Annotated in this window: 58 protein-coding genes (1 of these 58 cut by a window edge); 13 read left to right on the forward strand and 45 right to left on the reverse strand. The window is 67.6% G+C overall.

All coding sequences use genetic code 11. From position 1 onward, the window contains the following. Positions 1–78: 78 nt before the first annotated feature. Positions 79–360 carry a DUF2631 domain-containing protein gene (locus GAA2_RS14040; protein WP_006436372.1) on the forward strand — a complete coding sequence of 94 codons (282 nt, stop codon included), beginning with the start codon at positions 79–81 and terminating at the stop codon, positions 358–360. 82 nt (positions 361–442) lie between these two features. On the opposite strand, the gene rlmN is transcribed toward GAA2_RS14040, so the two are convergent. Beyond that, a complete protein-coding gene (rlmN, locus tag GAA2_RS14045; protein ID WP_024498413.1) occupies positions 443–1,549 on the reverse strand; it encodes a 23S rRNA (adenine(2503)-C(2))-methyltransferase RlmN in 1,107 nt (368 codons plus the stop codon). A 30-nt stretch (positions 1,550–1,579) separates the two neighbouring features. On the opposite strand from rlmN, the gene GAA2_RS14050 reads away from it, so the two are divergent. Then, positions 1,580–2,008 (forward strand): lipopolysaccharide assembly LapA domain-containing protein, encoded by a 429-nt coding sequence (locus GAA2_RS14050; RefSeq protein ID WP_024498412.1) that lies wholly within the window; start codon positions 1,580–1,582, stop codon positions 2,006–2,008. Between the two features lie 10 nt (positions 2,009–2,018). On the opposite strand, the gene GAA2_RS14055 is transcribed toward GAA2_RS14050, so the two are convergent. The 4 genes from GAA2_RS14055 to GAA2_RS14070 all read right to left on the reverse strand — a co-directional run bounded on the left by GAA2_RS14055 (position 2,019) and on the right by GAA2_RS14070 (position 5,393). After that, complete coding sequence (locus GAA2_RS14055) at positions 2,019–2,903, reverse strand: phosphatidate cytidylyltransferase (protein WP_024498411.1); 885 nt, start codon at positions 2,901–2,903, stop codon at positions 2,019–2,021. Then, positions 2,900–3,457 carry a ribosome recycling factor gene (frr, locus tag GAA2_RS14060; RefSeq protein WP_006438141.1) on the reverse strand — a complete coding sequence of 186 codons (558 nt, stop codon included), beginning with the start codon at positions 3,455–3,457 and terminating at the stop codon, positions 2,900–2,902. Before frr ends, GAA2_RS14055 begins: the two co-directional genes overlap by 4 nt. Positions 3,458–3,523: 66 nt before the next feature. Continuing rightward, positions 3,524–4,294, reverse strand: a complete 771-nt coding sequence (gene pyrH / locus GAA2_RS14065) for a UMP kinase (protein ID WP_024498410.1) — start codon at positions 4,292–4,294, stop codon at positions 3,524–3,526. A gap of 73 nt (positions 4,295–4,367) precedes the next feature. Beyond that, positions 4,368–5,393, reverse strand: coding sequence for an alpha/beta hydrolase (locus GAA2_RS14070; protein WP_024498409.1), 1,026 nt, complete (start codon positions 5,391–5,393; stop codon positions 4,368–4,370). 305 nt (positions 5,394–5,698) lie between these two features. On the opposite strand from GAA2_RS14070, the gene GAA2_RS14075 reads away from it, so the two are divergent. Beyond that, positions 5,699–7,120 (forward strand): condensation domain-containing protein, encoded by a 1,422-nt coding sequence (locus GAA2_RS14075; protein WP_024498408.1) that lies wholly within the window; start codon positions 5,699–5,701, stop codon positions 7,118–7,120. After that, positions 7,117–8,844, forward strand: a complete 1,728-nt coding sequence (locus GAA2_RS14080) for an MFS transporter (protein WP_024498407.1) — start codon at positions 7,117–7,119, stop codon at positions 8,842–8,844. Before GAA2_RS14075 ends, GAA2_RS14080 begins: the two co-directional genes overlap by 4 nt. Here the strand turns inward: GAA2_RS14080 and tsf are convergent. Then, positions 8,816–9,640 carry a translation elongation factor Ts gene (tsf, locus tag GAA2_RS14085; RefSeq protein ID WP_006438157.1) on the reverse strand — a complete coding sequence of 275 codons (825 nt, stop codon included), beginning with the start codon at positions 9,638–9,640 and terminating at the stop codon, positions 8,816–8,818. The two genes, GAA2_RS14080 and tsf, sit on opposite strands and share 29 nt — an antisense overlap. A 54-nt stretch (positions 9,641–9,694) precedes the next feature. Beyond that, positions 9,695–10,513, reverse strand: a complete 819-nt coding sequence (rpsB, locus tag GAA2_RS14090) for a 30S ribosomal protein S2 (protein ID WP_006438158.1) — start codon at positions 10,511–10,513, stop codon at positions 9,695–9,697. 264 nt (positions 10,514–10,777) lie between these two features. On the opposite strand from rpsB, the gene GAA2_RS14095 reads away from it, so the two are divergent. Continuing rightward, positions 10,778–11,305, forward strand: coding sequence for a M23 family metallopeptidase (locus tag GAA2_RS14095; RefSeq protein WP_024498406.1), 528 nt, complete (start codon positions 10,778–10,780; stop codon positions 11,303–11,305). On the opposite strand, the gene GAA2_RS14100 is transcribed toward GAA2_RS14095, so the two are convergent. Beyond that, positions 11,306–12,190, reverse strand: a complete 885-nt coding sequence (locus GAA2_RS14100) for a tyrosine recombinase XerC (protein ID WP_051349599.1) — start codon at positions 12,188–12,190, stop codon at positions 11,306–11,308. It lies immediately after the preceding gene. An 81-nt stretch (positions 12,191–12,271) separates the two neighbouring features. After that, a complete protein-coding gene (locus GAA2_RS14105) occupies positions 12,272–13,138 on the reverse strand; it encodes a siderophore-interacting protein (protein WP_024498404.1) in 867 nt (288 codons plus the stop codon). A 181-nt stretch (positions 13,139–13,319) separates the two neighbouring features. Between GAA2_RS14105 and GAA2_RS14110 the strand changes: the two genes are divergently transcribed. Further along, positions 13,320–13,913 (forward strand): TetR/AcrR family transcriptional regulator, encoded by a 594-nt coding sequence (locus GAA2_RS14110; RefSeq protein WP_024498403.1) that lies wholly within the window; start codon positions 13,320–13,322, stop codon positions 13,911–13,913. 1 nt (position 13,914) lies between these two features. Here the strand turns inward: GAA2_RS14110 and dprA are convergent, their stop codons facing one another. Beyond that, the gene (gene dprA / locus GAA2_RS14115; protein WP_024498402.1) at positions 13,915–15,051 is read right to left on the reverse strand and encodes a DNA-processing protein DprA; all 1,137 of its coding nucleotides are present in this window, start codon (positions 15,049–15,051) and stop codon (positions 13,915–13,917) included. After that, the gene (locus tag GAA2_RS14120) at positions 15,048–16,598 is read right to left on the reverse strand and encodes a YifB family Mg chelatase-like AAA ATPase (protein ID WP_258324108.1); all 1,551 of its coding nucleotides are present in this window, start codon (positions 16,596–16,598) and stop codon (positions 15,048–15,050) included. The genes dprA and GAA2_RS14120 overlap by 4 nt, the downstream gene beginning before the upstream one ends. Positions 16,599–16,912: 314 nt before the next feature. Between GAA2_RS14120 and GAA2_RS14125 the strand changes: the two genes are divergently transcribed. After that, positions 16,913–18,505, forward strand: a complete 1,593-nt coding sequence (locus GAA2_RS14125) for an HNH endonuclease signature motif containing protein (RefSeq protein WP_232513102.1) — start codon at positions 16,913–16,915, stop codon at positions 18,503–18,505. A 29-nt stretch (positions 18,506–18,534) separates the two neighbouring features. After that, positions 18,535–19,173, forward strand: coding sequence for a 5,6-dimethylbenzimidazole synthase (gene bluB / locus GAA2_RS14130; RefSeq protein WP_024498399.1), 639 nt, complete (start codon positions 18,535–18,537; stop codon positions 19,171–19,173). Here the strand turns inward: bluB and GAA2_RS14135 are convergent. Next, positions 19,163–19,831, reverse strand: a complete 669-nt coding sequence (locus tag GAA2_RS14135) for a GIY-YIG nuclease family protein (RefSeq protein ID WP_232513101.1) — start codon at positions 19,829–19,831, stop codon at positions 19,163–19,165. The genes bluB and GAA2_RS14135 overlap by 11 nt on opposite strands. Positions 19,832–19,982: 151 nt before the next feature. Between GAA2_RS14135 and GAA2_RS14140 the strand changes: the two genes are divergently transcribed. Beyond that, positions 19,983–21,326, forward strand: a complete 1,344-nt coding sequence (locus tag GAA2_RS14140; RefSeq protein ID WP_024498397.1) for a DUF4185 domain-containing protein — start codon at positions 19,983–19,985, stop codon at positions 21,324–21,326. Here GAA2_RS14140 and GAA2_RS14145 read toward each other — a convergent pair. The 28 genes from GAA2_RS14145 to rsmD all read right to left on the reverse strand — a co-directional run bounded on the left by GAA2_RS14145 (position 21,317) and on the right by rsmD (position 47,720). After that, positions 21,317–21,739 (reverse strand): YraN family protein, encoded by a 423-nt coding sequence (locus GAA2_RS14145; protein WP_024498396.1) that lies wholly within the window; start codon positions 21,737–21,739, stop codon positions 21,317–21,319. The two genes, GAA2_RS14140 and GAA2_RS14145, sit on opposite strands and share 10 nt — an antisense overlap. 111 nt (positions 21,740–21,850) lie before the next feature. Next, positions 21,851–22,162: a DUF2469 domain-containing protein gene (locus GAA2_RS14150; RefSeq protein WP_005198978.1), complete on the reverse strand. Its 312-nt coding sequence runs from the start codon at positions 22,160–22,162 to the stop codon at positions 21,851–21,853. Further along, positions 22,159–22,845, reverse strand: a complete 687-nt coding sequence (locus GAA2_RS14155) for a ribonuclease HII (RefSeq protein ID WP_006438169.1) — start codon at positions 22,843–22,845, stop codon at positions 22,159–22,161. Before GAA2_RS14155 ends, GAA2_RS14150 begins: the two co-directional genes overlap by 4 nt. Before the next feature lie 22 nt (positions 22,846–22,867). Next, positions 22,868–23,722 (reverse strand): signal peptidase I, encoded by an 855-nt coding sequence (lepB, locus tag GAA2_RS14160; protein ID WP_024498395.1) that lies wholly within the window; start codon positions 23,720–23,722, stop codon positions 22,868–22,870. A gap of 18 nt (positions 23,723–23,740) precedes the next feature. Then, positions 23,741–24,082, reverse strand: a complete 342-nt coding sequence (gene rplS / locus GAA2_RS14165) for a 50S ribosomal protein L19 (protein WP_024498394.1) — start codon at positions 24,080–24,082, stop codon at positions 23,741–23,743. 155 nt (positions 24,083–24,237) lie between these two features. Further along, positions 24,238–25,254, reverse strand: coding sequence for a hypothetical protein (locus tag GAA2_RS14170; RefSeq protein ID WP_024498393.1), 1,017 nt, complete (start codon positions 25,252–25,254; stop codon positions 24,238–24,240). Then, complete coding sequence (locus GAA2_RS14175) at positions 25,251–25,589, reverse strand: hypothetical protein (RefSeq protein ID WP_024498392.1); 339 nt, start codon at positions 25,587–25,589, stop codon at positions 25,251–25,253. Before GAA2_RS14175 ends, GAA2_RS14170 begins: the two co-directional genes overlap by 4 nt. Further along, complete coding sequence (locus GAA2_RS14180) at positions 25,586–25,924, reverse strand: YbaB/EbfC family nucleoid-associated protein (protein WP_024498391.1); 339 nt, start codon at positions 25,922–25,924, stop codon at positions 25,586–25,588. Before GAA2_RS14180 ends, GAA2_RS14175 begins: the two co-directional genes overlap by 4 nt. Before the next feature lie 36 nt (positions 25,925–25,960). Next, positions 25,961–26,680, reverse strand: a complete 720-nt coding sequence (trmD, locus tag GAA2_RS14185) for a tRNA (guanosine(37)-N1)-methyltransferase TrmD (RefSeq protein ID WP_024498390.1) — start codon at positions 26,678–26,680, stop codon at positions 25,961–25,963. Next, a complete protein-coding gene (gene rimM / locus GAA2_RS14190) occupies positions 26,680–27,213 on the reverse strand; it encodes a ribosome maturation factor RimM (protein WP_024498389.1) in 534 nt (177 codons plus the stop codon). Before rimM ends, trmD begins: the two co-directional genes overlap by 1 nt. Before the next feature lie 27 nt (positions 27,214–27,240). Then, positions 27,241–27,483 (reverse strand): RNA-binding protein, encoded by a 243-nt coding sequence (locus tag GAA2_RS14195; RefSeq protein ID WP_006438176.1) that lies wholly within the window; start codon positions 27,481–27,483, stop codon positions 27,241–27,243. Continuing rightward, positions 27,480–27,929 carry a 30S ribosomal protein S16 gene (rpsP, locus tag GAA2_RS14200; RefSeq protein WP_006438177.1) on the reverse strand — a complete coding sequence of 150 codons (450 nt, stop codon included), beginning with the start codon at positions 27,927–27,929 and terminating at the stop codon, positions 27,480–27,482. The genes GAA2_RS14195 and rpsP overlap by 4 nt, the downstream gene beginning before the upstream one ends. Positions 27,930–28,355: 426 nt before the next feature. Beyond that, a complete protein-coding gene (locus GAA2_RS14205) occupies positions 28,356–29,450 on the reverse strand; it encodes an amidohydrolase family protein (RefSeq protein WP_024498388.1) in 1,095 nt (364 codons plus the stop codon). Between the two features lie 17 nt (positions 29,451–29,467). Beyond that, a complete protein-coding gene (gene ffh, locus GAA2_RS14210; protein ID WP_024498387.1) occupies positions 29,468–31,030 on the reverse strand; it encodes a signal recognition particle protein in 1,563 nt (520 codons plus the stop codon). A gap of 53 nt (positions 31,031–31,083) precedes the next feature. Beyond that, entirely contained in the window at positions 31,084–33,720 is a 2,637-nt protein-coding gene (locus tag GAA2_RS14215; RefSeq protein ID WP_024498386.1) for a [protein-PII] uridylyltransferase, read from the reverse strand. A gap of 8 nt (positions 33,721–33,728) precedes the next feature. Continuing rightward, positions 33,729–34,067, reverse strand: a complete 339-nt coding sequence (locus GAA2_RS14220) for a P-II family nitrogen regulator (protein ID WP_004572306.1) — start codon at positions 34,065–34,067, stop codon at positions 33,729–33,731. 50 nt (positions 34,068–34,117) lie between these two features. Beyond that, complete coding sequence (locus tag GAA2_RS14225) at positions 34,118–35,470, reverse strand: ammonium transporter (protein WP_006438181.1); 1,353 nt, start codon at positions 35,468–35,470, stop codon at positions 34,118–34,120. A 155-nt stretch (positions 35,471–35,625) separates the two neighbouring features. Further along, on the reverse strand, positions 35,626–37,209 hold the full coding sequence (ftsY, locus tag GAA2_RS14230) for a signal recognition particle-docking protein FtsY (RefSeq protein ID WP_024498385.1): 1,584 nt from the start codon (positions 37,207–37,209) through the stop codon (positions 35,626–35,628). Next, entirely contained in the window at positions 37,206–40,814 is a 3,609-nt protein-coding gene (smc, locus tag GAA2_RS14235) for a chromosome segregation protein SMC (RefSeq protein ID WP_024498384.1), read from the reverse strand. Before smc ends, ftsY begins: the two co-directional genes overlap by 4 nt. A gap of 44 nt (positions 40,815–40,858) precedes the next feature. Further along, positions 40,859–41,140 (reverse strand): acylphosphatase, encoded by a 282-nt coding sequence (locus GAA2_RS14240; protein ID WP_024498383.1) that lies wholly within the window; start codon positions 41,138–41,140, stop codon positions 40,859–40,861. 3 nt (positions 41,141–41,143) lie between these two features. Further along, positions 41,144–41,602: an OsmC family protein gene (locus GAA2_RS14245; protein WP_024498382.1), complete on the reverse strand. Its 459-nt coding sequence runs from the start codon at positions 41,600–41,602 to the stop codon at positions 41,144–41,146. Between the two features lie 103 nt (positions 41,603–41,705). After that, positions 41,706–43,100: an HNH endonuclease signature motif containing protein gene (locus tag GAA2_RS14250; protein WP_024498381.1), complete on the reverse strand. Its 1,395-nt coding sequence runs from the start codon at positions 43,098–43,100 to the stop codon at positions 41,706–41,708. A gap of 187 nt (positions 43,101–43,287) precedes the next feature. Next, the gene (mutM, locus tag GAA2_RS14255) at positions 43,288–44,148 is read right to left on the reverse strand and encodes a bifunctional DNA-formamidopyrimidine glycosylase/DNA-(apurinic or apyrimidinic site) lyase (protein WP_024498380.1); all 861 of its coding nucleotides are present in this window, start codon (positions 44,146–44,148) and stop codon (positions 43,288–43,290) included. 12 nt (positions 44,149–44,160) lie between these two features. Continuing rightward, positions 44,161–44,901 carry a ribonuclease III gene (rnc, locus tag GAA2_RS14260; RefSeq protein ID WP_024498379.1) on the reverse strand — a complete coding sequence of 247 codons (741 nt, stop codon included), beginning with the start codon at positions 44,899–44,901 and terminating at the stop codon, positions 44,161–44,163. Beyond that, positions 44,894–45,595 (reverse strand): YceD family protein, encoded by a 702-nt coding sequence (locus GAA2_RS14265; protein ID WP_191834432.1) that lies wholly within the window; start codon positions 45,593–45,595, stop codon positions 44,894–44,896. The genes rnc and GAA2_RS14265 overlap by 8 nt, the downstream gene beginning before the upstream one ends. A gap of 42 nt (positions 45,596–45,637) precedes the next feature. Then, a complete protein-coding gene (locus GAA2_RS14270) occupies positions 45,638–46,486 on the reverse strand; it encodes a DivIVA domain-containing protein (protein WP_006437216.1) in 849 nt (282 codons plus the stop codon). Positions 46,487–46,610: 124 nt separating this feature from the next. Further along, positions 46,611–47,099: a pantetheine-phosphate adenylyltransferase gene (gene coaD, locus GAA2_RS14275; RefSeq protein ID WP_006437215.1), complete on the reverse strand. Its 489-nt coding sequence runs from the start codon at positions 47,097–47,099 to the stop codon at positions 46,611–46,613. Positions 47,100–47,159: 60 nt separating this feature from the next. Then, positions 47,160–47,720, reverse strand: a complete 561-nt coding sequence (gene rsmD / locus GAA2_RS14280) for a 16S rRNA (guanine(966)-N(2))-methyltransferase RsmD (RefSeq protein ID WP_024498377.1) — start codon at positions 47,718–47,720, stop codon at positions 47,160–47,162. Between the two features lie 164 nt (positions 47,721–47,884). Here rsmD and ectA point away from each other — a divergent pair, with 164 nt between their 5' ends. From ectA to GAA2_RS14300, 4 genes are all read left to right on the forward strand, one after another. Then, complete coding sequence (ectA, locus tag GAA2_RS14285) at positions 47,885–48,412, forward strand: diaminobutyrate acetyltransferase (RefSeq protein ID WP_024498376.1); 528 nt, start codon at positions 47,885–47,887, stop codon at positions 48,410–48,412. 187 nt (positions 48,413–48,599) lie between these two features. Beyond that, positions 48,600–49,889, forward strand: a complete 1,290-nt coding sequence (ectB, locus tag GAA2_RS14290) for a diaminobutyrate--2-oxoglutarate transaminase (protein WP_024498375.1) — start codon at positions 48,600–48,602, stop codon at positions 49,887–49,889. After that, positions 49,886–50,320, forward strand: a complete 435-nt coding sequence (locus GAA2_RS14295; RefSeq protein ID WP_006437211.1) for an ectoine synthase — start codon at positions 49,886–49,888, stop codon at positions 50,318–50,320. The genes ectB and GAA2_RS14295 overlap by 4 nt, the downstream gene beginning before the upstream one ends. Before the next feature lie 55 nt (positions 50,321–50,375). Beyond that, positions 50,376–51,254 (forward strand): Sir2 family NAD-dependent protein deacetylase, encoded by an 879-nt coding sequence (locus GAA2_RS14300; protein WP_024498374.1) that lies wholly within the window; start codon positions 50,376–50,378, stop codon positions 51,252–51,254. Positions 51,255–51,258: 4 nt separating this feature from the next. On the opposite strand, the gene proB is transcribed toward GAA2_RS14300, so the two are convergent. The 5 genes from proB to GAA2_RS14325 all read right to left on the reverse strand — a co-directional run. Then, complete coding sequence (gene proB, locus GAA2_RS14305; protein WP_024498373.1) at positions 51,259–52,404, reverse strand: glutamate 5-kinase; 1,146 nt, start codon at positions 52,402–52,404, stop codon at positions 51,259–51,261. Further along, positions 52,401–53,867 (reverse strand): GTPase ObgE, encoded by a 1,467-nt coding sequence (gene obgE, locus GAA2_RS14310; protein ID WP_024498372.1) that lies wholly within the window; start codon positions 53,865–53,867, stop codon positions 52,401–52,403. Before obgE ends, proB begins: the two co-directional genes overlap by 4 nt. A gap of 96 nt (positions 53,868–53,963) precedes the next feature. Next, a complete protein-coding gene (rpmA, locus tag GAA2_RS14315) occupies positions 53,964–54,227 on the reverse strand; it encodes a 50S ribosomal protein L27 (protein ID WP_005198946.1) in 264 nt (87 codons plus the stop codon). Positions 54,228–54,265: 38 nt separating this feature from the next. Beyond that, positions 54,266–54,577, reverse strand: coding sequence for a 50S ribosomal protein L21 (gene rplU, locus GAA2_RS14320; protein WP_006437207.1), 312 nt, complete (start codon positions 54,575–54,577; stop codon positions 54,266–54,268). A gap of 279 nt (positions 54,578–54,856) precedes the next feature. Beyond that, positions 54,857–56,469: the final stretch of a translation initiation factor IF-2 N-terminal domain-containing protein gene (locus tag GAA2_RS14325; protein WP_024498371.1), read on the reverse strand. Its footprint extends 1,756 nt past the window's final position; the window shows 1,613 of its 3,369 coding nt (coding positions 1,757–3,369); the start codon falls outside the window, past its right edge — the gene reads right to left on this strand; its stop codon occupies positions 54,857–54,859.

Genomic DNA, 56,469 nt, shown 5'->3' on the forward strand with positions numbered 1-56,469 from the left:
GATCACTGTGCCGCTATGCTGATCGGGAACTACTACCGTTCGTCAGACATCTGACGACCCGCGCTGTGAGGAGTGGCTGTGGCAAGCACCGATGTGGAGCACACTGGCGGACACGCCGAGGTCATCGACACCGGCTGGCGCCGTGAGCCCGCCGATGCACCGTCGGCCCGCTTCGGCTGGTTCGGATCGGCGACGAAGACCTTCTACGGTGCCGCCCTCTTCTTCGCGGCCTTCCTGCTGTTCATGCTCATCGGTAACCACACCGGTCATGTCGAGGACATCTGGCTCATCGCGTTTGCGGCCGGCGTCCTGTTCTTCGTCGTACGCGGCTGGTGGATGAACCGCGGCAAGTGGTCCTGAACCACCACTGACCAAGACCCCGAGAAACGCCGAGCGGCCTGGCCGCTCGGCGTTTTTCGTGTCTTGGTTGCGTCTCGCCCGCTCAGCGCTCTTCGGCGGCGAGCTGCCCGCACGCCGCGGCGATTTCCTGACCGCGGGTGTCGCGCACGGTGCAGGACACGCCCTGCTCGCGGACGCGGCGCACGAACTCACGTTCCACCGGCTTGGGGCTGGCATCCCACTCCGAGCCGGGTGTCGGGTTGAGCGGGATGAGGTTCACGTGCACGAGGGACCCGAGCGCCTTGTGCAGCTTCTGCCCGAGGAGATCGGCACGCCAGGGCTGATCGTTGACGTCGCGGATCAGGGCGTACTCGATGGAGACGCGGCGTCCGGTGGTGTCGGCGTAGTAGCGCGCGGCCTCCAGCACCTCGGCCACCGACCAGCGGTTGTTCACCGGGACGAGCGTGTCGCGCAGCTCGTCGTCGGGCGTGTGCAGGGACACGGCCAGCGTGACCGCGAGCCCCTCGTCGGCGAGACGCCGGATGGACGGTGCGAGACCGACGGTCGAGACGGTCACCGACCGCGCCGAGATGCCGAGCCCGTCGGGTGCCGGCGAGGTGATCTGCCGGACCGCGCTGACCACGCGCTTGTAGTTGGCGAGCGGCTCTCCCATACCCATGAACACGACGTTCGAGAGGCGGCCCGGCTCGCCGAGCTCACCGTCACGAAGGGCGCGGGCGGCGGCCCGGACCTGATCGACGATCTCGGCCGTCGACAGGTTGCGGTCGAGACCGCCCTGGCCGGTCGCACAGAACGGGCAGGCCATGCCGCAGCCCGCCTGACTGGAGATGCACAGGGTGTTGCGCTCGGTGTATCGCATCAGCACGCTCTCCAGGAGAGTGCCGTCATGCAGTCGCCACAGCGTCTTGCGGGTGGAGTCGTCGTCGCACGAGATGTGCCGGACCGGCGTCAGGAGCTGCGGGAACAGCTTCTCGCGCACGGCGTCGCGGGACGCCGCGGGCAGATCGGTCATCTCCTCGACGTCGCCGTTGAGGCGGGCGTAGTACTGCCGGGCCAACTGGTTGGCCCGGAACTTCGGGAGACCCAATTCGGCCAGCGCCGCGACGCGGCCGGCGGCGTCGAGATCGGCGAAGTGTGTCGGCGGCAGCCCGCGTTTGGGCGCGTCGAACACCAGCGGTAATGCGGTCATCGGCCCATTGTCGCATGTCATGATGAACCCATGACCACACCCGATCGCCGGCGAAGCGGAAATCCGGTCCCGCAGTGGGGTTCGCAGGGAGAGCCCGGCTCCGCGTCCGCCTCTGATCCCGCGCCCGTGCCACCGACCCCGGCATCGGCGAGCGACGCCCCCGACGCCGTACTCGCCGAGCGCGACCGCCTGCGGCAGACCGTCGCCGATGTCGAGCACACCCGTACGCGCGCGGCCTGGTTCGGCGTGGTCATCGGGGCGATCATCCTGGTCCTGCTGCTGGTCTTCATCGTGCAGAACCTGGAGAGTCAGCGGATCGAACTGATCTTCTGGGAGGTCAACCTCCCGCTCGGCGTGAGCCTGCTGATCGCCGCGATCGCGGGTGCGCTGATCGTCGCCCTCGTGGGCGGCCTGCGCATGCTCCAGTTGCGCCGGGCATTGAAGAAGGCCGCCGGCTAGCGCCCGCGTTTCAGAGGAGAGCGGTCAGCACCGCCCACACCACGAACGCCGAGGGCAGCAGGCTGTCGAGGCGGTCCATGATGCCGCCGTGGCCGGGGAGCAGCGTCCCCATGTCCTTGATGCCGAGATCGCGCTTGACCTGTGACTCCACCAGGTCGCCGAGAGTCGCGCACACGACCAGGACGGGCCCCAGGATCAATCCGATCCACCAGTGGCTGCCGATCAGGAACGTGATGCAGCCGACCGCGCCGACCGTGCCGACGAGCAGCGAACCGACGAGGCCCTCCCACGACTTCTTGGGGCTGATCGCCGGCGCCATGGGGTGTTTGCCGAACAGGACACCGGCGGCATAGCCACCGACGTCGGAGCAGACGACGACCACCATGAGCGTCGCAACCCGGGCGGCACCGTCCTCCTGCGTCACCAGGTGGACGCCGAAGGATGCCAGGAGCGGCAGCCAGGCCAGCACGAACACGGTGAGTGCCAGGTCTACGAGGTAGTCCTCCGGTGCGTTCGAGATGCCCTGGGCGAGCAGCTTCCACACCATCGACACCAGGACGGTCGCGACGAAGGCGACCAGCACTCCGGTGGGCCCGTACGGCCAGCTGATCCAGATGATGACCTGACCGCCGATGAGCAGGGGCCAGAAGGCGACGTTGTACCCGGCGGTGTGCAGCCGCTTGGTGACCTCCCAGGTGGCGATCGCGAACGCGACGGCGACGAGGCCATACCAGAGCATCGGCGCGAACAGCAGGATCAGGATGATGCTGACCCCGAGCGTGCCTCCGACTGCGATCGCAGCCGGGAGGTCACGACCTGCCCGTGACTTCTTCTCGGGCCCGGACTTCTCCTCGGGCCCGGACTTCTTCTCGGGGTCGGATGCCTTCTCGCTCACACCTCGAGCAATTCGTCTTCTTTGTGCTTCACCAGCTCGTCGATCTGATGCACGTAGGTGGCCGTGGTCTTGTCCAGTTCCTTCTCGGCACGGGTGACCTCGTCCTCGCCGGCCTCGCCGTCCTTCTGGATGCGCTTGAGCTCGTCGGCGGCTTTGCGACGCACGTTACGGATGGCGACCTTCGCATCCTCACCCTTGCCCTTGGCCTGCTTGACCAGGTCGCGACGACGCTCCTCGGTGAGCTGCGGGATGGCGACGCGGATGATCGTGCCGTCGTTGGTCGGGTTCACGCCGAGGTCAGAGTTGCGGATCGCGGTCTCGATGTCACGCAGCGTCGACGCCTCGTACGGCTTGATGACGACCAGGCGCGGCTCTGGAGTGTTGATCGACGCGACCTGGGTCACCGGGGTCATCGCGCCGTAGTACTCGATGTTGATCTTGTTGAACATGGACGGATTCGCCCGTCCGGTGCGGATGGAGCCCATGTCCTCCTTGGCGACGTTGACCGCCTTCTCCATCTTCTCCTCGGCGTCGAGCAGCGCGTCGTCGATCATCTTCGTCCTTGTTCCGTTCGGTAGGGCCTGGCGAGGCGGTGTTCTCGTGCGGGGCGCGGGTGTTTGTCAGGTGCTGACCAGCGTGCCGATCCGGTCTCCGGCCACCGCCCTGGCGATGTTGCCCTGTTGGAGCAAATTGAACACCAAGATCGGCATCTTGTTGTCCATACACAGACTGAAGGCGGTCGCGTCGGCGACCTTGAGTTCCTTGTCGAGGACCTCGCGGTGGGTGATCTCGGTGAACATACGGGCGTTCGGGTCGGTACGCGGGTCCGCGTCGTAGACCCCGTCGACGGCCTTGGCCATGAGGACCACCTCGGCCTTGATCTCCAGCGCGCGCTGGGCGGCGGTGGTGTCGGTGGAGAAGTAGGGCATGCCCATGCCGGCGCCGAAGATGACCACGCGTCCCTTCTCGAGGTGACGCTGGGCGCGCAGCGGCAGGTACGGCTCGGCGACCTGACCCATGGTGATGGCGGTCTGCACGCGTGTGCTGATGCCGCGCTTCTCCAGGAAGTCCTGCAGAGCAAGGCAATTCATCACCGTCCCGAGCATGCCCATGTAGTCCGAACGGCTACGGTCGAGGCCACGCTGCTGCAGCTCGGCGCCGCGGAAGAAGTTGCCGCCGCCGATGACGACGGCCACCTGGACACCGGAGTTGACGACGTCGGCGATCTGATCGGCCACGGTCGCGACGACGTCCGGGTCCAGACCGACCTCTCCCCCGCCGAACATCTCACCGCCCAGCTTCAACAGGACTCGATGGAATCCGGAACGCCCGGACCCGGAACGCTCGGACTCGTCGAGATCGGATGGGGTGGGATCGGGCGCTTCGCTCATTCGCTTCCTCACTCGTCGGTTCGGAGAACTATGGTACGTCCTCACCGAATGCGACCCGCGACACGCGTAGGTGTCAGCGTGCGAGCGCCGCGCGGAACTGGGGCCAGGCGCGATGCAGTTCGTCCTGCCAGTACGGCCACGAGTGGGTGCCGCCGGGGTAGAGGTGGAAGGTCGCCGGCACCCCGACCTCGCGCAGCCGGCGCTGGAGGTTGCGCGTGCACTCGGCCGTCGCGGTCTCGATCACCGCACCGACGGCGAGCTGATCGAACAGTTTGGAGCCGTTCCCGTCGATGCCCGGGCCGTCGATCGTGTCGTAGCGCCCCGGTGCGCCGGAACCGTTGGACACATAGATCGACTTGCCGCGAAACGACGCCGCGTGCACAAACGGGTCGTTGGCCCGCCATGCCGGACTCGTCGGCGGTCCCCACATGTTGAGGGTGTTGCCGTGGCCGCGTCCCTCCACGACCATTCGCACGACCGCCTGGCCCATCGGGTCGCTGGTCTGGGCACACCCGCTGAACGAGCCGAGCGCCTCGTACAGTTCGGGGGCGTGCAGCGAGAGCTGGAACACCGAGGTGCCGGCCATCGAGATGCCCGCGATCGCGTTGCGGCCGTTCCCGTCGAGACGACGGTCGATCACCGCGGGCAGTTCCGAGGTGAGAAACGTGGCCCATTTTTGCACCCCGAGCGCGGGGTCCGGATGCTGCCAGTCGGTGAAGTAACTCGCGGCGCCACCCATGGGTACGACCACGTTGACGTTCTGATCGGCGAAGTACGTCCGGATGTCCGTGCGGTCGAACCAGCTGCTGCCGCCGTCACCGCCGGCGGCGCCGTTCAGCAGGTACAGCGTGGGAGCCGGCCGATCCCCTCGTGCGGGAAGAACTTTGACGGTCACCGTCTGACGCATCGCCGTCGACCACACCGCCAGGTCGATCTCGCCCGCAGGCTGCACGTATTCGGCGACGATCGACGCCGGATTCGGCTCCGCGGCAGCACGACTCGGCAGACCGACCATCATCGCCAGCACCGACAGCGCGACGAGACCCACTGCACCGAACATGCGGCGACCGTCCACCCCGGTGAGACCTTGTCCGTTCATCCACTCCGCTTTCCCACAGCACCACAGCGACGCGATCCGCATCACAGGCGATGCGGAGGCAGTCTGCCGCACGAAAGCGACGGTGTCCACCACGAACCAACTGACATCAGATGTGGTCAATTGTCCAGGAAGCCCGACATTTTCACCAAAACGAGGCCCATCCGTCGGAACACCGTTACATCGCCGACGAATGTCATGTAGCGTCCGGGCGACCGTCGAAGCGCCTTGAGTCACCTGGATGACAAGCGTCTCGAGACCTGGTTCACCCGGTAGCAAATCCCCTTCAGCAAAGAGGTGGTCACACGATGATTAAGTTCGGACTGATCGAGGAGTGGGACCCGCGCCCCGGTCATCTGACGAGTTGGGTGGCCTCACTCGCCTCGGTCACCGCCGCCGGACAGGCGCCAGTGCATCCCGTCCCCGCGTCGCATCAGCAGGAGGAATACCTGAAAGTTGCGTGGCGCAACGAATCCGCCGGTTTCCGGTTCGCCCGGTTGTGCCTCATGGCATTCGACGTCACGGCCCCGCTGGATGTGGAGGCGATGACCACGGCGGTCAACGAGTTCGTCCGGCGTCACGACAGTTTCCGTTCGTGGTTCTCGATGGAGGACGACGGTTCGGTGCTTCGTCATCTCGTGCCGACCGAGGACATCGAGATGGTGCCCGTCGACCACGGCGATCTCGACGCCGAGCGTCTCTGCACTCTCGTCCAGGACGAGACGGCCGGTCCGTTCAACTGGGACTGCTTCACCTTCGGTGCGATCGAATGGGATGGCGGTTTCACGATCTACGCCGCCGTCGACCACCTCAACACCGACGGCATCTCCCAGGCGTCCACTTGCCTGGAGCTCATGACGCTCTACCTGAACGCCGCGTTCGGCGCCGGGGCCGAACTCCCCTCCGTGGGAAGCTATATCGACTATTGCGCACGTGAACGCGCCATCTCCCGGCAGCTCACCCGGCGCTCGCCGCACGTCGAACGGTGGATCGAACTGGTCCGGGCCAACGAGGGCAGGTTGCCCAGCTTCCCGCTCCCCCTCGGCACCGGCGACGAAGGTTACACGCGGAGTGCGCTTCTCAACGCGACGGTGTTCGACGAGGCTGCCGCCCAGCGCTTCGAGGACGTCTGCCGCGAACTGGGTTCCAACGTGATCTCCGGGGTGATGGCCACCGCCGCCCTGGTCTACGCCGAATTCACCGGCAAGAACGAGTATTTCGGCATGACACCGAAGAGCACCAGGTCCGGCGCCGAGGAGATGAACTCGGTGGGCTGGTTCACCAGCCTCATCCCGGTACCTCTGACGGTCGACGACACGACGACGTTCCGCAGCCTCGCACCGCAGGCGGCACGCAGCTACGCCGCCGGAAAAGAGCTGACCGACATCTCCTTCCACCGGGTGCTGGAGCTGGCCGAACCCGCGGACGGACTCGATGTCGTGCCCGGCTGGTCGGTGCCGATGATCTCTTACATCGACGTTCGCAAGCTGCCGGGTGTGGAGATCTTCGAGGCCGGAAACGGTTGCCTGTTCGGCAACCGCGGTAGCAGCGAAGAGGTCTACATGTGGGTGAACCGCTTCCCCACCACGACCTCGATCACATTCCTGTACCCGAACACCGACATCGCGCGGGAATCGGTGCAGCGCTACGTCGAACGCTTCGTCGAGGTCATCAGCACGGTGGCCGAGCAGGGTGACTATCGAGCCTCGTTGCCCGCACTCACCTCGTGACCGCAGGCCCGGCGTGGCTGGCCCTTGCCGGGTGTCTGCTGGGCGTGTTCATGCAGATGCTGGACACGACGATCGTCAACATCGCGCTCCCCGACCTGACGGTCGACCTCGGGGCGTCGACCTCGCAGCAACTTCTCGTGCTGACGGTCTACACGTTGTCGTTCGCGTGCACGCTGCTCACCGCGGCCACCCTCGGCGGACGGTACGGGCGTCGGCGCTTGTTCCTGATCGCGATGATCGCCTTCACCGTCACCTCGATGTTGTGCGGCCTGGCAACGGATCCGGTGATGCTCATCGTGTTCCGCGGTGCGCAGGGCATCAGCGCGGCGCTGATATCCGCACAGACGCTGGCCTTGATCGCCGCCCTGTTCACCAGGGAACGCCACGGGCTGGTCTTCGGGATCTACGGCGCCGTGGCGGGTCTCGCCGCGATCCTGGGTCCCGTCGTCGGCGGACTGCTCGTGCACGCCGACGTCGCCGGATGGGGTTGGCGCACCATCTTCTTCGTCAACCTGCCGCTCGGGATCGTTGCCTGCGTGCTGGCGTGGCGTCGACTCCCGGCCGCCCTCGACCCCGACCCCGACCGGCCCGACATCGTCGGGATGATGCTCTCGGCGACCGCGCTGCTCCTGCTGTTGTACCCACTGGCCGTGGGCCGGGAACAACAGTGGCCGGCACTCCTGTGGGTCATGCTCGGCGCCGCCGTGGTCCTGTCGGTCGCCTTCGTGTGGCAGCAGAAGCGGCTCGCGGCTCGGGGCGGAACACCGTTGCTGCGCATGGATCTCTTCTCCTCCCGCCGGTTCGCGGTCGGACTGGGCATGTCGCTGCTGTTCTTCAGCGTCTTCGCGGGCTTCTTCTTCACCGTGTCGATCACGGCGCAGTTCGGCCTCGGGTACTCGGCGCTGGAGACCGGACTGCTCGCTCTGCCGTTCGCCTGCGGGGCGGCCGTGGGATCGGTCGCCTCGCCGTGGGCCGTCGCTCGCGTCAGCGCGCCACGGGTTCTGCTCGGCGGTGTTCTCACCGTCGGGGTGGCTTTCGCCTGGATCGCGCTGGTCCTCGACCCGGCGTCGGAAACCCTTCCGGCGGCGGCGATCCTGGCTCCCCTGGTCCTCGGTGGTGTCGGTACGGGATCGTTCGTCGCACCACTGCAGGCGGTCATCCTCTCCGACACCTCGGCGGAGACGGTCGGGTCGGCCAGCGGCACGATCCCGACGGTGCAACAGATCGGTGCATCGATCGGGCTGGCGCTCGTGACGATGTTCTTCTTCGGACAGGTGGCCGGGCAGACCGACACGAGCGTGCCCGCGGTGCACGCGGAACTCGTCGTCGCACTGGAGGATTCGCCGGTCGATCCGATGTTCCGGCCGGCGGTGGCCGACCGGTTCACCTGGTGCGCGACACGGCAGCTCACCTCGCCACATCCGGAACGACCTGCCACCGGATGTGCGGGCACCCCGGCGAACAGCACGGTCGCGGCGGTCGCCGCCGAGGCGCAGCCCTGGACGCAGAGTGCGGCACGCGCGGTCACCGCACGCACCTTCCTCGGTGCGTTCCGCACGACGCTGTGGGTTCTGGCCGCACTCGCGATCGGTGTCGGCTGCCTGACGCTGGTGCTGCGGCGAAACGACAACCGCCCCGCCTCCACGATGGGAGACGGGGCGGTCGAGTCGTCGTCCGGGGAGACCCGGGAAACGATCAGGCCTGGCCGACCTCGAAGCGGGTGAAGCCCTTGACGGTCACGCCGGCCTCGTCGAGCAGGGCCTTGACGGTCTTCTTCGAGTCCTGGACGGACGGCTGGTCGAGCAGCACGACGTCCTTGTAGAAGCCGTTGACGCGACCCTCCACGATCTTGGGCAGAGCCTGCTCTGGCTTGCCCTCCTCCTTGGCGGTCTGCTCGGCGATGCGACGCTCGTTCTCGACGACGTCCGCGGGGACCTCGTCGCGGGTTGCGTAGCGCGCCTTGAGAGCTGCGACCTGCATGGCGGCGCCGCGAGCGGCCTCATCGGCACCCTCGCCCTCACCGGAGTAGGACACCAGCACGCCGACGGCGGGCGGGAGATCCGAAGCACGCTTGTGCAGGTACACGGCGACCGGGCCGTCGTAGTAGACGACGCGACGGAGCTCGAGCTTCTCGCCGATCTTGGCGGAGAGAGCGGCGATGGCCTCGTCGACGGTGCCGCTGCCGAGAGCAGCCTTCTTCAGCTCCTCGACATCGTTGGTCTTGGCCTCGGCGGCCGCGGCCACGATGTCATCGGCGAGCTTCTGGAATTCGTCGTTCTTGGCGACGAAGTCGGTCTCGGAGTTGATCTCGATCATGGCGCCGCCCTTGGCGGCGACCAGGCCCTCGGCGGTGGAGCGCTCAGCGCGCTTGCCCACGTCCTTGGCACCCTTGATGCGCAGCTCCTCGACGGCCTTGTCGAAATCACCGTCGTTGTTGGCCAGCGCGTTCTTGCAGTCCAGCATTCCAGAACCGGTGAGTTCGCGAAGACGCTTCACATCGGCTGCGGTGTAGTTCGCCATCGTTGGCGAGCCTCCTTCGAAAGAGTGTGGTGGGACCGAATTGCTGCGGCGGTGTTACTGAGCAGCCGGGGCGTCGGTGGCAGCCTCGCCACCGGCCGGAGCTGCGGCCTGGGTCAGCAGCTCCTGCTCCCACTCGGCGAGCGGCTCACTGCCGGCTTCCGGCTTGGCGTCGCCACCGGCGGCACCGGCGCGGGCCTGGAGACCCTCGGCGACGGCCGAGGCCACGACGCGGGTGAGCAGGGCGGCGCTGCGGATGGCGTCGTCGTTGCCCGGGATCGGGTAATCGACCAGGTCGGGGTCGCAGTTGGTGTCCAGGATCGCGATGACCGGGATGTTCAGCTTGCGAGCCTCACCGACGGCGATGTGCTCCTTGTTGGTGTCGACGACCCACACGGCCGAGGGAACCTTGGCCATGTCGCGGATACCGCCGAGCGTGCGCTCGAGCTTGTTCTTCTCGCGGGTCAGCATCAAGATCTCCTTCTTGGTGCGACCCTCGAAGCCACCGGTCTGCTCCATGGTCTCCAGCTCCTTCATGCGCTGGAGACGCTTGTGCACGGTGTTGAAGTTGGTGAGCATGCCACCGAGCCAACGCTGGTTCACGTACGGCATGCCGACGCGGGTTGCCTCAGCGGCGATCGACTCCTGAGCCTGCTTCTTGGTGCCGACGAACAGGATGGTGCCGCCGTGGGCGACGGTCTCCTTGACGAACTCGTAGGCCTTGTCGATGTAGGTCAGCGTCTGCTGCAGGTCGATGATGTAGATGCCGTTGCGGTCGGTGAAGATGAATCGCTTCATCTTGGGGTTCCAACGGCGGGTCTGGTGCCCGAAGTGTGCGCCGCTGTCAAGCAGCTGCTTCATGGTCACGACAGCCATGAGATTTCCTTTTGTCGCAGTTGTCTGTCGACACCGGGTTGGTGCCGACCCTGGCGCCTGCCGGCGAGTGCCACCCGAACCGGTCGATGACCAGGCCCGGGACTGCCCACTCGGGGTGTGTTTTCGCAGGCGCGCGAAGTCACCTCATCAACAACCGATGAGGTGCGGACGAAAGTTTACGCGCGTCGACCAGCGAAAACCAAAACGTTCCGGCCGCCGACCCGGGCCACGGATCCGGATCGGCGCCGCTTGCGTCCAAGAGGTGTGCCGACCGCTTGTTCCCGCTTTGTGCTCACCGCGTTGTTGTGGCTGGCCGTCCTGTGCCCGACCCCGCAGGCCGGTACCGCCGCACCGCGCCCCTATTCTGCCCCGCTGTCTCCGCGTCCGACGGTCGTGACCGGCTTCGATGCGCCGGAGAAGAGATGGCAACGGGGTCACCGGGGTGTCGATCTCGCGGCCGCACCCGGAGTGCCGGTCGCCGCGGCGGGAGCGGGTCGCGTGCGGTTCGCGGGCCGGGTCGCCGGACGCCCGGTCGTCTCGGTGCAGCATCCGGACGGGGTGATCACGACGTACGAACCGGTCGAGGCCGCCGTCGACGAGGGCGACCATGTGTCTCGCGGCGAGCTGATCGGCACGCTCGTCGCCGGACATCCGGGCTGTCCGGTGGCGGCGTGCCTGCACTGGGGCGCTCGACGCGGCGTCGGACGCGATGCGGAGTACCTGAACCCGCTGGGCCTCCTCGGAGCGGTGCGGGTCCGGCTCAAACCGCTGAAGCCGGGGCCACCACCGTGATCAGGCGCGGGGGTGTGCCTGGCGGTGCACCGCCCGCAGGCGTTCGACGCTCACGTGGGTGTAGATCTGCGTCGTCGCCAGCGACGAGTGCCCGAGCAGTTCCTGCACGACGCGTAGGTCGGCTCCACCTTCGAGGAGGTGTGTCGCCGCGCTGTGCCGGAGGCCGTGTGGTCCCATCGCCGGGCCGCCGGCGGCCGCGACCGCTTGGGACACGACCGACCGTGCCATCCGCTGGTCGAGCCGGCCGCCGCGTGCCCCGAGGAGCAGCGCGGCTCCTGATGTGGCGGTGGCCAGCGCGGGACGCCCGCGGCGCAGCCAGTCGTCGATGGCCTTGGCCGCCGGTTCGCCGTAGGGCACGGCACGTTCTTTGTCACCCTTGCCGATCACCCGCAGGATGCGTCGCCCGGTGTCCACGTCGTCGACGTCGAGTCCGCACAGTTCTCCGACACGAATTCCACTGGCGTACAACAACTCCAGGATCAGGCGATCTCGGAGTGCGATCGGGTCCCCGGGGTCGCGGTCCTGAGCGGTCGCATCGATCGCGGCGTCGGCCTGTCCGGGTGCGAGCACCGCAGGCAGGGTGCGATGTGCTTTCGGAGCCTTGAGTCGCTGCGACGGATCGGTGGCCATGATGCCCTCGCGAACCGCCCAGGTGCAGAAGGTCTTCGCCGCGGAGACCTGCCGCGCGATCGTCGTGCGGGCGGCTCCGCGGCGTGTCAGTTCGGCCAGCCAGGCGCGCAGGAGGGCGAGGTCGATGTCCGCCGCGGCGACTCCGCGGGCGCCGGCGAACGACAGCAGCGCCCGTGCACCACCGACGTATGCGCGGATGGTGTGTTCACTGCGACCTTTCTCCAGGCGCAGGTGATCGGCGAAGTCGTCGAGCATGTCCGTCAGCACAGCGTGCGGCGGGAGCGGGTGCAACCCCACACGCGGTGCCGTGGCCGGATCGATGCCTACCGGCCGGCTCTACCGACCGACACCGGCGCCCTCTTCGGCGGCGCGCAGTTCGGCCTTCCATTTCCGGAAGCCCTCTTCCGTGCGGCCGCGGCGCCAGTACCCGGAGATCGAGGCGTTGCCCGCGCTCACCTTGCGCTCCTTGCGGATGTAGCTGCGCAGGTTGTGCATGACGGCCTGGGCCTCGCCGTGGATGAAGACGTGGGGTTCGCCGTCGAGCCACTGCGCCTCGCGGACCGCGGCGATGAGGGGTGCGTTGTCGCCGGCGACCGAGTCGTCGACCTCCCCGGCCGGTCCGCCGCGGTGCACCCAGACGATCTCCGCGCCCGGGGGCGCGGTGAGGTCGAGTTCGTCGTCCGGCCCGGCGACCTCGATGAACACCTTGGCGACCGCGTCGGCCGGCAGCGCCTCGAGTGCGGCGGCGACGGCGGGCAGTCCCGCCTCGTCGGCGGCGAGCAGGTGCCACGGAGCGTCGGACTTCGGCCGATACCCGCTGCCCGGTCCGATGAACCGGACGGTTTCGCCCGGCTCCACCGAGGCGGCCCATGGGCCGGCGATGCCCTCGGTGCCGTGGACGACGAAATCGACGAGGATCTCCCGGGCCTGGGGATCGACACGGCGAACGGTGTAGGTGCGCAGGACGGGTTGCTGTTCGGGGGGCAGCGTCGTCCGCAGTTCCTGGAGGTCGAAGGGCTCCGGGTAGGTCACCCCGTCCGGCGCGAAGACGAACTTCACGTACATGTCGGTGTCGGCGTCACCGGGTGCGCCGACCGCCTCCTGGAAGTCGTCGAACCCTTCTCCGCCCAGGTAGAGGCGGACGAAGTGCGGGCTGATCTGTTCCCGTCGGAGCACCGTCATCGTGTTCACGCGCTTGGCCATGGAACCTCCTTGTCGCGACCACCTTACGCCTCTTACTTAGGTCTACCTAAGCGATGGTTTCGGTTCATTCCGGCGAACTCGCGGTACGCGCTTGTAAGGTTTTCTCACGATCAAGCGATGTGATCCGAGAGTTTGCAGTTCTTGAGATCCGACGTCGCGAGACCCGACCAGAGGCGATTCCATGCCGGACCACCCAGCGGAGCCCCAACCGACCCGAGAGGGTGCTCCGACGCGCGCATCGCGCCTCGGCGCCGACGACTGGCTCGACGCGGCGGTGGAGGTCCTTCTCGAGGACGGGATCGACGATCTGAAGATCTCCCACCTCAGTGCCCGGCTCGGCGTCACCAAGGGCAGCTTCTACTGGCATTTCACCGACATCGCGACGATGAAGTCCGAGCTCGCCGACCACTGCAAGAAGGTTCAGGCAGCGGCCGTGGCACAGATCGCGGAGCTCGAGGAGCTCCCTCCGATCGAGCGGATCGAGGGCATGACGCGGCTCATGTCCGACCCCCGGCGTTGGCGCATGGAGGCCGCGATGCGCAGGTGGGCCGAGACCGACGAGTCGATCGCGGACTCGATTTCGGAGCTGGACGGTCAGATCTTCCAGATCGCCCATCAGGCGATGCGTGAACTCGGCTTCGACGAGGCCGAGGCCCATGCCCGCGCGACCACGCTGCTCTACGCCGGTATCGGCTTCGTCCACGCCCACGGACGCCTCGGCGAGGCGACGCCCGACGACCTCCGCATCTTCCTCGACATCCTCACGCGGAAGTGAGTCACCCGGTGGCGAGTCGCCACTGACCGCCGACGTTCTCCACGAGCCCGTCGATGTCCAGTCGCGCCAGAGCCGCCCGCACGGCCGGTACCTCGAGCCCGGCCGCGAAGGCGATCTCCTCGATCCCGACACCACCCCGACCGGGGATCGCGTCGTGTACCCGCAACTGATCGGCGCTGAGCCCATCGGTTGGCTTCACCCGCCCCCGGCCGATGTCTCCCCCGCCGTCGGGCCGGACGAGGTTCACCGCCGACGCGACGTCGGACACCAGAACCGCCAATCCGTCGGCGATCATCCGATGACTGCCGACCGAGGTCGCCGACGTCACCGGTCCGGGGACCGCGCCCAGCGGACGGCCGAGCTTGCGCGCCCACGCAGCGGTGTTCGCCGCACCCGACCGACGGCCCGCTTCGACGACAACGGTTGCCCCGGACAGTGATGCGACCAGCCGATTACGGGTCAGGAAGCGGTGTTTGGCCGCGGTCGTACCCGGCGGATACTCGCTGATGACCGCGCCGGTCCGGGCGATCTCGGTCAGGAGCGCCGAATGCGCGGCCGGATAGTCGCGGTCTATCCCGCAGGCCATCACGGCCGCGGTCACCCCGCCGGCGGCCACGACGGCGCGGTGGGCGGCACCGTCGATGCCGAAGGCGCCACCGGAGATCACCGCGAATCCCTCACCGACGAGACCCGACGCCAGCATCTGCGTGACGTGTTCGCCGTAGGACGACGCCGCGCGGGAGCCGATGAGGGCGATCGAGGCGGCGGCGAGATCGTCGAGGCGGGCCGGTCCGCGGACCCAGAGTGCCAGGGGTTCACCACCGCGAGGGGCGGTGTCGGCCTGGCTCAACGCGAGCAGCGACCACGCCGGCCATTCGGGATCGGAACGGGTCACCAACCGCGCCCCGATCGCGGCGGCGGCATCGAGGTCCTCGGCCGCACAGTCGGAATCGCATCGTGCCGCGGTCGTGGCCAGCACCGGTTCATGACCGTCGGGCACCGTGCGCCTGCGGATGGCCGACGCCGCCTCGACCGCACCGACCTCGTCCACGAGCGCGATCACGTCCGCACACGGCGGTTCGGCCACGCGCGCCAGGTAGGTCCACGCCGACAGCTCCGCCGGGTACTTGCCACTCACCAGGTCGCTCCTCGGTCTCGGTACAGAAGTGCTTGTGCGACATCGTCTTCGACGGGAGCGTCGGTGCCGCGCAGATCGCTGAGTGTCCAGGCCAGGCGCAACGCACGGTCGGCGCCGCGTGCCGTCACCCGCCCGTCGCGGAGAAACAGTTCGATGGGCCGGAGGACGTCGGGAGGTAGCCGGAACTTCTGCCGCAAGGCCGATCCCGGTACCTCGGCGTTGGTGCGCCACCCGAATTCCGACCACCGCTCGACCGCGGCCGCACGCGCCGCGGTGACCCGTGCGCGAACCTCGGCGCTCGACTCCCCCGCCCCACTCATCAGCGCGGCATTTCCCGGCGGGTCCATGCGGACGCGGATGTCGACACGGTCCAACAGTGGTCCGGAGAGCTTGCCGAGATAGCGGCGTCGCACGACCGCGGTGCACACGCAGTCGACGTCGTGTGCGGGTGCACACGGGCACGGGTTCGCCGCGAGGATGAGCTGGAACCGCGCGGGATAGACGGCGACCCCGTCTCGGCGCGGCACTCGCACCTCGCCGTCTTCGAGCGGTTCCCGCAGCGATTCCAGGACTTTGACGCTCATCTCGGCGCATTCGTCGAGAAACAGAACTCCGCGGTGTGCCTTGGAGACCGCACCGGGACGGGCGAACCCGGTTCCGCCACCGAGGAGCGCCGTCGTCGACGAACTGTGATGTGGCGCGACGAACGGCGGCTCGGTGATCAGCGGACGCCCTGCTGACAGCTCCCCGACCAGCGAATGGATCGCCGTCACCTCCAGGGAATCCTCGAGACCCAGCGGCGGGAGGATGCCCGGCAGTCGTCGCGCGAGCATGGTCTTGCCGATGCCCGGCGATCCGGTCATCAGGACGTGATGCGCTCCGGCCGCTGCTATCTCGAGTGCATGCCGCGCCTCGTGCTGACCCACCACGTCGGCCATGTCCGGGATCGGCGGCGGCTTCGTGGGTGTCGTCCGGTGGAAGTTGTCGAGTACGAGGTCACCCGCGAGCCAGGCCGCCACCTCCTTGAGGCTCGACGCGCCACCGACGTCCATCCCCTCGACCAGCGCCGCCTCCGCCACCGTCTCGATCGGCACCACCGCACGTCGATAACCGGCTTGACGCGCAGCGATCACCGCCGGCAACACTCCCCGGATCGGCCGCACGTTCCCATCGAGACCGAGTTCACCCAGGAAGATCGTCGACACCAGCTTCTCCGACGACACCTGTTCTGTCGCAGCCAGAATCGCCACCGCCATCGACAGATCAAATCCCGAACCCACCTTCGGCATGTCGGCCGGCGACAACGCGACCGTCACCTTCAGGTCGGGAAACGTGAACCCCGAGTTCTTGATCGCCGCCCGCACCCGGTCCCGAGCCTCCCGCACCGACGCATCCGGGCTACCCGTCACCGAGAAACCCGGCAACCCCGACCCCACACTCGCCTGTACGTCGACGACATGCGCCGCAAAGGCGTTGAGCCCCACCGCCTGTGTTTGCCCCAACATGGGCACAGTGTGGTCGAGGAGCCCGGTCCGGAACCGTGTCACCACCGCCGGACGGATGATCTGTGGATGAACGTCGAGTTGTTCAGCGGCCGGACTATGGCCTGGGTTTCTACGGAACGAAGTCGCACGCGATATCAATCCGGCGGATTCGACTGTCGCGCAATACCTGACAGCCGGACCCTGTGGATACGAATCAGATTTTGTCGGTGGTCTGATCTACATTGGTAGTCAGCAAGTGATCCAGCCGGACGGGCTGGCACGGCAACACTTCTGGGGGCAGGGTGTCGGGGAATCGGGTCGATCTACCGGGCGAGTCTTTCGCCGGGGTCGATCCTGCCAACCCGTACGAGGCCGGCATGTACGAGTTGATGGAGGAGCTGGCGCAGTCGAAACGCCGCCAGTCTCATGAGGACTGGCGGCGCTACGAAGCGGTGAACGCCATCGCCGAGCGCTGCATCGCGGTGCGTAGCACGCTGGGTGGTGCGATCGTCGTCAGCGGCGACACTGATTGCGTCATCCGAGTGGCGCGGCAACTCTCCCTCACCCGGCGCCAAGCCGAAATCCTGGTCGACGAGGCCATCGGCCTGCGGGAATCGCTGCCCGAGGTCCTCGACACACTCCGCGACGGGATCACCACCCGGTGGCAGTTGCAGGTGATCCTGTCCCGCACCGCCCTCGTACCGTACGACTCCTCGATCACCCCGACCCTCGATGCCGAGATCGCCGCCACCCTGCGATCGAAGAAAGGCTCGTGGACGCGGGCCCGGCTACGGGACATGGTCGACCGCCTCGTCTTCCGCCACGATCCCGACCTGGTGCGCGAACGCCGCAAAGAAGCGCTCGATAACCGTGGCATGTATACGCACACCCTCGACGACGGGACCGCCGAGCTCACCGGGGTGATGGCTGCGGAGAACGTACGTATCGCGGCCAAAGCCGTTCGCGTGCTCGCCGATTCGGTGTGCAAACACGACGGCCGCACGGCAGGTCAACGTAACTCGGATGCCATGTTCGCGTTGCTGACCGGCACCGAGTTCGAGTGCCTATGTGATCGCGAGGACTGCACCGCGGAGGTTCCCGAACCTGATGCAGTGGTCGCGGCGGTGCGCAGCGAGGTCGTCATTCACGTCGTCACCGATCAGGCGACTCTCAACGGCGCTCCGGGGATCGGCTGGGTCGATGGGCATGGTGTCATCTCCGGTGAGCATGTCCGCGACCTCGCCACCCGGCCCGACGCCGCGATCAAGCCCGTCACCCCGGTCCGCACCCCACCCACGCAGGTGGCCGCCGAGAACAACGACGACAACGACGCGAAACATGAACGGACACGTCCGAATTCGACAGCGTCTGACGCTACGACTGCGGCGAACGCCACGCACGAGGAGGCAGAACCGTCGTCGGAGGTCGTCGTGATCTACCCGGGTTCCCAGCCGTCGGATCCGTACCGCCCGACCACGGCGTGTGCGGACTTCGTCCGTATCCGGGACGGGTACTGCACCGAACCCGGCTGCGAGCAGTCATCGTTCGACTGCGACCTCGACCACGTCACCGAGTTCGACCGTCAGCGCCCGACCCGCGGCGGTCTCACCTCGAGTGAGAACCTCAACGCGAAGTGCCGGTTCGGGCACCTGCACAAGACCTTCGGCGACTGGGTCGACGTTCAGTACCGCGACGAGGACGGCCGCCTGGTCACCGAATACATCACCCCGGAGGGCTACCGCATCCGCGGCGACGCCGAAACCCTGGAAGACCTCTTCCCCAACCTCCGGCGTATCCGGTTCGAACAACCTGCCCAAGCCCCACCGAAACCCCGGGTCATCACCGGCGACGACGCGCCGCCGCCGACCGATCGAACCGCCGCGAAACACGCCCGGCGGCGAGCCGAACGTGCCCGCAACAAACGCGAACGCGAACGTCGGCAGGTCGAGGATGGCCCCGCACCGTTCTGATCGGTCACCCACGCTAGGCTCGACAACCGATGAGTGACGGAACTTTCGACAAGGCGTTCGTCGGCGACCTGAACCGACTCTTCCGCTGGCGACGCGACGTCCGTCGATTCAGCCGCGAACCCCTCGAACCACACCTCCTCCCCGAGATCCTCGAGGCCGCGGAGCTCTCTCCGTCGGTCGGCAACAGTCAGCCGTGGCGATGGGTCGAGGTCCGGACAACGTCGGTGCGAGAGACCGTGCGCGACAGCTTCATCCGATGCAACGCCGAGGCACTCAACGGTTACACCGGCGAACGCGCACACCTGTATTCGTCACTGAAGCTCGCCGGCCTCGACGACGCACCAGTCCATCTCGCCGTCTTCTGCGCGCCCGACGCCGAGCAGGGCCACGGCCTCGGTCGCCAGACCGTGCCGGAGACGCTCGAGTACTCGGTCGTCACGGCCATCACCACGATGTGGTTGGCGGCCCGGGCCCGCGGCGTCGGCATCGGTTGGGTGTCCATTCTCGAACCCCACGCAGTGACCGAAGCACTCGCGGTTCCGGCCACGTGGAAACTGGTCGCCTACCTCTGCGTCGGATATCCCGAACACGAGAACGACATCCCCGAACTCGAACGCGTCGGCTGGCAGTCGCGCACCGAGTCGGAGAAGCGGCATCTCATCCGCTAGGCGGAACCGCCCCGGCGCCAGGATCGTGGTGCCGACCGCGATTCGGAAGCGCCGGCAGTTCGTCGGCGCGTTTCGCGGCACGTGACCGCAGTGCCCTTAGTTCGCCGTAGAACTTGTTGCGCGAGTTTCCCTGGAGATTCAGCGGCACGTCGAGGTGGGAGACGAACACATCCTCGAGTAGCCACGGCTCATCGGACTCGATCCACGACACCACGGTGTTGGTATCCATCCATCGATCGAGGTCCCATTCACCTGAACCGAAGTGCCGCTTACCGGCATTCCCGTACCGGCGCAGTTCGATTCCCAGTTGTTCCGCCAACAAGACACCGAGACTGAGACGTAGTGTCGAGGTCGAGGCCCGCCCACGGTAGTGATTGCGCAGACGCTTGCGAAGGTTCTGACTACGTCGGGATCGTCCGGACGTCGTAGGTTTATTGGGGCTGATCCCGACGTACAGCAGGGTGAGACCATCGCGCTTCACACATGCCGAAGGGTCAATCCGATCCGAGGGCAGATCACGAAACCACCACGCATAAATCCCTGCCCGCTGCGGAACGTCACCCGCAAGCACTTGGCCGCGCGCATGACGCGCACCGCGCAGGAACTCCTCCAGACGGCCCAAGCCATCGTCCCCGTCGACGCCACGTCTGTCGCTCACTCGTCCCGTGTAGCAGCGCCACTACGGCTCAAGGCACCGCCGGATGTACCCGAGACCAGATCGTGACCCAGGTCGACCACTGCTGTGACCCAACTCCAGTAACAATAGTCACGTCAATAACTTCAGAAACACCTGTCACACGGAGGTCTGCGTGCCCAGCCGTTTCACCAAAGGTGTCCGACTGGCGCTGGCGGGAGCCTTCGCAATCGGTACCACCGCGATCGTCCTGACCGCCGGTACCGGCATCGCCCAGGCCGCGCCGTGCGGCAATTCCGGAAACGGTTCGAGCTTCCTCGGATTCGGCTCGTCGGGCTCATTGGGCTCGGACTCCGGCTCGGGTTCCGGCTCCAACGTCCCCAACCCGGGACCTCAGCGACCGCTCATCCCCTACGTCGGGTCCATCTCCCGCAGCGTGGGCTGGGTGACCGGCCCGTACAGCAAGAACGACACCTACGACCGCTTCGGCATCGGCGGCACAGATCTGGGCATCGCCTGGGACAACGGTCGCGGCCAGACCCTCATGGCCTTCGGCGACACCTTCGGCAACTGCAACGCCCCGAGACAAGAGTGGCGGCACAATGTCCTCTTGCGCTCGAACGACAACGACCTGGCCGACGGGCTGAAGGTGCCGAACGGAGTGGCGGGAGACATCAACTCGGGCACCGTGATCGGAGATCGGCCGAACTTCGCCCAGGAACTCATCCCGTCGCTGGGCATCTCCAACATCGAGGTCACCACGATCCCGACCGCGGCGATCTCGCTCCCCCGCGGCGACGGCTTCCGCCAGTACATCAACTACATGTCGGTACGGTCGTGGGGTTCGCCGGGCAACTGGGTCACCAACTACTCGGGCATCGCCTACTCCGACAACAACGGTCAAACCTGGACCAGCGACCCCGACACCATCCTCATCAACGCGCCGATCGACCTCGCCCTGCCCGGCAACCTCCGCGCGGTCGACGTCAACAACGGCAAGTTCCAGCAGAACGCGTACATGCGCGGCCGGCCCGGCTCCGATGAAGCGGACTACATCTACCAGTTCGGCACGCCCAACGGCCGTTTCGGCGCCGCATTCCTGGCGCGATTCAAACCCGAGGACATCCTCGACCTCGGCAAGTACGAGTACTGGTCGGGCGAGCGGATCGGTTGGGTGGACAGCATCAGCGACATCCACGACACCGAAGGTGTCGTCGCCCGCCAACCCGTCAGCGAACTGTCGGTCTCGTGGAGCCCGTACCTCAAGAAATACGTCATGCTCGACGGGGACAACGGCATTCGGCTTCGCACCGCCGACCATCCGGAAGGCCCCTGGAGCGGCCCGCGCACCATCGTGGCACCCGGCAACCCGGTCGTGTACGGACCGATGATGCTGCCGAACTCGCCTGCGCTGATGGGCACGGGTAAAGATCTGTACTTCAACGCCTCACGCTGGAGCGACTACAACGTCATGCTGATCCGCTCCGATCTCAGCAAGCTACAGACCACTCAGTCGTAGACGCCCCGGTGATGTCTCACCCGGGCACGTGCGGGATCGTCCGGGGTGAAGCCGTCGAGCTGCACGCTGATGACGTCGAACCGGATCTGACGCCATCGTCGTTCCTGCCCGGCGAGCCAGGTGCGCGCAAGCCGACGCATCCGGGCGAGCTTGTCCGGCGTCACCGCCATGACGGGATCGTCGAAGGTCCGGCTCGCACGGGTCTTGACCTCGACGACCACCAGCGTCCCGCCGTCCGTAGTGTGCGGGTCGACGGCGACGAGGTCGAGTTCGCCATATCGGTTGCGCCAGTTACGTTCCAGGACAATCCAACCCAGTGATCCGACGAAGTCGGCGGCGATGTCCTCCCCCAGCCTGCCGACGTGCGCGCGACGATTGACGGGACGACCGGCAGACGGAACGGGATCGCTCATGCCCTGAGCTTCGCCGAACACAGCACGGCCGCGGTGGGACTGCTCCCGCCGCGGCCGTATCTGTGGACAACCATCGGGTTCTGCACACTGAGGTGCTCACCCGAGAAGAGTTCAGGGTTCGTCGGGAAGCCGCAGTTCCGGCTTCTCGAGTTCCTCGATGTTGACGTCCTTGAACGTGATCACCCGAACCTGTTTGACGAAGCGCGCCGGCCGGTACATGTCCCAGACCCAGGCGTCGCTCATCCGTAGCTCGAAGTACACCTCACCATCGGTGTTGCGGGGAATCATCTCGACCGCGTTGGCAAGGTAGAAGCGCCGCTCCGTCTCCACCACGTAGGTGAACTGCCCGACAATGTCCTTGTACTCGCGGTACAGAGAGAGTTCCATCTCGGTTTCGTACTTCTCGAGATCCTCAGCACTCATCCTGTAAGCCTATCCCTGTTGTCGTTTGCGCTGGAGACCACTCGTGCCGCGACGTTCCGGTACGACATGCGGTGTTGTGGTGACGGTCCCGCCGCATCGATGCGGGACATGTGAAGTGGCGTGCTATAGCCTTTGTGGATCGCGAAGTCGTAACCGGGGAGGTCGGAGTCCATCGCGACCATGATCCGATCCCGCGTCACCTTCGCGATGATGCTCGCGGCGGCGATGCAGGCCGCGGCCCCGTCCCCACCGATCACCGGCAGCGACGGCGCGGTCAGCCCGGGGACGACGAAACCGTCGGACAGCACATATCCGGGCGTCACGTCGAGCGCTGCGACTGCTCGGCGCATGCCCTCGATGTTCGCGACGTGGATGCCGATCCGATCGATCTCGGCGGCGTCGATGACGACCGCACTCCATGCGTCGGCATACCTGGTCACCGATCGGTACAGCGTTTCCCGGGTTTTCTCGGTCAGCCGCTTGGAGTCGTCGAGTTCGGCGAGCGAGGCCAACTGCGTCGGCTTCAGCACGCACGCCGCCACCACCAGCGGGCCGGCGCACGCACCGCGACCGGCCTCGTCGACGCCCGCGACCGGGCCGAGGCCCTGCCGGTAGAGCGCGAATTCGAAAGTCCGCAGTCCCGCCGCACGACGGACGGGTGAGCGCGGTGGCCATCGACTCATGGTGTGTGCAGTCCCCACATGATCATTGCTGGGGATTGATCGAACCGACACCACCGATCCGGGAGAAGGGATAGATGATGGCTCGGACCTTGCCGCGGATGTCACTGGTGGGCACGGTGCCCTGGAACTGGTCCTCGACGTGGTAACGCGAGTCCTGCGAGTTGAGGCGGTTGTCGCCCATCACCCACACGTTGCCCTCGGGCACCTTGATCGGGCCGAAGTCTGGGCCGAGGCACGGCGGGACCGATTCACCCGGGCCGGCGACACCGGGACCGAATGCGGCGACGGTCTCGCGCTGCAGCTCCATGTTGATGTACGGCTCGCGCAGCGGCTTGCCGTCGACCTTCACACCGACACCTTCGTCGTTGCGGCACTCGACGGTCTGCCCGCCGGTCGCGATCACCCGCTTGACGAGGTTGTTCTCGTCGGGCGGGGCGAAACCGAACCACGACAACGCATCCTGCGCCTTGTGCATGACCGGGTTCGTCGATCGCGGGGACACCCACGACCCGTTCCAGGACTCGGACGGTCCCTTGAAGACGACGACGTCACCGGGCTGGGGGTCACCGAAGCGGTAGACCATCTTGTCGATGACGATGCGATCGTTGGTGCACCCGTCGCAGCCGATCAGAGTCGACTCCATCGACTCCGACGGGATGACGTACTGCCGTCCGATGAAGGTCTGCAGCAGCCAGGTGAGGAGCAGGACGCACCCCACGATGATCACGACCTCGCGCAAGAGCGAGCCGGATCCCGACTTGCGCTTGCCGTCCTCGGTCTCGTCCGGATCGGACTTCAACCGCCAGGGACGCTTCGCACCGTCGTCGCCGTCGGTGTCAAGGTCGCGATCGTCGCTGGGTCGCTGTGTGTCGGCCACCTCGTCAGGGTAGACGCGTCAGCGCTTTTCCTTGATCTTTGCGGCCTTGCCACGCAGATCACGCAGGTAGTAGAGCTTGGCGCGCCGGACGTCACCGCGGGTGAGGACGTCGATCTTGGCGATGTTCGGGCTGTGCACGGGGAAGGTGCGCTCAACGCCGACGCCGAAGGACACCTTGCGAACGGTGAAGGTCTCGCGGACGCCGCCACCCTGGCGACGGATGACGACACCCTTGAACACCTGGACGCGTTCCTTGCTGCCCTCGATGACCTTCACGTGGACGTCGAGGGTGTCGCCGGGGCCGAAGTCCGGGACATCGTCGCGGAGGGACTGCTGGTCGAGGAAGTCGAGCGTGTTCATTGGTTGGGTCCTTGTCTGGCGTGAACGTTGAGCAGAGGAACCTGGCGGGCCGTCGGGCTTCGAACCGGTTCGTACTCCGAGTCGTCGGTGCCCGTCAGCGGGACAGGCAACCCGACTATTGTGCCAGAGAGACCCCGGTCAGACGAAATCGCCGGTCAGGGGCGTGAACCGGGCCCCACCGCGACGATGTCTGCGGCCCGGAGAGCCGAGAGTGTGGCCGACTCCATCGGGGTCGCCGCGGCGATCGCGGTGGGAGTGATCCCCGAGGCGGTCATGTGTTCGACGATCGCGAGTTCGGGTGCCCGGCCGTTCGCGGTCAGGGCCTCGTCGTCGGCGAGCTCGAGTCCCGCGCGCTGGTACGGCTGCGGATCGTTGGTCCCCACGACCACCACCCGGCGTCCACGCGCCCCCACACCGACCCCCACCGCGGTGCGGAACCACCCGGCGATGGCCGGCGGCACGCTCGCCTGCAGGTTCTCGGCGCGCCGGCGGAGCCAGGTCAGATCTCCGCCGGTGGTGTCCCGGTCGGTTCGCGACCCGGCGGCGCCGATCGTCGCGCCCAGTCCGGCGGCCCCCAATCCGGCACCGAGGGCTCCCGCACCGCCCAGCGCACCCATCGGGGCGAACGGCATCATCCCGCTGGTCGCCGCGGGCGGGGCTCCGCCGGCGGATTGCCCCGCCTCCTCCGACCGTTGGGTGTAGTCGTCACCGGCGGCCGTCAGGGCCAGACGGCCCGCACTCGACGCACTCACCCGCCACGAGTCGTCACCGACCTCGGCGAAGACCTCGGCCCGACTCCGGTCACGGTCGGCGACGAGGGCGATGGTCGTCATCTGCTGTTCGGTCTCGACAACGACGTCGGCGAAGGTCTCCAGCGACGCGGCCATGACGCGGAGCCGGCCGGCGACGTGCGGCAACGACTGCGGACCGGCACCGGTGATCTGGGCCAGCCGGTCGACGAGGGCGTCGCCGAACTCCCCCTCCACGGCCACGCCACCGATGGCCGGCGAGGCGTAGGCGGCGGTCGCCGAGACGACCACGTCGGTCACCCGCTCCACGGACTCGGCCAGGGCCCGCGCCCGCCGCGCGGCCTCGCGCAGCGACACCGGATCCGCGCCAGGCCACACACCCGGCGCGAGTTCATCCGCGATCCGTCTCGCCGAGGAGTTCATCGCGTGTCACCGGATTCGACGGCGCCGGCGGCATCCGCATCGGCCTCGGCGAGCGATTCGACGCCGCGTGTGAGGGCCTGCCGGTGCTCGGCGAGACGCACGATCACGGACCGCAGGAGGTCACCCGTTTCGGCGCTCGGGGGCCCGAAACCCCGACGAAATGCCACCGCCCCCTCCCCGACCCCGACCGCGCAGTCGATGTCGGCGAGCAGTTCGACGAGTTCGGAATGCACCGTGCCCAACCGTGTCTCGGCATTGGCCAGACGCGCGGACAGGTCCGCCGCGGTGCCCACGTCGGCGGCGACCCGGTTGCGGGAGCGGCCACCAGAGGTCATCCGGACGTCCGTTCTGGCTCGAGGCGCGCGTCGGCGTAGTCCACCCCGGAAACCGTTGCGGCAGCGAGGAGTTCACCACGCCGCGAACTGAGCGCACGATCCGCTTCGGCGATGAGGGTGGTGAGGAGCTCGGACAGCTGATCGGCACGGTAGCGACGCAGGGCGGTGGGATCGATGGAGATGTCGACAGCGAGCCCGCGCGCGTTGACGGTGACCGCGACGAGGCGGTCCCGGCTGATGGCTCGGGAGGTCAGCTCCGACAACGCCGCACGGGTCCGCGCGAGTTCGGCACGCTGACGGTCGAGTTCGTCGACCATGGCCTCATAGCCCTGCATAGCCCTCCCACCGTGCGACTCGAGTCGTGCCGAATCCTAGCCGGAATCCGGCCCGCGGTCACCGGCTGGTTTCACAGGGTCGGCGAGCAGGTCGGGTCGACGGGCGCGGGTCCGCTCGAGCGCCTGCTCGTGTCGCCACTGCGCGACCTTCGCATGGTCGCCGGAGAGGAGGACCGGCGGGACGTCGAGCCCGCGCCAGCTCACCGGACGCGTGTAACTCGGCCCTTCGAGGAGCCCGTCGGAGAACGAATCCTCCTGGTGCGAACGAGGATTCCCGAGGACGCCGTCGATCAGCCGGACGGTCGCCTCGATCATCGCCATCACCGCGACCTCGCCGCCGATGAGGACGAAGTCGCCGAGAGACACCTCTTCGACACGCACCCGGCGGGCCGCGTCGTCGAAGACACGCTGATCGATGCCCTCGTAGCGACCGCAGGCGAAGACGAGATGTTTCTCGGCGCTCCACCGCTGTGCGGTCGCCTGGGTGAACGGCACACCGGCCGGGGTGGGGACGACGAGGAGCGCGTCGTCGGGGCAGACGTCGTCGAGACACGGACCCCAGACCTCGGGCTTCATGACCATGCCGGGCCCGCCGCCGTACGGCGAGTCGTCGACGCTGCGGTGCACGTCATGCGTCCAGTTCCGCAGATCGTGGACGTCGACGCTGATGCGTCCGGCGTCGATCGCCTTGCCCAGCAGGGCAACCCGAAGGGGATCGAGATACTCGGGGAAGATCGAGACGATGTCGAGGCGCATCACTGCGCGCCGTCGGCCGAGTCCGGGTCGAGAAGACCCTCGGGCGGGTCGATGACGATCAGTTCGCGGGTCACCGTCGGCACGATCTCCCGCACGAACGGGATCAGGACCTCACGCTTGTCGGGGGTGCGCACCGCGAGCAGCTCACCGCCGGGCATGTGCAACACCGACTCGACGACGCCCACCTCGGTCCCGTCGGTGAGCTGGACGGGGACGCCCTCGAGTTCGTGGTCGTAGAACTCGTCCGGATCGTCGGACGGTTCGACCAGCGAGGAGTCGATGAGGAACAACGTGCCGCGCAGGGCATCGGCCGCATCCCGGCTCGCGACGCCGTCGAGAGACACCAACAGCCGCCCGGAGTGTTCCCGGGCGGCTGTCACGGTGAAGTCACGTTCGCCGCCACCGCGCGGCAGTCGGCCGCGCAGCACCGAACCGCGAGCGAAACGCAGGTCGGGGTTGTCGGTACGGACATCGACGACGAGTTCGCCACGAATGCCGTGCGATTTCACCACGCGCCCGACGACGAGATCCACGATGCGTTTCGTCCTACGACGTGACCGTCAGCGGTCGGTGTCGACGATGTCGACGCGCATGCCGCGTCCGCCGATACCGGAGACGAGGGTGCGCAGGGCGGTGGCGGTACGACCGTTGCGGCCGATGACCTTACCGAGATCCTCGGGGTTCACGTGGACCTCGACGAGCCGGCCGCGACGACCGGTGACGAGGTCGACCCGGACGTCGTCCGGGTTCGAGACGATTCCGCGGACGAGATGCTCGACCGCGTCGGCGACGACTGCGCTCACGCGTCACCCTCGGCGGCGGGAGCCTCGGCGGCAGCCTCTGCCGGGGCCTCGTCCTTCTTGGCGGCCTTCTTCTTCGGGGTGGTGGCCGCGGCGACCGGCTCGTTGTCGGCAGCTGCGAGAGCGGCGTTGAACAGGTCGAGCTTCGAGGGCTTGGCCTCGGCGGTCTTCAGGGTGCCCTCGGTGCCCGGCAGGCCCTTGAACTTCTGCCAGTCACCGGTCACCTTGAGGATCGCGGCCACGGGCTCGGTCGGCTGCGCGCCGACGCCCAGCCAGTACTGTGCGCGCTCGGAATCGACCTCGATCAGCGAGGGCTCTTCCTTCGGGTGGTACTTGCCGATGGTCTCGATCACCCGGCCGTTGCGGCGGGTCCGAGCGTCGGCGACGACGATGCGGTACTGCGGGTTGCGGATCTTGCCGAGTCGCGTGAGCTTGATCTTGACAGCCATGTCTACTTCTACTTTCGTGTGGTCACTGCGCAATTCTGCGACCCACCCGGAATGGTGGACCCGGTTTTGCGTCTGTTTCGGTGTGACCGTCGGGCGGCCGTGACCGTATCCGACGAACCGTCGAGCCATTCTGCCAGAACAGCGGCTGTGAAAAGAAATCCGGCATGTAGCCCCGGACGGAGATCCGGCATGTGGTTGTCCACCCCGCGAGAACAACCACATGCCGTACGTCGCCAACGCCACTCGCCTACCGAAGAATCGGTTCCCCAGGCTTGCGCGACTCCTGCCGAAACCCCGTCCTCACCCCCGGTTTCGGCAGGGTCTGCATTGAGCTGATCGGTTCGTCCCCACACGAACCTCTGCAACGCGGTTGCTACCTTACGTGTCAGTAGGTAACTGCAACCAGAGTCCACCTTGTGGCGTTGCTCACACGAGGTGGCGACCCGACGACACCACTGCTACCGGATGGCGCAGGACGCCCAGGTCTTCGCACGGGTTCTCGCCGTAGACCACGAAATCGGCGCGGTCGCCGTCACCGAGAAGGTCTGCGCCGAGCCAGCGGCGGGGTTGCACGGACGCGGCCGCGATGGCGCCGGCGTTCCCCAGTCCCACCTTCGACAGCGCCTCGATCTCGTCGACGATGCGGCCGTGCTCGACGAAGCCGCCGGCATCGGTGCCCGCGAAGATCGCCACGCCTGCCTCGCGCGCGGATTCGAAGACCTTCGGGGCGTCGGCGTGCAACTGCCGCATATGCGCCGCGTAGGTCGGGAAGCGCTCGGCGCCGTCGGCGATCCCGGGGAAGTTCTCCACCTGGATCATGGTGGGTACCAATGCGATCGAGCGTTCGACGAGCTGATCGATCAAGTCGGCGGTGAGTCCGGTGCCGTGTTCGATGCAGTCGACACCGGCTCCGATGAGGTCGACGAGGGCGTCGGTCCCGAAGACGTGTGCGGTGATCCGGGCCCCGTGTTCGTGCGCGACGGCGACCGCGGCGTCGATCTGGTCCCGCGTCCACAGCGGCGCGAGGTCGCCGACCTCGCGATCGATCCAGTCCCCCACGATCTTCACCCAGCCGTCACCGGCCTCCGCCTGTCGCGCCACCTCGGCCGCCAGCTCGTCGGGATCGTCGAGGTCGACGCCGTAGTCACGCAGATAGCGTTTCGGGCGGGCGATGTGTTTACCCGAGCGGATGAACCGCGGACAGGCGGGGTCGTCGTCGAGCGGATGGGTGTCCAGCGGTGACCCGACCTCACGGATCAGGAGCGTCCCGGCCCGGGCGTCGGCGTACGCGTAACCACGGGCTTGCTCGATGTCGACGCCGAGCCCCGGCGCGATGCCGACGTGGTTGTGGGCGTCGACGAGTCCCGGCAGAATCCAGCCGTCGTCGACAGCGGTCTCGGCATCTGCGACGGGTGTGTGGCTGATGGTCTCACCGGAGACCCAGAACTCGATCGGTTCGCCGGTGAGCGGATCGGTGCCCCGATAGTGGCGGGCGGTGCCATCCGGTGCTGGGCCATCCATTGCCGGGCTACTCATCGCTATTTCTTCTTCTTGGGCTGCTGGAACTGCGAGACGTCGATGCCCTCGAGTCCCGGCGGCAGCTGGTCGAGTCCGGCGGGCATGTTGGACAGGTCCGGGAACCCGGCGGGCATGCCGCCCGGCATCCCCGGGAAACCACCGCGCACCTTCGGCGGAGTGGGACCGCGCCCCTTGCCCTTCTTGCCCTTCTTGCCCTTGCGGTTGGACTTCCGGTTCATCCCGCCCATGCCCATGCGACCGGACATCTGGGCCATCATCTTGCGGGCCTCGAAGAATCGGTCGACCAGCTGGTTGACCTCGCTGACGGTGACGCCGGAACCGTTGGCGATACGCAGCCGGCGGGAGGCGTTGATGATCTTCGGGTTCTCCCGCTCGGCGGGGGTCATGCCGCGGATGATCGCCTGGACCCGGTCGAGTTGCTTGTCGTCGACCTGGCTCAGCACGTCCTTCATCTGGCCGGCGCCGGGGAGCATGCCGAGGATGTTGCCGATGGGCCCCATCTTGCGGATCATCAGCATCTGGTCGAGGAAGTCCTCGAGGGTCAGGTCACCCTGGGTGATCTTGGCCGCGGCGGCCTCGGCCTGCTGGGCGTCCCAGTGCTGTTCGGCCTGCTCGATGAGGCTGAGCACGTCGCCCATGCCGAGGATCCGGCTGGCCATGCGGTCGGGGTGGAAGACGTCGAAGTCCTCGAGCTTCTCACCGGAGGACGCGAACATGATCGGCTGACCGGTGACCTCGCGCACCGACAGGGCGGCACCGCCGCGGGCGTCGCCGTCGAGCTTGGTGAGCACCACACCGGTGAAGCCGACGCCGTCGGCGAAGGCCTCGGCGGTCGTGACCGCGTCCTGACCGATCATCGCGTCGACGACGAACAGCACCTCGTCGGGCGCGGTCGCGTCACGGATGTCGGAAGCCTGCTTCATCAGCTCGGCGTCGATACCGAGGCGGCCCGCGGTGTCGATGACGACGACGTCGTAGTGCTTGTTCTTCGCCTCCTCCACACCGGCGCGCGCGACGGAGACCGGGTCACCGGAGGTGACGCCGAGTGTTCCCTCACCGCCGACGCTGGTGCCCGGGTGGGGCGCGAAGACCTGGACGCCGGCCCGCTCGCCGACGATCTGCAGCTGCGAGACGGCGCCCGGACGCTGGAGGTCACAGGCCACCAACAGCGGCGTGTGGCCCTGCTGCTTGAGCCAGTTGCCCAGCTTGCCGGCGAGGGTCGTCTTACCGGCGCCCTGCAGACCCGCCAGCATGATGACCGTGGGCGGGTTCTTGGCGAAGCGCACCCGACGGGTCTCGCCGCCGAGGATGCCGATGAGCTCCTCGTTGACGATCTTGACGACCGTCTGGGCCGGGTTCAGCGCCGCGGAGACCTCGGCGCCCTTCGCCCGTTCCTTGATCCGCGCGATGAAGGCGCGAACCACCGGCAGCGAGACGTCGGCCTCGAGCAGGGCGAGCCGGATCTCGCGGCAGGTGCGGTCGATGTCGGCGTCGGAGAGCCGCCCCTTGCCACGCAGGTCCTTCAGGGCACCGGTCAACCGGTCGGAGAGGGAATCGAACATGGGTCCCATCCTTCCATGTGGGTCGGGGAACCTCGGGGGCTGGGACCTCACATCTAGGAGATCGGCACCCCCGACCGGCCGGTGCCGCCGGAGGGCTGCGGCCCGTCACCGTCCTCGTCCCGCTTGGGCTGCGGCGGCGGGCACACCGCGATGATCGCGTCGGTGAGCGTCGCACGCATCTCCTCGGTGTCCTCGGCCAACCGCAGGCTGAAGATGTCGACGACGGTCGCGCCGAGGGTGGAGACCTTCGCCCAGCGGATGTCGGCGCCGTGCTTCTCCAGGACCGCGCTCACCCGGCTCAGCAGCCCGATCCGGTCGTCCGACCGGACCTCGAGCAGCACCGTCCCGTCGGTGGCGTCGGGTTCGGGGGTGTCGAGCCAGGTCACCCGCGGCGGCGCAACCGCGAACAGGGCGGGTACCGCGTTCTTGGGGTGACCGGCACCGTCGACGTCGGGGTCGGTGCTGCCGGCGCTCGCCCCGAGAGTCACCATCGCCCCCGGCGGGGTGCTGACCGAGCCGATGGTGGGTATCGGCGACTCCCGTTCCCGCGCATCGAGACGCGCGAGCACATCGAGTTTGCCGTTGACCGAGGCGATGAGCTGCTGGCGCAGCAGACCTGCGTCCGGCGGACTGCCGAACATCGGCACGACGATGAAGGAGTTGACGGCCTTGCCGTCGTGGCTCTGCGCGCAGGCCTTGTGTGAACGCAGCCCGCCGAGCGCGAGCACTCCGGCCATCTTCGACAGCAATCCGGGCTGATCCGGCGCGACCATCGTGACGTCGTAGGTGTGCGGACCGTCGGCGCGCACGAGCCGAACCGCGTAGTCCCCCTCGGCGGCGATCGCCAGCTGCTCGAGTGTCAGCGGTTCGGGTACCGACGGCGGGATGCCGTCGATGTGGCTCATCGAGCGCCGGACGAGTTCACCGATCAGTGAGGCCTTCCATTCGCCCCACACGCCCGGGCCGGTCGCCAGCGAATCCGCTTCGGCCAGTGCCGCAAGGAGTTCCAGCAGGACGCGATTGTGACCCAGTGCGGTGGCGACGAAGTCGGCGGTCGCCGGGTCGTCGAGATCGCGACGCGTCGCGACCTGCGGCAGCAACAGGTGGTGCCGCACCATGTCGGACAGGGTCGTCACGTCCTGCGGCCACAGGCCGAACCGGTTGCCGATCTGGACGGCGAGTTCGGCGCCGACGATGCTGTGGTCGGCCCCGCGTCCCTTGCCGAGATCGTGGATGAGCGCCCCGAGAACGAGAAGATCGGGCCGCGACACCCGCGTCGTCATCGAACTCGCATACGCCGCGGTCTCCACGAGGTGACGGTCGACGGTCCAGGTGTGGATCGCGTCGCGCGGCGGAAGGTCGCGCACCGCACCCCATTCCGGCAGCAGCCGGCCCCAGAGTCCGGTGCGGTCGAGCGCCTCGATCGGATCCACCATGTGATGACCCGAGCTGAGCAGGACCAACAGGTCGCTCAACGCCTCCGCCGGCCACGGTTCCCGCAGTTCGGGTGCGTAGTCGGCCAGCCGGCTCAGGGTCGACGCGCTGATCGGCAGACCCGTCCTCGCCGACGCGGCCGCGACCCGGAGGATGAGTCCCGGGTCCTTGCTGGGAATAGCGTTGCGCGCCAAGACGATCTCACCGCTGTGCTCGACCACGCCCTCGTCGAGCGGGCGGCGCAGCGGGGACCGGCGCAACTTGGCCAGGCCGCGCCTCGGGAGTGCGTTGCCCGCGGTCCGCAAACCGACGTCGATGGAATAGCTGATCGTGCGGGCCGAGTCACTGATGACACGCGCCAGATCGAACCGGTCCCCGATTCGCAGGGCGGCCCCGATCTCGTCGGCGTCCTGCGCGCGCACCTGTTCGCGCGGACGGCCCGCGATGCGGTGCAGTTCGGTCCGGATATCGAGGAGCCGCGCGTAGGCGACCTGCGGTCCGGCGCCCGGCGAATCCGGCCGCAGACCGGCCATCCCGTGGGTGAGCTGGGCGATCGCCAGAGCACCGAGGAGCTGTACATCGCGCAACCCTCCCCGACCGTTCTTCAGGTCGGGTTCGGCGCGATGCGCGATGTCGCCGGCACGGCGCCAGCGATCCTGAGCGTGGGCGACCACATCGGGGAACCGATGACGGATGTCGTTGCGCCACTGCTGGCGCACACCACCGATCAGCAGATTCGACAGATCCTCGTCACCCGCGATGTGGCGGGCCTCGAGCAATCCGAGGGCTGCGGTGACGTCCTCAGCGGCGACCTGCAGCGCCTGCGGAACGGTCCGGACACTGTGATCGAGCGGGATGTTCGCGTCCCACAACGGATACCAGAGTCCGTCGGCGACGTCGGACACCCGCTCGAGGGGCATGTCGTCGTGCAGCAGGATCAGATCGAGGTCGGAGTACGGCAGCAGTTCGCCGCGTCCCAGTCCGCCGACCGCGACGATCGCGAATCCGCTGTGGGGTTTGATGCCGAGTTCGGCGCCCTTGCTGGTCAGCCAGAACTCGTGCAGGTCGACGAGCACCTGGCGCAACGCCGGTGCGTCGAGTTTCCCGTTCCGGCTCGACTCGGTGAGCTGCCGGCGGGTCTTGGCCAGATCGGTCGCGGCTACGGGAGCCTCCTCGGTCTCGGGGGTTGAACGGTGCGGCCCCGCGCCCGACTGGTCGTCGGACGCGGGGCCGCGCTTGGGGTTCAGAAAGGGCACGAGCTCACTTACAGAGCGTCGCCGCCGCGCTCGCCGGTGCGGACACGCACGACCGATTCGACCGGCGAGACCCACACCTTGCCGTCACCGATCTTGCCGGTACGGGCGGCCTCGACGATGACGTCGACGACCTTGTCCACGGCCGCATCGTCCACGACGACCTCGACGCGGACCTTCGGCACGAAGTCGACCGAGTACTCGGCCCCGCGGTAGACCTCGGTGTGGCCCTTCTGGCGTCCGTAACCCTGGACCTCGCTGACGGTCATACCCAGGATGCCCGCCTGCTCCAGACCGGCCTTGACGTCCTCGAGCGTGAACGGTTTGACGATTGCAGTGATCAGCTTCATTAGTTATCCCTCTCCACGGGTGTCAGCGTAGTAGCGATTGGACTCGATCGTCATGCCAGCTCGTAGGCAGTCTCAGCGTGTTCTGCCTCGTCGATGCCGCTCTTCTCGTCCTCATCGCTGACGCGCCAGCCGAGCGGCTTGAGGGCGAAGGCGATGATCGCGGTGAGCACGGCGGTAAACGCCAGGGCGAAGAAGGCGATGACCGCCTGGACCACGAGCTGCTTGTAATCGCCACCCCAGAGGAGCCCGACGTCCTTGCCGAGGAGACCGATGGCGAGAGTGCCCCACAGGCCGGCGACGAGGTGGACGCCGACGACGTCGAGCGAATCGTCGTAGCCGAACTTGTTCTTCAGGCCGATGGCCACCGCGGCCAGGGCACCGGCGATGAGACCCAGGATCAGCGAGCCGACCGGGGTCAGCGCACCACAGGCCGGGGTGATCGCGACCAGGCCGGCCACGATGCCCGAGGCGGCGCCGACGCTGGTGGCGTGCTTGTCGCGGATGAGTTCGACGATGAGCCAGCCGATGATCGCGGCTGCAGTCGCGGCCGTGGTGTTGACCCACACCTGGCCGGCGAGGAGGTCGGCACCCAGCTCGGAGCCGACGTTGAACCCGAACCAGCCGAACCAGAGGAGTGCCGCACCGAGCATGACGAACGGGATGTTGTGCGGACGGTAGGCGGTGCGACCGAAGCCGACGCGCTTGCCGATGATGAGAACCAGGACCAGAGCAGCGATACCGGCGTTGATGTGGACCACGGTGCCGCCGGCGAAGTCGATGGGCGCAACAACAGCCGCACCCTCGTCGTCGGTGCCGAACATCTTGGCCGCCAGACCGTCCTCACCCGCACCGAGCAGACCGCCGCCGCCGACCAGGCCGCCCCAGACCATGTGGGACAGCGGGAAGTACACGATCGTCGACCACAGAACGGTGAAGACCATCCAGGTCGAGAACTTCACGCGTTCGGCTAGGGCACCGCTGATGAGGGCAACGGTGATGACCGCGAAGGTCAGCTGGAAGCCCATGAAGACGATCGCCGGGATCGAGAGCCCGCCGGTGACGTACTGCTCGGAATCGCCCTCACCGATCGTGCTCATGAGCTGGTCGGAACCGAACAGCGCGAACGGGTTCGCGAAGATGCCGAGAATGTCGTTCTCGCCGGTGATGCCGTCGCTGAAGGACATCGAGAAGCCCCACAGCACGTAGACGACGCTGATCGTCGCCAGGGAGCCGAACGACATCATCATCATGTTCAGGACGGACTTGCCGCGTGCCAACCCCCCGTAGAAGAAGGCAAGGCCCGGGGTCATCAGCAGGACGAGCGCGGCCGACACGAGCATGAATGCCGTGTTGCCCGTGTCGATGGGGCCAAACGATTCGTTTGGCAACAGAGCCAAATCCACTACGAAAACCTCCTCAGATGCACCGACGGCTCGGCGCCTGCAAAGAGATTGTCGGCACTCGGTTTCCGCAGTGGTGCCTTCACGTTTCGGGTACGTAACCCGATGAGCGATTTATATTTCGCGGGTGTAAAACACCAGGTTTCGGAGTGCGGCGATCACAGCAGCGCGTCGACGAAGGCCTCCGGCTCGAACGGCGCCAGATCATCGGCGCCCTCGCCCAGACCCACCAGTTTCACCGGCACGCCCAGTTCCTTCTGCACGTGGAAGACGATGCCGCCCTTGGCGGTGCCGTCGAGCTTGGTCAGCACCACACCGGTGATGTCGACGACCTCGGCGAACACCCGCGCCTGCATCAGCCCGTTTTGGCCGACCGTCGCGTCGAGCACGAGCAGCACCTCGTCGACCGGTGCCTTCTTCTCCACGACGCGCTTGACCTTGCCCAGCTCGTCCATCAGGCCGGTCTTGGTGTGCAGGCGACCGGCGGTGTCGATCATGACGACGTCGACGCCCGACGCGATGCCGCGGTCGACCGCGTCGAACGCCACCGCGGCCGGATCGGCCTGTTCCTTGCCGCGGACGATCTCCGCACCGACGCGCTCGCCCCAGGTCTGCAGCTGGTCGGCGGCGGCCGCGCGGAAGGTGTCGGCTGCACCCAAGAGCACGCGACGTCCGTCGGCGACGAGAACGCGGGCCAGCTTGCCCGTCGTAGTGGTCTTGCCGGTGCCGTTGACGCCCACGACCAGTACGACGGCCGGACGACCCGCATGCGGCAGCGCGCGGATCGAACGGTCCAGCGTCGGGTCGAGCTGCTCGACGAGTACCCGCTTCAGCAGCGCGCGGGCCTCTGCCGCCGACTTGACCGGGTTCGCGGCCAGCTCGGACCGCAGGGTCTCGACGACGGTCGTGGTGGTCGCCGTACCGAGGTCGGCCATCACCAGGGTGTCCTCGATCTCCTCCCAGCTGTCCTCGTCCAGGTCACCGGCGCCGAGCAGACCGAGCACACTCTTGCCGATCGCGCCCTGCGACCGGGACAGCCGGCCACGCAGCCGACCCAGACGGCCGGCGGTCGGTGCGATCTCCTCGCGCGGCGGTGCCGTGACCGCGCCGGACGCGTCGTCGGGTGCAGCCACCTCGGGCGCAGCCACCTCGGGCGCGGTCACCTCGGGCGCGATGACGTCCGGCTCGGCGACCTCGGGTGCTGCGGTCTCCGGCGCCGCTGCCTCGGGTGCGGTTGCCTCGGGCTCTGCTGTCTCGGGCTCTGCTGTCTCGGGCTCTGCTGTCTCGGGTTCGGCTGTCTCGGGTTCGGCTGTCTCGGGTTCGGCTTCTACCGGCTCGATGACGTCGGGCAGGGACACCTCGGTGATCCCGCGGCGGTGGGAGTCGCGCGGCACCGCGGCGTCGTCGCCGACCGTGGGCTGACCGTCGACCTCGGTGCGCTCCTCGACCGGCTGGACCGGCGGTTCCGGCCGGACCGGCGGCTCCGGCTTGCGCTCCGGTGCCGGCTTGCGCTCCGGCGGTTCGGCCAGGGCCGTGTCACCTCGGCTGAAACTGAAGCCCGACCCCGCCTGATAGCCCCCGGAACGGTCGACCTGGGGCTTGCTGCCGTCGACGATCTCCGGCTGCGTCGTCGTATCGGACAGCGAGATGCGACGACGACGCGCCAGCACCAGTCCGAGCGCGATCAGCGCGGCGATGACGAGCACCGCGACGACGATCCCGATGATGATTCCGGTGTTCACTGGCTGGTGTCCTCCTGTTGAGCCACGGGCATGTTCACGCCGCGCATGCGCTGCGAGATGACGGTCGTGATGCCGTCCCCGCGCATGCTGACGCCGTAGAGGGCGTCGGCGATCTCCATCGTGGGCTTCTGATGGGTGATGACGATGAGCTGCGACTTCTCCCGCAACTGCTCGAACAGCTTGATGAGACGGCGCAGGTTGGTGTCGTCGAGCGCCGCCTCGACCTCGTCCATGACGTAGAACGGCGACGGGCGGGCGCGGAAGATCGCGACCAGCATCGCGACCGCGGTCAGGGACTTCTCCCCGCCCGACAGCAGCGACAGCCTCTTCACCTTCTTACCCGGCGGCCGGGCCTCCACCTCGATGCCGGTGGTCAGCATGTCGTTGGGTTCGGTCAGCACGAGTCGACCCTCACCGCCGGGGAACAGCGTCTGGAAGACCTGGCCGAACTCGCGCTCGACGTCGGCGTAGGCCTCGGTGAACACCTGCAGGATGCGGGCGTCCACGTCCTCGACGACGTCGAGCAGGTCCTTGCGTGCGGCCTTGACGTCCTCGAGTTGTGAGGACAGGAAGTTGTAGCGCTCCTCCAGCGCCGCGAACTCCTCGAGTGCGAGCGGGTTGACCTTGCCGAGCGTGTTGAGGTCTTTCTGCGCCTTCTTCGCCCGGGCTTCCTGGGTGGCGCGGTCGTACGGCATGGGTGCCGGGGCCACCACCTGTTCGCCCCGGCCCTTGGCCTCCTCGTACTCCTGCATCTCCAGGGCCGAGGGCGGCATCGGGACGTCCGGACCGTATTCGGCGATCAGGTCGTCTGGCGACATCGCGAACGTCTCGAGAATCTGCTCCTCGAGCTGCTCGATCCTCAGCGCCACCTGGGCACGGGCCACCTCGTCACGATGCACGGTGTCGCGCAACGAGTTCAGCGTGGTGGTCAGCTCCCCGGACTTCAGGCGCAGCTCGTCGAGGGTCGCCGAGCGCGCGACCCGGAGCTCCTCGAGCTCGTCGCGGCCCGCCTGCGCCGACGCGACCGCCGCCGCGAGACGCTCGGCGACCTGGGCGCCGGCCCGCTCGACGGCCACCGCCACCCCCGCGGCCTGTCGCCGGATCTCGTCCTGACGACGTGCCCGCTCGCGGGCCTCCCGCTCACGCTGGGCGGCGCGACGCAGCGAATCGGCCTTGCCACGCACCGACGAGAGGCGTTCCTCGGCGGTGCGCAGTGCCAGACGCGCCTCCATCTCGGTACCGCGGGCGATCCCGACGGCCGCCGCGGCGGTCGACCGCTCGGAGTCGTCGGCGGCCATCTCCGGACCCGAGTCCGACTCGTCGCGGGCCAGCCGCAGCCGTTCCTCCAGTTCGCGGAGGGACTCCAGGGTCTCGGCGCGACCTTTCTCCAGCAGGTTGCGCTGACGGGTGAAGCGATCGGCCTCCGCCCGGGCGGTGCGGATCTCGTGGCCCAGTCGGGCCATCTGCTCATACGCGGCGCCGACACTGGAATCCGATTCGTGGAGCGCGGCGAGTGCCTCCTCGGCCGCTTCCCGACGTTCCCGCTGTTCGGTGAGTGCCCCGTCGAGTGCGGCCTCCAGCTCTTCGACGCGCCGTCGGGTCGCGGCCAGGTCCTCGGTCGCGGCGTCGATGGCGGACTGCACCTCGAGCGTCGACGGACGCCGCGACGATCCACCCTCGATCGAGGCGGGACCGATGCGGTCACCGGCGTGGGTCACCACGCGCACGCCGAGGCTGCGGGCCAGTTCCAGGCCCCGGGCGGGGTCGTCGACGATGACGGTGTCGGCGAGGACGGTGTCGATCGCGGTGCGGATCTCCGGACCACAGGTCACCGCGGAGGATGCCCAGCGAGCGCCTTCGGGCAAGGCAGCGTCTCGTTGCGGTACGGAGTCGGTGAGGCCGCCGCAGATCAGGGCGGCCCGTCCCCCGTCGCCGGACTTGAGGGCCTCGAGCGCGCGGATGGCCGCCATGCCGTCGACCGTCACGATGCCGTCGACCGCCGGGCCGAGCGCACCGGCGATCGCGGTCTCGAAGCCGGGTTCGACGGTGACCAGCTCCGACATCGGTCCGAGCAGGCCGTCGGGCGCGTTGTCGAGCAGCCAGGCGCCGCCGTCGTTGCGTTCCAGGCCCATGGCGAGGGCCTCGACCCGCGCCGACAGTGAGGCGATGGACTGTTCGGCCTCGCGGTGCTGCGCCTGCAGGGTCGCGACACGTTCGTTGGACAGGTTCAGCGCGGTGACGCACCGCTCGTGGTGCTCGTCGAGGGCCTGCTCGGACGCCTCCAGCTGTGCAAGCTCCCCCGCTGCCGAATCCTGTTGCATGGCAGCGCTTTCGGCACGTTCGGTGGCGTGGGCGATGGCGGCCGTCAGACGGTCGGCCTCGGCGTCGACCCCCTCGGAACGCGTTCGCAGGTTGTCGACCTGTCCCTCGAGACGGGCCAGTCCTTCCCGACGGTCGGCGATCGCCTGGACGGCGGCGAGATGGGCGGCCTCCGCGGCCTCGGCGATCGACTCGCGCTCGCGGAGCACCTCGCGGGCCGTCTCGAGTTGTTCGGCGGCGATCTCGACGCCCTCGGTCAGTTCGGCCTCGAGTTCGGCGGCCTCCAGGGCCTGCTCCTCGAGTTCCTCCGGGTCGGGTCCGGTCGCCTCGGTGGCGGCTTCGCTCAGATAGCGGCTGCGCTCGGCGGCGACCCGCCGGGTCGCGTCGACGCGCTCGGCCAGGGCCGACAACCGGAACCAGGCGCGGCTGGCCGCCGCGGCCGCCGGGGTGACCTCGGCGAGATGCTGCTCGTGTTCGGTCACCTCGGCATTGGCGCGATCGAGTTCCGCGGCCACCTCGTCCTGGCGGCGCCGCACCTCGTCCTCGACGGCGGCGTGTTCGGCCATCTCGGCGCGCCGGATGACCAGGTCGTCGGCGGCGAGGCGCAGTCGGGCGTCGCGGAGGTCGGCCTGGACGGTCTGCGCGCGGCGGGCGACCTCCGCCTGCCGGCCGAGCGGCTTGAGCTGGCGTCGCAGTTCGGCCGTGAGGTCGGTCAGGCGCGCCAGGTTGGCCTGCATCGCGTCGAGCTTGCGGACCGCCTTTTCCTTGCGCTTGCGGTGTTTGAGGACGCCGGCCGCCTCCTCGATGAACGCGCGACGGTCCTCGGGACGCGACTCGAGGATCGCCGACAGACGACCCTGACCGACGATGACGTGCATCTCGCGGCCGATACCGGAATCGGAGAGCAGCTCCTGAACGTCCATGAGGCGACAGGTACTGCCGTTGATCTCGTATTCGCCCGCGCCGTCGCGGAACATGCGGCGGGTGATCGAGACCTCGGAGTACTCGATCGGGAGCGCGCCGTCGGCGTTGTCGATGGTGAGGGTCACCTCCGCACGTCCCAGCGGCGGACGTCCGGAGGTGCCGGCGAAGATCACGTCCTGCATCTTGCCGCCGCGCAGCGCCTTGGCGCCCTGCTCGCCCATGACCCAGGTCAGGGCGTCGACGACATTGGACTTACCGGAGCCGTTGGGGCCGACGACGCACGTGATACCCGGCTCGAAGCGCAGGGTCGTCGCCGAGGCGAACGACTTGAAGCCCTTCAGGGTCAGGCTTTTGAGGTGCACGACGGTACAGAGTACTCACCATCGCGATGGGTTTCGGGCAACGCTCACCGTTCGAGGAAGCCGGTCAGGTCTCCGCGCGCGGGGTCGAGGCTGTCGACGACGAGATCGACCCGCCCCGGGGTCTCTCCCGACCGGAGCGCGTCGAGCAGCTCCAGGACTTTGTCGCGGGACCCCTCGGCCACGACGTGCACGCGTCCGTCGGGCTGATTGGACGCGTAACCGACCAGACCGAGCTCCAGCGCCCGTGACCGCGTCCACCACCGGAACCCCACGCCCTGGACGTGTCCGTGGACGAACGCGGATAACCGGACGGGGTCGGCACTCATGACTCAGTCCGTCACGATCTTCAGGTCGACCTCGGCGCCGGCCTTGATGGTGCGGCCGACCGTGCACACCGCGTCGATGGCGCGCTCGACGACGACGAGCAGCCGCTGTGCGGCATCGGGGTCGAGTTCGGAGAGGTCGACCTCGAGGATCTCCTCGATCCGCGGGTACACCTCGTTCTCGCGGTCGGCGTCGCCGCTGACCCGGATGGTGGCGTCGTAGTCGTCGCCGAGGCGGCGCGACAGCGGCCGGTCCGAGGACAGGCCGGTGCAGGCCGCGAGGGCGATCTTGAGCAATTCGCCCGGCGTGAAGACGCCGTCGACGTCCTGCGAGCCGATCAGCACCTCGGCACCGCGCGAGCTGCGCCCGGTGTACCGGCGGGTCCCGGTGCGCTCGACCCAGAGGTCGGTGCGCGCGGGCTCCGCAGCCTGGGCCGGGGCGGCGGTGTTCTGTTCGATCGTCATGCTGGGATGAGTCCTCTCAGGCGGCGGGGCGGCGCTGGCACCGCAGACCATAGTAAGAGCCGGGGATCAGTAAAGATTCCCCAACCAGTCGCGCCCGACGTCGTCAGGCAGCTGCCGCCTCTCGGCTCGCGTTGCGTTCTTTCCATTCCCACACCGCGTAGATCACCTCGGTCGCATACCCGAGGTCGAGCTTGCCGCCACCCACAGGCACCGTCGCATCCGCCGCCACCCGCTCGTCCGGCGACCACTGCCCCGGCGCGCGTGTCGCGGGGCTCACGTCGATCACCGAACCACCCGGCCCGTGGAACGAAAAACGTTGCGACCCATGAGCGGTGATGCTGAACTCACCCCGATGCAGCGCACGGTGACAGCTTCCACACAACAGAATCAGGTTGTCCAACCCGGTCTCCCCACCGGCTGACCAGAACACCACATGATGGGCGTGCAGATGCCGTGTGCGTTCACAGCCGGGCATCTGACAGCACCGGTCCCTCACGAACAACGCCCTGACCAGTGCCCTGTTCGGCGTTCGCGACTTACGCCCCAGCCCCAGCAACGCCAACTTCCCTGGAGCTCCGGACACCCTGCTGGACAACACCTTCCGAACCGCAGCACCACAGTGCGCCTCCTCCAGTTCGGCCTCCGACAGCGCCGGCCCGTCATCGAGGTGGGCCTGTTCTCCACCCTCGTCGGTATGGATCAGGATCTCGGCTCCCGGCGCGAGATCAGGCATCGCGATCCCGTCGTGCACCATGTCGGCCATCGCCACCACCGCCGGCGCCAGATTCGACGGCACATTCCGCCACAGGTCCCGGCGATTCGCCGGCCTGACCTCGGAGTCCCGTTCACCATCCACGGTTTCCAACTCACCCGCAGCGTTCCGCGGAACGCTCGACACCGCGGGCAGATCCGCATCGTCGAAGGTCCGGGTGCGCTCGTACTCGGCACGGACCACACCGGCCAGGAACCGGGCACCATCAAGCGGAGACAACCTCAGCGACACAGACAAGGAGCCATCCGCATTCCACTTGCACCGGCCCGTCGACTCCGCCGGGGTGCGATTCTCCGGCTCGATGCCACGATCCCGATCGATCTGTCCCATCGCACGTACCGCCCGCTCCAGCTGCGACGCCGTGCACGACGACGCCAGGTTCACCAGCTCCTTCTCACGCAACGGGGTCGCCACCCGCGTCAGCGCCCGCACCTTCGAATACGACAACCGCCCCGCACCGAACGCCTGCCGAATCAGCGGTAACTCCGTCAGAGCCTTCGCCACCCGGACCTGCTCCTGCGCTGTGCGTTGAGAGACACCCGCCTTCCACGACAACCAGTGTGCGAGCGAATGAATACCCGGCCCCCTCCACGACTGCCGCTCATCCAACTCCGCAACCAGAGACAAGAACTCGGCCGTGAGCGCGGTGATCTGCGCGGCATAACCCAGCACTCTGCTTTCCAACGCCTCATCGGACAGAGACGCCGGATCCGCGCCATCGAACATCGACGACACATTCTCACCGTGCAATACCGAAACAGACACCCCAAGCCCCCCAGCTGTTCGAACGGATATGCGAACAACTTAGCGGCGCCCACCGACAAAACAGCTGGTCACGTCGCGTCGCGCGTTCCGCGGAACGCTCATCACGTTTCACCGGACGCGTCAGAGCTGCGCAGGAAGTGTCAGTGACTCAACGTGCACGGCGCCGAGGCACGGTCTGGCACTTCGGGCAGAAGTAAGAGCTGCGGTTCATGAACGATTCCCGGCGCATCAGCGTCCCGCACCGGCGGCACGGCAGCCCCTCGCGTCCGTAGGCGTTGAGCGAGCGTTCGAAGTAGCCCGACTGGCCGTTGACGTTGACGTACAGCGCGTCGAAGGACGTACCCCCGACCTCTACCGCCTCGGTCATCACCGCGGTCGCCGCATCGATCAGTTCGAGGAGCTTCTTGCGCGAGATCGTCTCCGCGATACGTGCGCCGTGCAGTCGCGCACGCCACAGCGCCTCGTCGGCGTAGATGTTGCCGACCCCGGAGATGACGGTCTGATCGAGCAGGACGCGCTTGATCTCGGAGTGCTTGGCCCGCATCCGGGTCACCACTGCTGCCGCGTCGAAGGCGGGATCGAACGGATCGGGCGCGATGTGCGCGACCGACACCGGGATGTCGTCCACATAATCGTCGAGATGCCATCCGCCGAACGTGCGCTGGTCGACGAAGCGCAGTTCGTTGTCGTCGTCGAGGGTGGCGCGGATGCGGAGGTGGGTGTGGTCGGGTGCCCCATTGCGGGCGATGAGCATCTGTCCGCTCATGCCTAGGTGTACGACCAGGGCGACACGATCGGCGTCGTCGGCGAGGTCGATCCACATGTACTTGCCGCGGCGCCGCACCCCGGTGACGTGTTTGCCGGCCAGACGTCCGATCAGATCGGGTTCACCGCCGACATGACGACGGGCGGCACGCGGGTGCAGTACCTCGACCGACGTCACCGTCCGCCCGGTCAGGTGCTTCTCGAGACCCATTCGCACGGTCTCGACCTCGGGTAGTTCAGGCATGTACGCCGAATCTCAGGACGCAGCGGTGTCGGACGCGGCAGCGCGTTCGGTGAGTGCCGTCCACGCGAGGGCCGCCGCCTGCTGCTCGGCCTCTTTCTTGGTGCGTCCGACGCCCTCGCCCAGGTTCTCCCCCGCGACCATCGCGATCGCGGTGAACTCCTTGTTGTGGTCCGGTCCGGTGGACGAGATCTGGTACTGCGGCGGGCCGTAACCGCGTTCCGAGCTCAGCTCCTGCAGCGAGGTCTTCCAGTCCAGCCCCGCGCCGAGTTGCCCGGCCTTCTCGATGCGTTCGTCGAAGAGCCGCAGGATGATCCGCTGCGAGGTCTCCAGCCCGTGACTGAGAAACACTGCGCCGAACAGCGATTCGAGGCCGTCCGCGAGGATCGAGTCCTTGTCGCGGCCGCCGGTCATCTCCTCGCCGCGGCCGAGATACAGGTACTTGCCCAGGCCGCCCTCGTCGCCGAGCCCCCGCGCCACGTCGGCGAGCGCGTGCATGTTCACCACGCTGGCACGGATCTTGGCGAGCTCACCCTCCGGGCGGTCCGGGAATCGGAGGTACAGGCGTTCGGTGATCACCACACCGAGAACGGAGTCCCCGAGGAACTCGAGGCGCTCGTTGGTCGGCAGCCCGCCGTGCTCGTAGGCGTAGGAGCGGTGCGTGAGCGCCAGTGTCAGAAGGTGTTCGGGGATGTCGGTGTCGAGAGCGGCGAGTAGCGCGGCACGACGACCGTCCTCGCGAGTGGTCTCAGTCACGACGTTCCTGATCGCCCGGTTTGTCCCCGTCCGACGTGTCCCCGTCCGACGTGTCGCCGTCCGGCTTGTCGTCGCCGGTGAGCTCGGAGAACTTGTTCGCGAGACCGGCCCACCGAGGGTCGATCAGCTCGTGCGCGTGGCCGGGTTCGGCGACCGCCAACCGGATACCGCACACCTGGCAGAGCCCGGGGCAGTCCGGTGAACACAGCGGCGACATCGGGAGTTCCAACGCCACCGCGTCGATGATCGCCTGTTCGAGATCGATGCGGTCGTCGACGATGCGGTGCACATCGTCTTCCTCGGTAGTCTGCTCGGTCACACTGTCCGGGTACGCGAACAGTTCGGTGAGGAACACCGTCACCGTGCCGTCGATCGGCTCGAGGCAGCGCGAACACTGCCCCGCGGTCTCGCCGCACGCGGTGCCGGTCACCAGGATTCCCTCGCTCACCGACTCGAGCCGGAGGTCGAGATCGACGTCCGAGCCGGCCGGGATGCCGATCATCTCGACTCCGAGCTTGTCCGGGGTCGCCACCGTCCGGTGCACCTCTGACATGGTGCCCGGGCGACGACCCAGCGACCGGACGTCGAGGACGAAGGGATCGCGCCGTGGCGCGGAATCGGGACCGTGCGACGGTTCTGATGTCACAGCATGATCAGACACAAACTGCACCATACGCTCGCGATCGCGAATCATCGACTGACGCCACCGTGTGTGCCGGGTCGGTCGCCCGACCGGTCAGACCGCCAGCGGGGATCCCTGGTCACGGTCGTAGGAGTTCCGGGTCGACGTCTCGCGCGACCGCGAGTGGTCGCCGCGCGAGTCGCGTGCCGCATCGTCCACGCTGCGTGGGTATTCGACGTAGTCGTGCATGCCGGCGCCGGTGCGCAGCTGGTGCCGTCCGCGGTTCACCGAACGCAGTGTGCCGGTGAGGATCTCCTCGAACTGGGCCAGCTTCTCGTCGACGTAGACGTCGCAGTCGCCACGCAGACGGTCCGCCTCGGCGTGCGCGGCGTCGATGATGCGCTCGGCCTCCGACTTGGCGGCGCCGACGACCTCGGTCTCGGAGACGAGGCGTTGCTGTTCGGCGATGCCGTCGGCCACCGACTTGTCGTAGGTGTTGTTCGCCGCGTCGATGGTGCGCTGCGCCTCGGCCCGTGCGCGTCCGGTGACGGCCTCGAATTCGCGGGCAGCACTCGTCTGGAGCCGGCGTGCCTCTTCGGTGGCATCCTCGACGAGCGAGTGCGAGTGCGAGCTCGCCTCGTCGACCATGCGATCGGCCTGAGCCTTGGCCTCGGACAGGATGCGGTCGGCCTCGGCCCGGGCGTGAGCGAGGACGGCCTCGGATTCGGAGTCGGCCTTGGCGACCGTGGTCTCGGCGTGCTCACGCGCATCACCGATGAGCGTGTCGCGCTGGTCGAGGACATCCTGAGCGTCGTCGAGCTCGCCCGGGATCGAGTCCTTGATGTCGTCGAGGAGTTCGAGCACGTCACCACGCGGCACGACGCAACCCGCGGTCATCGGCACACTCCGCGCCTCCTCGACAATCGCCACGAGCTCGTCGAGAGCCTCAAATACCCGGTACACAGCCACCCCAATCCGGCGCTTGCCTGTTTGCAACAGTTGGTGAATCTGTGACTATTGTGCCGAATGTTGCGCCTGTGATTAGTGAAGCGCGTGGGGTGTGTCGCAGATTTCCCCAGGTGATTCGTCAGACGGACCGCTCGCCGGTCAGCTTTGCCGTGAGGCGCTTGTGGATGTGCGACGACAAGAACGGCGCGACGTCGCCACCGAGCTTGGCCACCTCTTTGACGAGCGAACTCGAGACATGCGCGAACCGGGGATCGGTGAGAAGGAAGACCGTCTCCACATCTGCGAGCGCGCGGTTCATCTGGGCCATCGGAACCTCGTAGTCGAAGTCGACCGCCGACCGGAGGCCCTTGACGATCGTGTGGATCGACTCCTGCTTCAGATAGTCGACGAGAAGCCCTTCCCAGCGATCGACCCGCACGCCGGGCAGATCGGCACAATCCTCCTCGATGAGCGCGATGCGCTCCTCGACGCTGAACATCCCGCGCTTGTTGGGATTGACCACCACGGTGATGACCACCTCGTCGAAACACGCCGCGGCGCGTTCGACCACGTATCGGTGGCCAAGGGTGAAGGGATCGAAGGAACCGGGACACACTGCCGTCGTCATGGCCTGAACTTACCGTCAGGTCCTGCGCGTCAGTGTCGTCAGGAGCTGCGCGGCAGCGTCTCAGGCACCGGTGAACTCCCCCACCTCGACCCGGGTGTCGCCGTAGTTCTTGTCCACCAGCACCTCGAAGCCGGCGGGCCAGATCCGGCCGGTCGAGCGGGCGGAGCGCTCCACGACCACCAGGGCATCCTCGGCGAGCCGTGTCGCGGCCAGTCTGGTCAGGTCCTCGGAGAGCGCCGACGCGTCGACCGCGTACGGCGGGTCGGAGAACACGAGGTCGTACTTCCGTTCGGGCGGCGAGGACAGATAGGCGGACACCGGTCTCGTCAGTACCGTGGTCGACGAGGCGATGCCACAGACCTGCACATTGGCCCCGATGACCGCGGCCGCCTTCCGTGCCGAGTCGACGAAGGTCGCGCCGGCCGCTCCTCGCGAGACCGCCTCGATGCCGAGGGCGCCGGAACCGGCGTACAGATCGAGAACCCAGAGCCCGTCGAGATCGAATCGGGCGTCGAGGATGTTGAAGACCGACTCCCGCACACGATCGGAAGTGGGACGAGTTCCCTCGCCCGGAACGCGGAGCCGTCTCCCCCGTAGCTCGCCCGCGATGATCCTCGTCATGGGGCCATTCTGCCCTCCCGTGAAGCCCCGATGACATCCGTGGGTGACACTCTTGTGACTCACTTCACATTGCATGTCTGATCAGGTAGAAGGTAGGGGTTCGACGAGGCAATTTCCGCAGGTGGGTGACTTCCCCGACACGCGTTGTTAACGTCGATGGCGTTATGCGCCCTTCACAAACAAGAACGGCCCCAACAACTGTCCTTACCGTCGACTATCGGATGCCGACTGTCGCCGACGGTACCCGTCTCTGGGAAATCGCCTCGGACTCAAAGGTTCTCGACGTCAACTCGTCGTATTCCTATGTGCTGTGGTGTCACGACTTCGCCCAGACCTCGATCATCGCCGAAGTCGACGGCCGTCCGGTCGGTTTCGTCACCGGATATCGTCGCCAGAACGATCCATCCACCCTCATGGTGTGGCAGGTCGCCGTCGACGACTCGATGCGCGGACACGGCATCGCCGGGTCCATGCTGCACCACCTCTTCGATCGCGTGAACCGCCTCGGCATGGTGGCGATGCACACCACGATCAGTCCCGACAACATTCCGTCGCAGCGACTGTTCGAGTCGGTGGCGAAGGCTCGCGGCCTGCGTTTCGAACGCCGTGATCTGTTCGCCGCCAACGCTTTCCCGGACTCGCACGAGCCCGAGGACCTCTACATGCTGGAACCGGAGATCCCCGAGCCCTGAGCTCGCGCGTGATCCCTCAGCACCCCCGGACCGCGGCATAGCCCCTGACCGACGGTTTCCGGATGCGCAGTGCCGCAACATCGTTGGCACTGATCCACCACAGCGTCGCTGCGCGACGCCGCTTTTCGAGTTCATATCGCCGATGGGCACCGAACTCACGTTGTCACCCATAGAAGGAAGCACCGATATGCAACTTCTCGACGCCACCCCCGTTCTGGAAAAGTCCTTCGACGATTCCGTCTTCACGACCCACGAATCCGAGGTGCGCAGCTACTGCCGCAACTGGCCTGCGGTCTTCACCACCGCCAAGGGTTCCTACATCACCGACCAGAACGGTCGGGAGTACCTGGACTTCTTCGCGGGCGCCGGTTCGCTGAACTACGGCCACAACAACCCCGAGCTGAAGAAGGCTCTGATCGAGTACATCGAGTCCGACGGCATCACCCACGGTCTCGACATGGCCACCGTCGCCAAGGGGAACTTCATCGAGAAGTTCCACCAGCACATCCTTCAGCCGCGCGGACTCGACTACAAGATCCAGTTCCCCGGTCCGACGGGCACCAACGCCGTCGAGTCGGCCCTCAAGCTGGCCCGCAAGGTGACCGGCCGTGAGTCGATCATCAGCTTCACCAACGCCTTCCACGGCATGACCCTGGGTTCGCTGTCGGTCACCGGCAACTCGATGAAGCGCGCGGGTGCCGGTATCCCCCTGGTCCACGCGACCCCGATGCCGTTCGACAACTACTTCGGCGGCGTCATGGAGGACTTCGCCTGGTTCGAGCGCGTCCTCGACGACTCGGGCAGCGGCCTGAACCGCCCCGCCGCGGTGATCGTCGAGACCGTGCAGGGCGAGGGCGGCGTCAACGTCGCACGCGCCGAGTGGCTGCGCGCGCTGTCGGACCTGTGCGAGCGCCGCGACATCCTGCTCATCGTCGACGACGTCCAGATGGGCTGCGGCCGGACCGGCGAGTTCTTCTCGTTCGAGGAGGCCGGCATCAAGCCCGACATCGTTACGCTGTCCAAGTCGATCAGCGGCTACGGTCTGCCCTTCGCGCTGACCCTGTTCAAGCCCGAGCTCGACGTCTGGACCCCCGGCGAACACAACGGCACCTTCCGCGGCAACAACCCCGCCTTCGTCACCGCCGCCAGGGCCATCGAGACCTACTGGTCCGACGACACCCTGACCCGGGAGATCCACGCGAAGGGTGAGCGCATCCACGAGGTCTTCTCCGACCTCTGCAACCGTTACGAAGGCATCTCGACCCGCGGTCGCGGCATGGTCCGCGGCCTGGCGTTCGACGATCACACGGCAGCCGGGAAGGTCTGTGCGCAGGCCTTCGGCGCCGGGTTGCTCGCCGAGACGTCGGGTCCGTCCGACGAGGTCGTCAAGCTGCTCCCGCCGCTGACCATCTCCCGCGAGGACCTCGACCGCGGCCTGTCCATCCTTTCCGACGCAGTCAAGGAGGTGATCGGATGATCGTCCGAACCACCCAGGAAATCACCGGTACCGATCGCGATGTGGCGGACCCCAAGGGCAACTGGGTCTCCAAGCGCATCGTCCTCGGCGGCGACGGCGTGGGGTTCTCGTTCCACGAGACCACCATCGCCGCCGGCAGCGTGAACGAATTCCACTACGCCAATCACATCGAGGCCGTCTGGCTCGTCGAGGGCACCGGCACCCTGCTCGACCGGGAGACCGGCGAGACCTATCCGCTGGCCCCCGGCACGATGTACCTGCTGAACGGTCACGAACGGCACACGGTCACCGCCGACACGCAGATGCGGATGCTGTGCGTGTTCAATCCGCCGGTCGTCGGCACCGAGGTGCACGACGAGAACGGCGTGTACCCGCTGGTCGCCGTGCCGCAGCCGGCCGGCAAGCATGCCGAGGAGACCGTCGTGTCCTGACGGACGCCATCTCAGAAGAGCATTCCGAGTGCGCACCCTGCCTATCCTGGGCAGGGTGCGCACTCGTCTTCAACTCGGCCAGGCCCCGGCCGAACACACGCCCCTCGACGATGATGTCGCCGAGCGCATCGAGCTCGCGTCCGACATCCTGGCCGGGCGTCGCGTCGCGGTCCTGACCGGCGCCGGCATCTCCACCGACTCGGGGATACCCGACTACCGCAGCCCGGGTTCACCGCCGCGCACGCCGATGACCCTGGAGATGTTCCTGTCCTCCCCCGAGTTCCGCCGGCACTACTGGGCGCGCAATCACCTCGGCTGGCGTCACATGGACGCCGCACTACCCAACGCGGCGCATCTGGCGCTCACCGACATGCAACGCCGCGGCGTGGTCTCGACGGTGATCACTCAGAACGTCGACATGCTGCACACGAAGGCCGGGACGAAGGGCGTGCTGGAACTCCACGGCTGCTATGGGCGCGTACGCTGCCTGACCTGCGACTGGCGGATCTCCCGGCACCGGCTCGCAGAGGAGCTCGAGAAGGTCAACACCGGCTTCGCCGACCGGGTCGCGGGACGCGGCGCCATCGAGGTGGCACCCGATGCGGATGCGACGCTCTCCGACACCTCCGACTTCGTGATGATCGACTGCCCGCACTGCGGCGGCATCCTCAAACCCGACATCGTCTACTTCGGCGAGACGGTTCCGAAACCACTTGTCGCCCAGGCATTCTCCGCGGTCGACGAGTCCGACGCGCTGCTGGTGGTCGGGTCGTCACTGACGGTCATGTCCGGCCTGCGGTTCGCGCGCCGGGCCCATCGCGCCGGTAAGCCGCTGATCATCGTGAACCGCGGACACACCCGCGCCGACGAGCTGGCCGTGCTCAAGATCGACCATCGGGCCGGGGTCGTGCTGCCGGCCCTGGCTGCGGGCTAGAAGTTCAGCGCGACACGACGACCAGGTCGTCGGCATGCACGACGGGCCGCTGCAGTTCGGCCGGGAGTTCGTCGGTCTGGCGGCCGACCATCGAGGTGACGTCGTCGGAGTCATACGAGGCGACGCCGCGCGCCTTCACCGCTCCGCGCTGGTCCACCAGTTCGACGACGTCGCCATCGAAGAACCGGCCCTCGACGCCGACCACCCCGGCGGCGAGAAGCGAACGACGCCGATGGGATACGGCTGCCACCGCACCGTCGTCGAGGACGATCCGACCCCGCGCGTCCGCGGCATGACGCACCCAGAAGCGGCGGGCGGACAACCGCTCCTCGCGGGCGGCGAACACCGTACCCACCGATGCGTCGGCGAGAGCTTGCGCCGCCGACGAGGCGGCGGCCAGCAGGACCGGGACACCGGCATCCGCGGACAGGCGGGCCGCGGCCAGTTTCGAGGCCATCCCGCCGGTACCGAGCGCTCCCCCCGACCCGGCGATGACGCCGTCGAGATCCTCCGGCCCGTTCACCTCGGGGATCAGACGGGCACGTCGGCCGTCGACGCCCACCTTGCGCGGGTCGCCGTCGTAGAGTCCGTCGACATCGGAGAGCAGCACGAGCGCGTCGGCGCCGCTGAGGTGGGCGACGAGGGCGGCGAGCCGGTCGTTGTCGCCGAACCTGATCTCGTTGGTCGCCACCGTGTCGTTCTCGTTGACCACGGCCACCGCACCCAACGACCGCAGACGATCAAGCGTGCGTTGGGCGTTGGCGTGATGCGACCGGTTGGAGATGTCGTCTGCGGTCAGCAGGACCTGCCCCACGGTGCGGCCGTAGCGGGCGAACGAGGTCCCCCAGGCGTGCGCCAGCGCCAGCTGTCCGACGCTTGCCGCAGCCTGCTTGGTTGCGAGGTCCGTCGGACGCTTCTTGAGACCCAGCGGGGCTATACCCGCGCCGATCGCGCCCGACGACACCACGATGACATCGGAGCCGGCACGCATCCGCGCTTCGAGCGCGTCGGCCAGGGCATCGAGCCGATCCCGATCGAGTCCCTCGGTCAGGTCGGTCAGAGCCGACGAGCCGATCTTCACCACGACGCTGCGCGCGTGCGCGATCTGTGCCCGAACGCCCCGAACCTCGATGCGGGCTTCCGCGGTCACGACTGGTCCTGCTCTCCGTCCTCGACGGGCAGCCCGCGGCGCAGCCGGCGCGCCTGCTTACGTTCGGCGGCGCCCACCCGATCGTTGCGGTCGAGTCGGATGTCGGTGCCGCGTCCGGTGACCGGGACGTCGTCACCCATGGGCGTGCTCGGCTCCCAGTCGAAGGTGACCGCACCGATGGTGACCGGCGCACCGGGCTCCGCACCCAGCTTCACCAGTTCGTCTTCGACGCCGAGCCGGTTGAGGCGGTCCGCCAGGTAGCCGACGGCCTCGTCGTTGTCGAACTGCGTCTGCGCGATCCAGCGTTCCGGACGCGAACCGCGGACGATGAAACCGCCCTCGATCTCCGGATCGCGGATGATGGTGAACCCGGTGTCGTCGACCGCCTTCGGACGGATGATCGCGCGGCGGGGCACCTTGGCGGGCTGGGCTTCCCGGTACTCGCGGACCATCTTCGCCAGTGCGAAGGTCAGTTCGCGCAGACCCTCGTGGGCCACGGCCGAGATCCGGAAGACCGGCCAACCGCGTTCGGCGAGTTCGGGTTCGACGAGGTCGGCGAGTTCGGCGGCATCGGGGACGTCGATCTTGTTGAGGATCACCACACGCGGACGCTCGGCCAGGTCGCCCAGACCGTGATCGGCGTCGAGCGCCGGGCGGTAGGCGGCGAGTTCGGCCTCGAGGGCATCGATGTCGGACACCGGGTCGCGACCGGGTTCGAGGGTCGCGCAGTCCACGACATGCGCGAGGACGGCGCACCGCTCGAGGTGGCGCAGGAACTCGAGTCCGAGACCACGGCCGGTCGACGCACCTGGAATCAGGCCGGGCACGTCGGCGATGGTGAACACCTCACCGGCGGTCTGGACCACACCGAGATTCGGCACGAGGGTGGTGAACGGATAGTCGGCGATCTTCGGCTTGGCCGCCGACAGCACCGACACCAGCGACGACTTGCCCGCCGAAGGGAAGCCGACGAGGCCGACGTCGGCCACGGACTTCAGCTCGAGAACGAGGGAACGTTCCTGGCCATCCTCACCGAGGAGGGCGAAGCCGGGGGCCTTGCGGGCCTTCGACGCGAGCGAGGCGTTGCCGAGGCCTCCTCGACCGCCTTGTGCCGCCTCGAAAGTCGTTCCGGCGCCGACCAGGTCGGCGAGAATGGTGCCGTTCTCGTCGAGCACGACGGTACCGTCGGGCACCTTGAGGACGAGATCCTCGCCGTTGGCGCCGTCACGGTTGTCGCCGGCACCGGGTTTGCCGTTGCTCGCCTTGGCATGCGGACGGAAGTGGAAGTCGAGCAGAGTGTGCACCTGCGGGTCGACGACGAGGCGCACCGACCCGCCGTTCCCGCCATTACCGCCGTCCGGGCCGCCGAGAGGTTTGAACTTCTCCCGGTGGACCGAGGCGCAGCCGTGGCCACCGTTGCCCGCCGCGACGTGAATGGTCACGCGGTCGACGAACCGTGACATCGAATCCTTCTTCCATCCAAAAAAGAACAGGGCGGGCCGGGTACGTGATGACCCTGCCCGCCCTGCGAAAAGGCTTGTCGTGCCGGATAGCTCGGGTCAGACCTGAGCGGTTTCCGGGACGATGTTGACCGTCTTGCGGCCACGCTTGCTGCCGAACTCCACCGCGCCTGCGGCGAGCGCGAACAGGGTGTCGTCGCCACCGCGACCGACGTTCACGCCGGGGTGGAACTTGGTGCCGCGCTGACGAACCAGGATCTCTCCCGCGCTCACCTGCTGGCCGCCGAAGCGCTTCACGCCGAGTCGCTGGGCATTGGAATCGCGACCGTTGCGCGAGCTCGATGCGCCCTTCTTATGTGCCATGTGTCAGTCCTCCTGAGGTCTTCGCGAAGCTGGTCGAACTACTTGATCCCGGTGACCTTCAGGAGCGTCAGCTTCTGACGGTGACCCTGGCGCTTGTGGTAGCCGGTCTTGTTCTTGAACTTGTGGATGCGGATCTTGGGGCCCTTGACGTGCTCCACGACCTCGCCGGTGACCGAGATCTTGGCCAGCTTGTCGGCGTCGGTGGTCAGGGTCGAGCCGTCGACGACCAACGCGACCGGCAGGCTCACCGTGGAGCCGACCTTCTCGTCGATCTTCTCGACCTTGACAATGTCGCCCTCAGCGACCTTGTACTGCTTACCGCCGGTCTTGACGATCGCGTACGTTGCCATCGAAGTTCTTCCTCTTACTCGTCTGGTCGGGCCCTCGCCAGCGCCGAGGCGCTCTCGAAGGCGTTCGTGTAGTGCATCCCGGCGCGGGCCGCAGTCGACCCAGTCAGCTGACCGGGAGTGGCTGCAGATCACACCAGAGGGCCTGCCACGGGATTCGCGCCGCTGCCGGTGCACGTGGCACGCAGAACAGCGCAGACCCTCCGCGGGAGGCGACTTTCCAAGGTTACGGGAACGGCGGTGGCCGGGTCAAACCAGCCCCGCCGGCCCGTCCCTCGGCGATCAGCTGTCGGTCGGCGGCGGTCCGGCGGGCCGGCCCGCCGTACGCTTCCGCGGGCGCCGGCGTACCGCGACCACGGACTCCCCGGTGGAGACCGGACCGAAGGTCGTCTTGGGCGCCTCCGGTGCCGCGTCGACGGCCGTCATCACCACGTTCTCCGGTGCGGTGGTGGTCTGCGCTGGGCGCCGGACCACCCGGCGGCGGCGCTTGGCCACCGCGGGAGCCTGCCCATCGGTCGACAGGACCGGTTCCTCGGCCTTCACCGGTTCCGCTTCCGCCGCTTCCGGTTCCACCGCTTCCGGTTCCGCCGCTTCCAGTTCCGCGGCTTCCGGTTCCGACACGGTCTCGGCCACCGGCTCGGGGGTCTCCGGCTTCTCGGGCGCGCCCTCGGGGTGATCACCCTCGTGGTACTCGCCCTCGGGGTGCTCGTCGTCGTGGTTGTGTGCGGCCATGGCCCGGAACAACGGGTGTTCGGCAGCGGGCTTGTGTGCCGGCTGCGGCGCCGCCTTGGTCTCGGCGGGTGCCTCCGACGACTTCTTCTTGCCGCGGCGCGAACGCTTGGAGCCGGCGCTGTCCGAACGCGCCGAGTCGTCGCCGCGCACCTCGACCGGGTTGGTGTGCACGATCAGGCCGCGACCGCCACACGTCGAGCACGGGGTCGAGAACGCCTCGAGCAGACCGGTGCCGAGACGCTTGCGGGTCATCTGCACCAGGCCGAGCGAGGTCACCTCCGACACCTGGTGGCGGGTACGGTCCCGAGCCAGGGCCTCGGTGAGGCGACGCAGCACCAGGTCACGGTTGGACTCGAGGACCATGTCGATGAAGTCGACGATGATCATGCCGCCGATGTCGCGCAGGCGCATCTGCCGCACGATCTCCTCGGCCGCCTCGAGGTTGTTGCGGGTGACCGTCTCCTCGAGGTTGCCCCCCGAACCGGTGAACTTGCCGGTGTTGACGTCGACGACCGTCATGGCCTCGGTGTGCTCGATGATCAGCGTGCCGCCCGACGGCAGCCACACCTTGCGGTCGAGCGCCTTTGCGAGTTGCTCGTCGATGCGATGGACCACGAACGAATCGGGTGCATCGGCGTGCGGCTTGCTGAACTGCTCGACCCGCTCCATGAGGTCGGGTGCGACGGAACTGACGTAACCCTCGACGAGGTTCCACGCCTTGTCGCCCTCGACGACGAGCTTCTTGAAGTCTTCGTTGAACAGGTCACGCACCACGCGAACCAGCAGATCGGGCTCCTCGTACAGCGCACGCGGGGCCGACGAGCCACCCTTCTTGGCCTGCGCGACCGATTCCTCGATCGACTTCCACTGCGATTCGAGACGAGCTATGTCGGCACCGAGTTCCTCGGCACTGACGCCTTCTGAGGCGGTGCGGATGATCACTCCGGCCTCGTCGGGCACGAGCTTGGCCAGGATCTGCTTGAGACGCTTGCGCTCGACGTCGGGCAGCTTGCGGCTGATACCGGTCGACGACCCGCCCGGCACGTAGACGAGGTACCGGCCGGCCAGGGAGATCTGCGTGGTCAGGCGGGCACCCTTGTGTCCCACCGGGTCCTTGCTGACCTGCACCAGCACGTTGTCGCCGGGCTTGAGCGCCTGCTCGA

The sequence above is a fragment of the Gordonia ajococcus genome (genome assembly GCF_012974285.1).
GTDB classification, from domain to species: domain Bacteria; phylum Actinomycetota; class Actinomycetes; order Mycobacteriales; family Mycobacteriaceae; genus Gordonia; species Gordonia amicalis.

Excerpts from the sequence above, each read along its gene's own strand:
- rlmN (WP_024498413.1), bottom strand. The coding sequence starts at position 1,549 with ATGACCGCATTACCGCTGGTGTTCGACGCGCCCAAACGCGGGCTGCCG.
- GAA2_RS14050 (WP_024498412.1), top strand. The coding sequence starts at position 1,580 with ATGACCACACCCGATCGCCGGCGAAGCGGAAATCCGGTCCCGCAGTGG.
- frr (WP_006438141.1), bottom strand. The coding sequence starts at position 3,457 with ATGATCGACGACGCGCTGCTCGACGCCGAGGAGAAGATGGAGAAGGCG.
- pyrH (WP_024498410.1), bottom strand. The coding sequence starts at position 4,294 with ATGAGCGAAGCGCCCGATCCCACCCCATCCGATCTCGACGAGTCCGAG.
- GAA2_RS14070 (WP_024498409.1), bottom strand. The coding sequence starts at position 5,393 with ATGAACGGACAAGGTCTCACCGGGGTGGACGGTCGCCGCATGTTCGGT.
- GAA2_RS14075 (WP_024498408.1), top strand. The coding sequence starts at position 5,699 with ATGATTAAGTTCGGACTGATCGAGGAGTGGGACCCGCGCCCCGGTCAT.
- tsf (WP_006438157.1), bottom strand. The coding sequence starts at position 9,640 with ATGGCGAACTACACCGCAGCCGATGTGAAGCGTCTTCGCGAACTCACC.
- rpsB (WP_006438158.1), bottom strand. The coding sequence starts at position 10,513 with ATGGCTGTCGTGACCATGAAGCAGCTGCTTGACAGCGGCGCACACTTC.
- GAA2_RS14100 (WP_051349599.1), bottom strand. The coding sequence starts at position 12,190 with ATGCTCGACGACTTCGCCGATCACCTGCGCCTGGAGAAAGGTCGCAGT.
- GAA2_RS14105 (WP_024498404.1), bottom strand. The coding sequence starts at position 13,138 with ATGGCCAAGCGCGTGAACACGATGACGGTGCTCCGACGGGAACAGATC.
- GAA2_RS14110 (WP_024498403.1), top strand. The coding sequence starts at position 13,320 with ATGCCGGACCACCCAGCGGAGCCCCAACCGACCCGAGAGGGTGCTCCG.
- GAA2_RS14125 (WP_232513102.1), top strand. The coding sequence starts at position 16,913 with ATGTACGAGTTGATGGAGGAGCTGGCGCAGTCGAAACGCCGCCAGTCT.
- bluB (WP_024498399.1), top strand. The coding sequence starts at position 18,535 with ATGAGTGACGGAACTTTCGACAAGGCGTTCGTCGGCGACCTGAACCGA.
- GAA2_RS14145 (WP_024498396.1), bottom strand. The coding sequence starts at position 21,739 with ATGAGCGATCCCGTTCCGTCTGCCGGTCGTCCCGTCAATCGTCGCGCG.
- GAA2_RS14150 (WP_005198978.1), bottom strand. The coding sequence starts at position 22,162 with ATGAGTGCTGAGGATCTCGAGAAGTACGAAACCGAGATGGAACTCTCT.
- GAA2_RS14155 (WP_006438169.1), bottom strand. The coding sequence starts at position 22,845 with ATGAGTCGATGGCCACCGCGCTCACCCGTCCGTCGTGCGGCGGGACTG.
- rplS (WP_024498394.1), bottom strand. The coding sequence starts at position 24,082 with ATGAACACGCTCGACTTCCTCGACCAGCAGTCCCTCCGCGACGATGTC.
- GAA2_RS14170 (WP_024498393.1), bottom strand. The coding sequence starts at position 25,254 with ATGAACTCCTCGGCGAGACGGATCGCGGATGAACTCGCGCCGGGTGTG.
- GAA2_RS14175 (WP_024498392.1), bottom strand. The coding sequence starts at position 25,589 with ATGACCTCTGGTGGCCGCTCCCGCAACCGGGTCGCCGCCGACGTGGGC.
- GAA2_RS14180 (WP_024498391.1), bottom strand. The coding sequence starts at position 25,924 with ATGCAGGGCTATGAGGCCATGGTCGACGAACTCGACCGTCAGCGTGCC.
- trmD (WP_024498390.1), bottom strand. The coding sequence starts at position 26,680 with ATGCGCCTCGACATCGTCTCGATCTTCCCCGAGTATCTCGATCCCCTT.
- rpsP (WP_006438177.1), bottom strand. The coding sequence starts at position 27,929 with ATGGCTGTCAAGATCAAGCTCACGCGACTCGGCAAGATCCGCAACCCG.
- GAA2_RS14205 (WP_024498388.1), bottom strand. The coding sequence starts at position 29,450 with ATGGATGGCCCAGCACCGGATGGCACCGCCCGCCACTATCGGGGCACC.
- ffh (WP_024498387.1), bottom strand. The coding sequence starts at position 31,030 with ATGTTCGATTCCCTCTCCGACCGGTTGACCGGTGCCCTGAAGGACCTG.
- GAA2_RS14220 (WP_004572306.1), bottom strand. The coding sequence starts at position 34,067 with ATGAAGCTGATCACTGCAATCGTCAAACCGTTCACGCTCGAGGACGTC.
- GAA2_RS14240 (WP_024498383.1), bottom strand. The coding sequence starts at position 41,140 with ATGAGTGCCGACCCCGTCCGGTTATCCGCGTTCGTCCACGGACACGTC.
- GAA2_RS14245 (WP_024498382.1), bottom strand. The coding sequence starts at position 41,602 with ATGACGATCGAACAGAACACCGCCGCCCCGGCCCAGGCTGCGGAGCCC.
- GAA2_RS14250 (WP_024498381.1), bottom strand. The coding sequence starts at position 43,100 with ATGTTCGATGGCGCGGATCCGGCGTCTCTGTCCGATGAGGCGTTGGAA.
- mutM (WP_024498380.1), bottom strand. The coding sequence starts at position 44,148 with ATGCCTGAACTACCCGAGGTCGAGACCGTGCGAATGGGTCTCGAGAAG.
- GAA2_RS14265 (WP_191834432.1), bottom strand. The coding sequence starts at position 45,595 with ATGATTCGCGATCGCGAGCGTATGGTGCAGTTTGTGTCTGATCATGCT.
- coaD (WP_006437215.1), bottom strand. The coding sequence starts at position 47,099 with ATGACGACGGCAGTGTGTCCCGGTTCCTTCGATCCCTTCACCCTTGGC.
- rsmD (WP_024498377.1), bottom strand. The coding sequence starts at position 47,720 with ATGACGAGGATCATCGCGGGCGAGCTACGGGGGAGACGGCTCCGCGTT.
- ectA (WP_024498376.1), top strand. The coding sequence starts at position 47,885 with ATGCGCCCTTCACAAACAAGAACGGCCCCAACAACTGTCCTTACCGTC.
- ectB (WP_024498375.1), top strand. The coding sequence starts at position 48,600 with ATGCAACTTCTCGACGCCACCCCCGTTCTGGAAAAGTCCTTCGACGAT.
- GAA2_RS14295 (WP_006437211.1), top strand. The coding sequence starts at position 49,886 with ATGATCGTCCGAACCACCCAGGAAATCACCGGTACCGATCGCGATGTG.
- obgE (WP_024498372.1), bottom strand. The coding sequence starts at position 53,867 with ATGTCACGGTTCGTCGACCGCGTGACCATTCACGTCGCGGCGGGCAAC.
- rpmA (WP_005198946.1), bottom strand. The coding sequence starts at position 54,227 with ATGGCACATAAGAAGGGCGCATCGAGCTCGCGCAACGGTCGCGATTCC.
- rplU (WP_006437207.1), bottom strand. The coding sequence starts at position 54,577 with ATGGCAACGTACGCGATCGTCAAGACCGGCGGTAAGCAGTACAAGGTC.